Origin of the sequence: Flavobacterium branchiicola (assembly GCF_018383905.1) — a bacterium.
GTDB lineage: Bacteria > Bacteroidota > Bacteroidia > Flavobacteriales > Flavobacteriaceae > Flavobacterium > Flavobacterium branchiicola.
Genome location: NZ_JAGYWA010000011.1, coordinates 1 through 57,671 on the forward strand (window position 1 = coordinate 1; position 57,671 = coordinate 57,671).

A 57,671-nucleotide genomic window follows, 5' to 3' on the forward strand; every position below is an offset into this window, starting at 1 on the left:
AACCATAAACGGGGTTGCTTTCAGGTACAGCACCCTGGCATGGCCAATATCTGATTATCATGTGCTGAGTGTAAACTATTATGACGATTATAATTTTCCTGATGCCCCGGTGATTCCATCTGCCGTAGCAGACGGGACTCAGCCAGTTTTTTACAATACCACTACAAAACCAATTGGTCTTGCAACAGGAAACTGGAACAGGGTTGCCGAGGCCAGTACCGCTTATCGATACGAACACACCTATACCCTTTATGATGCCAAAGCAAGGCCGGTTCGCTCTTACACCAAAAATTTCCTGGGTGGGTACACCTGTACAGACAGTAAACTCGATGCTTTCTCGGGTCAGCTCAACTCAAGCATCACCACTCATAGCAGGATTCAGGGCGGAGCCGAGATCAAAACAACCGAAGTTTTCACTTATTCTGCCCAGGACAGACTCCTTACCCAGACCCATCAAATAGGAGCCGCAGCCCCAGAACTTGTACTTAGCAATACCTATGATGAACTCGGGCAGCTTATTTCCAAAAAAGTAGGCAATAACAGTCAGAACATCAATTACACCTATAATGTCCGAGGCTGGCTTACAGGCATCAATGATGTTGCCGCGCTTGCAAAAGCCGGAGACCCAAAAGATTTGTTTGCCTTTAAGATCAATTACAATACTCCGAACCAGGGTATCAGCGGAGCAGATCCTCTATACAACGGAAACATTGCAGAGACCCAGTGGGCAACCAACTCCGATAATGGAATCCTCAGGGCTTACGGTTACCGCTATGATAAATTAAACCGATTAACAGATGCTGTTTATAAAAAAGGTGGTGTTTTAAACAACTACAACGAGAGCATGACTTATGATAAAAATGGAAATATTATCAATCTGACACGTAACGGAAGCACTAATGATAATTCCCAAACTCAAATAGATAATCTGACCTATGCTTATAAGGACAGCAATAACAGCAATCAGTTGATGAAAGTCACAGATGCAGTTGCTAATAATGCAAGCTTTTTGAATGAGTTTAAAGACAGCGCATCAAATGCTGCAGATGATTTTGATTACGACCTAAACGGTAATATGATCAAAGACAACAACAAAAACATCACTCAGATTGTTTATAACCAATTAAACCTGCCAACAAAAATAACCTTTGCCGCTACAGGAAATATTGTCTACCTTTATAATGCGGCAGGACAAAAAGTACAAAAAACAGTAAACAGATCCGGAGCTCCAGTAGTAACAACAGATTATCTGCAAGGGTATCAGTATGAAACCATCAGCGGTACAAGTACACTGAAATTTCTTCCAATGGCCGAAGGATATATAGAACCTGCAGGAAGCTCTTACAATTACATCTACCAATACAAGGATCATCTGGGCAATATTCGTCTTAGCTACGACAAGACCCTTGCCATAAAGGAAGAAAGCAATTATTATCCTTTTGGTTTGAAACAGGAAGGTTATAATACCGTGAAAATTGGGGCAGAGAATAAGTATAAATACAATGGCAAGGAGCTTCAAGACGAGATGGGGCTTGGGGTTTACGACTATGGGGCACGTAATTATGACCCAGCACTTGGTCGCTGGATGAATATAGATCCTTTAGCGGAGAAAATGCGTAGACATAGTCCATATAATTATGCATTTAATAATCCTATTAGATTCATTGATCCTGATGGAATGGCTCCGAATGACTGGATAAATTGGACAGGTTCAAATGGACAGCAGCATATAACTTATGATGCTGATGTTAAAACAAAAGAACAAGCCGAGGCTAAAGGATATGGCAACGTAAAACAAGTTTTTGCTTCTGGAGTTGCACATACAGCAGATTATAGTACTATTGTTGAATTCGCATCGGATGGTAATTTCGTTGTAAATAATAGTGGAAAGATGGACGTTGATGACGTTAGTTTAACCACTGATAATGGAACTTACATTTCTGAAAATAAAAGTATAATGGATTCTTTAGGAGAGCATGGACCAGGAGCGCTTCAAGATGTAGGTGATGGTATGACTTTAGCAGCCGTACCAGTAGCAGCTACAGGATTTGGTGCGCCGCTTGCTGCTGGAATGGCAGAAGTTGGGGGTTTTGTTTCGGTAGTAGGTACAGGTTTAGAAATTGTAAATGATGTTGCTGAAGGTGAATTTTCTATGGAAAAAACTATAACAAAAGGAGTAATTGAAGGTGCATCAAGAAAATTAGGTGGTTCAAGTGTGTTTGGTCCAACAGAACAAATAGTAAATGATAATCTTTTTAACGGATTAGATAAATCCATAGATGTAGTTAGGGATCAAAATAAAAAATAAAATAATTAGATATATTATGATGTACATATATTACATTGTTGGAATAGCATTCATAATTTACACTTTAGTAGATTTTAAGAAAAAACCAAATGATAATGCTTTCAACAGATATTATAATTCCAAATATTATAGAATAGTAATTTTTGTAATATTTGCAATCATAGCATTAATAATATCGTTATTTACTAAAGGAAATTAAAAAAGATATGAGGCTTAAATATATATATCCATTATTGATGGTGATTTTTACATGGAATTTAAATGCACAAAAAATTAAATTTAAGGATGAAAATTTAAAAATAGCATTATTAGAGTTAGGTTATGATGTCAATAAAGATAATGAAATCCAAATTACTGAGATAGATACTATAAGTAAGCTGAAGATTTCAAATAGAAATATAAAAAGCTTAGATGATTTAGTGCATTTCAAAAAACTAAAGACAGTGAATGCAATGAAAAATCAAGTTTTAAACTTAGATGTATTTTTTAACAATTCAACTATTGAAGAAATTTATGTAGGAGAAAATATGTTAGGAAAGAAACTGGTAATAAAAAATATGCCAAAATTAAAAGGACTTTATGCCTTTAGAAACGGGTTAAATGAACTGGTTTTGATTAACACTAATAATATCGAGTCATTGTATCTGCAAGGTAATATATTTGAAAAGATTATTTTGGATGAACTTCCGAAACTAAAAACTGTACAACTGTCCGAAAATGGTAATTTAAAGATTATAGATGTCAAAAGGAATGTTGAATTAGTTCAGCTATATCTTAATTCTACTAAAATTGATAAGTTAGATATTTCTAATAATCCTCTATTGAAAACACTTTACATTGATAATGGGGTTAGTTTATTAAAATCAGAAAAACAGAGCAACTTTAAACCTATGCAAAGTATTAAAGTAACAAATTAGTGGATTGATGATAAAAAGTAAACAAATTTAAGGGTGCATTATTGCACCCTTACCCGATCGCTCGGATATACGCAACGATAGCGCGGAAATTCTTTTCGTGCCCTCAAAGTAAATCGACAAAGGATATAAAAAAAGACCCCCCCGTCAATCGGTGGTTTTTTTTATGTTTTAAACTTTTGTAAATGTGCCCGCTCTCCGAAGAGTTCAACTGAAAAGATGCGCAAATGTCTCTAGACTGCATTTTTTTGCCTCTACTGAAATTAACTATAGTAATATTAAAGAAATATTATGTAATGATGTACCGCCATGTGTTCACATGTCTATGATTATACGGTAGGAAGATTGATCGATAAGCTTTTGTTTTGTATTTAATAGTAAAACACATTTCCAACCCGACAGGTTTCCAAAACCTGTCGGGTTTATTGTTTATACATATATAAGTATCGTTTTGTCCGTCTGAGCGAAGTCGAAGCCTTTATAGATTTAAAGATCTATAATGATATTGGTAGTAATAAGGAGCTTTCTCCCGCTATCCGCTTCAATCTTTTTGTTTTGAACCTGTTTTTACTGGGAAGGTTTGGCAAAATTACAAATCAGTATTCACGACCCCACCCCCTCCCTGCATCGGCTATTTCAATATCAAATCCCATGATTTGATAGGTTAAATTACCTCCCCGTAATATAGAATTGTACACATATTCCACCAGTTACCATTCATGCTTTAAACGAAAATTCGATAAATTTTGAAATCTCAGAGAATCGTGTCTCACTTTGAAACAGATATTTGCCAGACCAAAAAAATATTTTTCAAAAAAAGTGTCAAAAAGCTTCACTTTTCAAAGTTTGTTAGTATTTACTTAGTAGATGCTTGATTAATCCCCTTGTATGGACTTCCTGTATCTAACAATAACGAGATACTAATCAACGAACAAAATGAAATATGAGAATTTAAAGAAATTTATAATAAGCACAAAAGCAAGCAAAAGCACTATCTACCGATTCTACAAGAAGAATGAAGACCTATTTTCTGAAACTAAAAAACCAAACGGAAAACGATTATTTCCGAGTGACCACGCCAGATACTTTGACAGTGAAATCATGTTTGATGAGAACAAAGTACTAAGACAAGAAAACCAATAGATGAGAAACCTAATTGATTGTCTTGCAGACAAAGAGAGTCTACAACATACTTTCTGGCAGATGGACTGGAGTTTCTTCTTTACGGTAGCTTACAAAGCGGAGCGCAACAAGAACAGCTGTTTTAAGCAGATGCACGGATTTTATAATTATCTGAATAAAAAGTATCAGGATTCAACGGAACTGCGCGTGTTCTTTACGACAGAATCATTCACCAACAGAAGCGGTCACCACAATCATTTCGTTATCCATATCGGAAATAAAAAGCTCCACGAGCAGATTGTGACCGACATTCAGCAGTACTTCAACTACGACAGAACTGATGTGAGCATCTATGACCGATACAAAGCTGGACTCTTCTACATGAGCAAAGAAAAGCTGAACGGAGAAGACTGGGATTTTATCAGCAACACTGCCAACACCAAAGAAGATGAGAGTCAGGCTTAAGTTTTCCCAGCTCAAACGTGTTCTAACGACCGAACCGCTCAAACTGCCAATCAGTTTTAAAAGAGAAGATTTTACAGATAAAGAGTTTTCAGAGTTTACACGATTGATACAATCCAAAGAACGAGGCTAACAACCTCGTTTTTTTGTTCTCTGAAACGACCCAAAAAGCTGTGAGCCCAGGAAATCCAGGATTTTTCTAGGATATTCCAAAATAGACCTGGACTTTTGGAGTGTAATAAATCACAAACGCTCGTTTAAGAAATTATATAAAATCAAAATATCATGAAAAAGGGCATTGCGTATTACAGGGTTAGTTGAAAAATTCAATTTGAAAGTGGCTTAGGTTTATCTGCTCAAAAAAGCTCAGTTGAAAAATATGTATCTGGTCAAGATGGGATTATTTTGAACAAATATACAGAGATTGAGACAGGAACAAACAAACGTAACCGTGTCGAGATTCACAAAGCGATTCAACAGCAGTGTTGGTTATAGCTAAATTAGACCGCTTAGCAAGGCAAGTGAACTTTGTAAGCTCTTTGATGGATTCAGGAATTGAGTTTTTGGCGGTTGACATGCCGTCAGCCAATAACTTCACCATCCATATTTTTTCGGCACTAGCCGAGCAAGAAGTCAAGCTTATAAGTTCCAGAACTAAGGTTGCGTTAGCTGAACTAAAAAAGAAAAATATCAAACTTGGCAATCCTAAAAAACTAACTAACGAGGCAAGGGCTAAAGGTCTTCAAGCTATCAAAGATAACGCATTGAATAATGACAGGAATCGTCAAGCTCAATCTATTATTGTTAGTTATAAAGAAAAAGGTTTGAGCTACCGTAAAATAGCTGATTGTCTTTGCTCTCTCAACATTTGAATTTGATGATCCTGGCCAGGTTTGTTCTCCTGTCATATCGCCACAAAAGTAATATCCTGACTGTAGATTGCTTTTAATCCATTGTAAGTACCAATTATTGCGGTATTGGCATCGGCCTCTGTTTTATAAAAATTTATAGGCGAAATAAATGATTTAGGATTTTCTTCCAGAAAATCATTTGAACAACTGCTAAAGCCAGTAATTAAGATCGATAAAGCTGTAATAATTAAAAAATTATTAGTTTTCATTAAATTTTCCGTCACTATTCGTGTCTTTATATCGTCTGTCTCCAACATTACTGTTTGGCTGTCCCATTGCTTTTCCTGCATCAACTTCTGCTTGATTTTGAAATAAACCATCCGTAACATATCCGTAGAATGATCCAACTGGCTCACCAACTCTCAGGATTCCTGTGTTTGTAATTTGCTTACTGGAACTTCTGGATCCTACTACTTTTTCATATTCTCCACCTAAATCAAGTACCTCATTTTTGTTGAAAGTAATATTGAAAGCTGTTTTGTATTTAAATTCACCATCAAGATTTACTGTGTTTAAAGCATGTTTCAAGCCGTACTAGCACTTGGTATTTTCCTAAGAAAAACGAAAGTCAAATCTAGTTCCTTTCGTATTTTTTATGTAATGATATGTTATCCTTAACTTGTTAAATGTTAGCCTAAGGGAATGCAAAGGGGAGAAAAGGCATAGGATTTTCAAGATTCGTTACTTTTAAAAGTAAAAACTATTAAAACCAAAAACTATGATGACCTTAATTGCTATATTTTTTCCCGTACTGTCTTTTTTGCTGAGAGTAAAACTGTTGACCGATTTGGTATGCCTTATTCTTTATATACCCTAATCGGGTGGGTTTCTGCATTCAGTTGGGCTGTGATTACATTATTAAAGTTTTCTAAAGGATAAATAAGCTTTTCAAATTACTCGGCTCTCATGTACAATGTTGCTTTTATATAGAGGTAGTAATTCAAATGTAATTGTTTTTTTACTCTGTAATGCAAATCTGGACAGGACAGTGATCTGTGAACTAAAGTTTCACGATTAATGAAATAATTATGCTTGCAGATATTTCTAGGGGAGAACCGTAAAGTTTCTTTGCCTTCTTACTTAATATGAAAAAAACAATACTCTCCTTAATGGACCGATAGAGTAAATAAAATAAAATTTAAAAGTTACCAATCAGATTGATAATTTATTATAGGGAATGGATTGTTAATATTAATGTAAGGTAATTTTAAAAATACCATAACCTGAGTTGTACTATTAAATTGTTGTTTTGGCATAAAATTTTATTTATGGAAAATAACAATGATTTAGGCAGAAGAAGGTTTCTTAAAAATTCTTTATTGGCTGCCGGAGGAGTTTTCATTGCCCCACTTATTGAAAGTTGCAGTGACGATGATAAAACCGATAACAGCGGTGCACCGATTGGAATGAAAAATGAAGGATTTGAGACAGGAGTAGCCAGTTTTGACCCCACTGAAACAGGAGTGATTATCTGGACAAGATATTCAGCCGGGTCAGATGCTGAAATTACATGGGAGATCAGTAAGGATGCTTCATTTTCTGAAGTAACAAGAAAAGGGCAGGTCTTGGCATCTTCTGCTAATGATTTTACTATAGCGGTGGATGTTCAGAATATTACTTCCAATACAAAATATTATTATAGATTTTATAATGCCAAAACCAAACAAGTAACGCTAACTGGAGAAACACGCACGCTGCCGAGTAAAACAGATATTGTAAATGATGTAAGAATGGCCGTTGTTTCCTGTTCTAATTTTCCGGCAGGACTTTTTAATGTATATGGAGCAATTGCTGCTTCAGATGCTGATGTAGTCGTGCATCTTGGAGATTATATTTACGAATATGCGCCGGGACAGTATGGCACAAATCCCTTTACCAATCCACTGGGCAGAGAACATAAACCAGCAAGGGAGATAACAAGCCTTAGCGATTACAGAGAACGATACAGACAATATAGAGGAGATAAAAATCTTCAGCTTCTTCATCAGAAAAAACCTTTTATATGCGTTTGGGATGACCATGAATTTGCCAACGATACCTATAAATCGGGCGCGGAAAACCATCAGTCATCAGAAGGAGATTTTCAGATGAGAAAAATGGCCGCTTTTCAAGCCTACAGCGAATATATTCCGCTTAAAACAGGAAAAGATCTTAGAATCTACAGAAGTTTTAATTTCGGTACTATTCTTTCTCTTTATATGATGGACACAAGAGTTATTGCGAGAGATAAGCAGATGAGTTATTCCGATTATATTGATAATGGCGGAAATTTTGACCAGATAAAATTTAAGACAGATTTGTTAAGCACCGGCAGAAAATTAATAGGAAACGAACAAATGACCTGGCTTGGATCACAGATCAATGCAGATAATGCGAAATGGAAGGTATTAGGCCAACAAATTCTGATGACAAAAATGCTGATACCTGCAGAGCTGCTGCTGCTTTTGAATCAGGTTTTAGCAGAAGTGGATCATTTTGGAAGTGCACAACCGGCGACCATGCAAGCTCTAATTAGTGCAATCTCTGCACTTGTTGTTATTAAAATGAGACATAAACAAAGTGATCCTTCTTTAACAGCTCAGGAAATAGCAAGAGTTACGACGACTTTGCCATATAATCTGGATGCGTGGGATGGTTATTTTGCTGAAAGAGAACAATTATATGCGATGCTTTCTGGAAAAAATGTTGTAGTGCTGGCTGGAGATACTCATAATGCATGGATGGGTAAACTTACCGATATGCAGGGAAAACATATAGGAACTGAAATAGCATGCAGTTCTGTTTCTTCACCAGGGCTGGAAGCTTATCTTGGAATTACTTCAGACCCTTCAAAAGCGATAGAACTAGCCCAGGCATTTACGGTACTGATAGATGATTTAGAATATGCAAATTTGTATAAGCGCGGATATACTTATCTAAAATTCACAGCAACTGGCGCTGAAGCTGAATGGCGATTTGTAGACAGTATAACAACTGAAACGATCAGCATTATTACAGAAAAAAAATATGCTATAGCATAATATAGTGTGCTAGTCTTTATTTGGCACCGCTTGAGAATAATTCTTAGGTAATGCAAAAAAATAAATTACAATTATAAATTAAATCGGGCAGGAGTAATCTTGTTCCGATTTTTTTATGCGCGTGGTTTACATCTCATTTTTTGATTCTCGAAAATAGCTTACCTAATTCCCCTCTCCAAGGATTTTAAAAGCTTTGGATGAAATATCTTAAAAAAACGCCTTAACTTTTTGTAGCAAAAAAGGTGTCAAGTACAACGAGGAAATACTAACAAGAAGTGAAGTAAAAATTAAAGTAGTTTTTTTCTAACTCAGTCTTCACTTTTTGTTTGCATTTCCAAGATGCGACAGAACCTACTTTATTATAAATAGAATAGTTTAATTTATTCTTTCTTTTCAATACTTCCTCAAAAATATTTCCACAAGTGAGTTAATTTTTTTATTGCTCTAAAAATTATAAATCTGATTTAGGATATAAAATTACGATATGTCGTAAAAAATATAATTGGTTATTTTTTTTAAATACCTGATAATAAGTATTTTAAAAACAAGGTATACTGTTTGCTTTTTGGTCTCTGAAATAGATAAATAGTAACTTTAAATTTTAAAGATGAAAACAAATTTGAAAACAATCGTAACAACAAGTGTGGCAATGCTTTTATTGGCAACAGCAACAGTTTTTTCCCAAAGCCAAAGAAAACCTGCAAGTTTAGGAAGAGAAGAATTTATTGAAGTAGAAAAAAATGTAAAACTGCACGTGACTGATTTAGGTGCTGGAAAAGCGGTGATTCTGATTCACGGATGGCCGTTAAGCGATGCGATGTATGATTTTCAATACGCAGAATTGATTCAGAAAGGATACCGTGTTATTGGAATTACGTTAAGAGGTTTTGGGCTTTCTGATAAACCTGGTGGAACTTATAACTATGATGTTTATGCTGATGACATTAAAGTAATTTTAGACAAACTAAAAATAGAAAATGCCACAATCGGCGGATTTTCAATGGGAGGAGCAACTGTGATACATTATGTAGCCAAATACAGTGGAGCTCACGTTTCAAAACTGGCTTTGTTTGGTGCCGCCGCTCCAATATGGACTAAAAGACCTGACTTTAATTTTGGATTGTGGACTAAAGATGATGTAAACGGTTTAATAGCTTTAAATAATACCAACAGACCGCAATTATTTGAAAATTTTGGAAAAATATTCCCTGCGAGTGAAACCAGTGTGTCTCCGGGATTGGGAGCTTGGTTAGGAGGTATACAAGCACAGTCATCACCATATGCTACAGCAGAATCGTTGAAAACGCTTCGTGATACGGACTTGAGAGAGGATTTGAAAAAAATAAAAATTCCAACACTTATACTACATGGTAAGCTAGACAAAATCTGTTCTTATGAATTGGCACAGCAAATGCATACTTTATTAACCAATTCAATTTTAGTTTCTTTTGAAAAAAGCGGTCACGCTTTATTCATTGAAGAACTTCCAAAATTTAATGCAGAATTGATCAAATTCATTCAATAATTATTCATTGTGAGTGGCTTTATTTTCAGTGCTAAAAAATTTGGTAGCGTTTCAGATTATGTGGTTTTACAAAATAGCAATTTAACTAACTTAAAAAGAATATGAATTTATAATTTTTGAATAATCAATGGGACAACCTGTTGGTTTTCTCTTCTATTTTTAATGTTTTAAAAAATCTTAAAATGCTTTTGTTGTACCGTAGTGTATCAAATTAGGTCATGAAAATAAACAGCCGTCTGACTATGTTTATAATGCATATAAAATAATACTAATCATGATAATTTTGTTTGTCAAAGAAGGCTTAGGCATATAAAAAATAGTAAAGTAAGTACCTTAACTTTTCATGGTAAAAAAAGTAGTTGCTCCAATCTTTGGTGTATCATATCTGAAAGGGATATAAAATAATAAAAGGAATGCCGAAACCTTAATAAAGTAGGCGCAATAAAATAATCGTTATGAAAACAATATTAAAAAAAGTAAAATTAATGTCAATATGTATTGGATTGGCATTTACAATTCAAAGTTGTGGTGAAAAGAAAAATGAATTAGAAGATCAAACTAAAAATAAATCAATTATAGTAGATGAAAAGCCGGAGTATTTTTTACTGCGTCCGAAGGTCGAAAAGGCTTATGGTTATTCACATGCAGTAAAAATAGGCAATATGATCAAGATTTCAGGAGCTGTAAGTTTTGACGATGAAGGAAAGCCTACAGCAAAAGGCGATTTAGCCCAACAAATGAAAAATTGCTATGCGGATTTGGATAAAATACTAAAACATTATGACTGCACATTTGATGATGTAATTATGGAAAATATCTTCACAACCAACATGCCTTTATTTCTTGAAATCTCAGGATACAGAAAAGAAATCTACAAGAAAAATTTTCCAACAGGGTCGTGGCTTGGTGTAAAAGCATTAGCATTTCCTGAATTAATGATAGAAATAGAATTGGAAGTTTATAAGCCACAATAACTTTCAGAAGTTATTTTGAATTAAAAGAGCACCACTTAGTTATTTCCTGCTGCTCTATTCCTTTTTCATTTCCAGAGTAAAGAACGCTACTCCAATGTTGGATGTACTAACAAAAAGTGAAGTAAAAATTAAAGTAGTTTTTTTAACTCAGTCTTCACTATTTGTTGGTATATCCACTATGGAACTGTTTGTTTATTTCCAAACATTTATTCTTAGCTTAACAGACTTTTTTGAGTTATATTATTCTGTTTTTTTTTAAATTTATTAATATTTTTTCGATTATTCATAAATTTAATTTTTGGTGTGTCTCAGATGTCAAGTCTTTTCAAAACGCCTTAGCATTTTGTTGCACAAAAGGTAGCAACTCCAACAGCAATATGCCACGAATGTGCCACAGAAATTTTGTGCGTTTTTAAAAGATCTGAAAACTGCAGTAAAACAAAAAAGCCTGCGAATCTTACGATTTGCAGGCTTTACCACGTTTTTTATGGGTTTTTGAAAAGATTGAAAAACTTTCGTTTTAGTATCTTTTACCCTTTTTGTGGGGAGAGCAGGATTCGAACCTGCGAAGTTCACACAGCAGATTTACAGTCTGCCCTCGTTGGCCGCTTGAGTATCTCCCCGATCTCAGCTTGTTGTGCTATGTTGTTCTTAGCGGTGGCAAAGATAGGAACTCTTTCTACATTTCCAAACAAAAAAATGACTTAATTTTAAGTTATTTTAAAGTTATTTTTTAATTCGTTGGAATTGAATAAAATAAAAATCTATTTGATAGAAATATTTTTTCGCTTTTTTATAAAAATAAGATTATTCTTATGTATGAATTTGGATTTTTGCTTTCAAAATAGTCTTCGAAAATTCGTCATTCATTGTTTTTATTGCTGTTTTGAAGTAAGTGTTAAATGAAAAAATCTATTTACAATTACTTAATAATTTGCTTGGCATAATTTTAAATATCAATAGAGTTTAAAAAGATTTTCATAAGGGGTGTTTTTAGATCGTATTTTAATCTTTATAAGGAGAAGGTTCATTTTTAAATTTAGGCACTGTATAAAACAAAAAAAATCTCCACTAGGGAGATTTTTTTGTTTTATATTGAAACCTGCTATTATTTAGCTAGGAGTTCCAGTATTTTTGCTCTCAATTCTGGACCTCTTAAGTCCTGAGCAACTACTTTTCCTGATGCATCAAGAATAAAAGTTGCAGGAATTGATTCTACATTATATTGTTTTGCAATTGGCTCGTCCCAAAATTTTAAATTTGAAACTTGTGTCCATGCTAAACCATCTTTTGCGATAGCCTCTTTCCATGCACCAGCTTCTTTATCTAAAGAAACTCCAACTATATTTAATCCTTTTGAGTGTAGCTCTTTGTAAATAGCTACAACGTTAGGGTTTTCCTTTCTGCATGGTCCACACCATGAAGCCCAAAAATCAACAATAGTTACTTTTCCTAAACTTTCTTTAAGAGAAACTACTTTTCCTTCTGGATTAGGAGCTGAAAAATCTGCTCTTCAGTTAGGGCTACCAACAGGAGCTGCTGACGCACCTACTGCAGGCATTTTTGCTTGACCAATTTTTGTTTTAGTTTCTTTACCAGGAGTAGTGTTTTTTAAAGACTCATCTAATGAGTTATAAATACTTTCTACTTTTTTAGCATCAGCACTTGGATCTTCAGACATACCTTTAACGATCAATACAGAGATGAAAGATTTTGGGTGAGTCTCAGCGTAAGTAACATATGATTTTTTAGATTTTTCCTGAACTTCAGTTTGTAGCGTCATGAATTGTTTCATCAAGCTATTGATAACTGCAGTATCCTGAGCTTGTTGAGCTTGTTGCATTTTTTGAGTATTTTTTTTCTGAAAATCAATCAAGCCTTTTTGAGTTTTTGTTAGCTCATCTTGAAATTTAGTAAACTCTTCGTTGTTGTAAGTTCCTGTAACTTTAGATTTATGAATACTATCTTTATCAATTGCGATATTGATTTCTCCACTTTCTAAGATAAATTGAAGAGGACCTCTTGCATCCTGAAGAATTAAGCTGTGGAAAGCTGGCTCAGTTACTTTTCCTTTTATTTCAAATTTTCCGTTTTCAACTTTTACTGTATCAAGAGCAACAACCATTTTTGTTGTTGGATCCTGACCTTGAAGAATGATCGTTTTACCATTTTCGATTCCTGTAGCAGTTCCGGTAATTAAGTATTCTCCGTCTTTAACTTTGCTGCAAGAAATAATAGCCGCAGTAGCTGTAAGTAAAAAAAATATTTTTTTCATTATAAATATTAATTAGTTAATTGATTTGTGCAACAAAAGTATCTAAAATTATAAAACTTACAGAATTTTGTAACCTAAAATTTTGTTATTGTTTTTAGCGATTTAAAGCCTTTATTTACAAGGGTTTTGGCTGTTTAGGTTCTTTAAAAACTATTAAAACTGTTTTTATTTTAACTTAATACAAACGATTTCGCAATAATTAGGCATAAAAAAAGCACCCCGTTACCAAGGTGCTTGTAGCTTTAATTGAGTATAAATTTACTCTTGATTTGTTTTCTTTCTCCAAGTAAAAGAATTCAAAATATGTCTTTTTGCAAATCTTCCTGGTGAATCAGCGTTTACCATTTTTACGTAAGTTGCTTTAGGAACACTTATGTATTCGTAAACACTTCCGTTAGAAAAATCAATAATTAAACGACCTTCAACAAATTTATAATCAGTAATTGATGAAGTAGCGATAGTTTCAGTGTATTCAGGTAAGTTAGCTTTAATTGTTTCAGGATTAATACTTACTAAAAAGTGGTAAGCCTCAATGATTGCTTTACTTTTTTCTTCTGCTGCTTTCAAACCAGCATCATCACCTTGAAATTTATCAGGATGAGATTCTTTCATCGCATTACGATAAATGGTTTTCAAATCTTTTAATTCTGCAGTTTTGTCTACGTTTAGTAACTTGCGGTATTCAACTATTTTTTTCATAAATAAAAATGTAACTTATTGTCTATTAGTTTGAAATGAATGTTTTTTACTTCAAATCGACAAATTTTTTGCAAAGGTACACTTTTTTTTAACTTTTTACTTTTCATATAAAAAATATTCAATAAATATGTTGAATATTGGTAGTTATGAGTTAAAAGTCATGAGTTAAAAGTTAGATGTTATGCGCAAAGGTTAACCTGAAACCTGAAACCTGAAACCTGAAACCTGAAACAAAACTATTTCTGTTCCGGTTTATAATTTGCCTTATCAAAGTTTTTAGATTTCTTCGGATATTTATCGTAGCTGATATCGCTTGGGTTTTCGATTACAGATTTAATTGTAATCATATCTCCAACCTGAAAATTAGTACTTGCAATTTTATAATCTAAAAGAATTTCACCACAAAAATAATTGTTGTTTTCATCTTTTTCTATGATGCCGGTATAAACTCCTTTTTTCAGCATTTTTTCGTGTGCTCCTTTAGACATGATCTTTATATTTAAAATTGAAGTTGCAAAGTTAAGCAATTAATGTTTGGTTTAGGGAGTTCCAGACAATCTGAGTATATTTGCACATGCAGAAGAATTACAAGCCACACCCAAATTCGTTTAAAAATACATTTTGTGTTTTTCATGAAGTACTTTCAAATGAAATAGAAGGTTTAAAAAAACAATTTGAAAGCAAGGCAGGAAGTACCTATTATTATACAGAGAAAGGAATGTATCGTGTCTCTAATCATTGGGGCAGACTAGCCAATAGCAAATGGCGTTTAATTGCTCGTGAACCCGAAACAGAATCAAAAACTAAAATTGGTTTTGCAGCCTGGAGCGAATTTTATCCTGATAATGCCGAAGAGAAACTATATTATATAGAAGCCGATTTTGGTAAAAATCTTGCCACATATCAACATAAAAATAATCCGGAATATGATAAAAAAGCAATCTTAAGAACAAGTTTTGAAACGGCAAAAAGACTAAAACAAATCAGGAATTTGCAGCAATTAACTTCCTGGGCAAAGTATTTTGATTATAAAGATATTAATGAGTTGAGGAAGCAAATTATCAGCGAATTGATTTTTACAGAAAGAACATTGGAAGAAATTAAAAGAGAAATATAATGGGACGCAATAACGAAAGAAACATCAAGAAGTACAATGATAAGTTGCACAAAGCCCAGGCAAAAGCAAAGCAAGCCGAGATTTCACGCAAAGAAAAACTCAAAGAAATTGTAAAAAAGTTTAACGAAAGTAAAAACGAAGAGGAATAATAATGGTTTCAAGTTTCATGTTTCACGTTCCAAGTTGAACCTGAAACCTGAAACTTTGAACTTGAAACAAATAAAAATATGAATAGTAAATTCGAAGAATTAAAAGCCAGCGTACAAGAAATTATTGATTTGATTGCTGCTAAAAATGAAAGAGAAGCAAATAATAAATTATTGGAAGTAAGCGAAACATTAGACGAAATGATTGATTTTGCTGAAGAAGATGAAGAAGTGAGAGAAATTACACGTTATCAGGTTTTATTGAATCAGCTTCATGTAAAGATTAATGGAGAAGAACCAGTTGATGGAGAGTAATAAATGCTTTTGCGATACAGGTTTAGATTTTGAAAATTGCTGTAATTTATATTTAAGCGGAAATCAAAAAGCACCTTCTGCTTTGGCTTTAATGCGTTCCAGATATTCCGCCTATGCGACACACAATGCAGATTATCTTTTAGAAACAACTTATATTTCTGAAAGACAATTTTATGCGAAAGCTGAAATTCTAAAATGGGCCGTGAGTAATAAATGGCAAAAGTTAGAAATTCTAAGTTTTACGGAAGATACAGTTGAATTTAAAGCTTATTTTTTAGATTCAAATAATAAACCTCAAATACATTATGAATTTTCTACTTTTAAATTCGAAAATAATGCTTGGTATTATTTGGATGGAAAGTTTGAATAATCATCAAATCTAACACTGTTAGTAGTTGATTTTGATTGAATATTTTAACTAAAAATTAATAATGGATTCTATTTTCATAATTCTAAAATAACGTAATTTTAGAATTATGAAAAACGAATTTAAAAAAGGTTTTTATTTTAAGTCGTACGAAGCCCCATTTCAGTCTCCGTTTGAAAAACTTTTTGGCATTTTCAAAGAGCTTATCACCCATACTTCGGGCGATTTTGATGAAGCAATTAGTTGGCTTCGGGAGTTAGACATAGAATATAAACTGACTGATGAGAACTACACTATCGATGATTTTATCGAAGATTTAAAAAAGAAAGGTTACATAAAAGACGAAGTTAAACCTGATGGTTCAAACGGTTTAGGTATAACAGCAAAAACAGAGCGCGCTATTCGTCAGCAGGCTTTAGACCAGATTTTTGGAAACTTAAAGCGATCGGGAAGCGGAAATCATAAAACAAAACATGCCGGAAACGGAGATGAACATACCGGAGAATTCCGCGAATTTAATTTTGGTGACGGATTAGAGCGTATTTCTTTGACAGAAAGTCTTCGAAATGCCCAAATCAATAACGGTGTAGAAAGTTTTATGTTGACTGAAAATGATTTGGTTGTTGAAGAAACCCAATACAAAGCACAAATGAGTACGGTTCTGATGATTGATATCAGCCACAGTATGATTTTGTATGGAGAAGACCGAATCACTCCGGCAAAGAAAGTTGCGATGGCACTTGCCGAATTAATCACAACCCGTTATCCAAAAGATACGCTGGATATTTTGGTTTTTGGTAATGATGCGTGGACGATTCCAATTAAAGATTTACCTTATTTACAAGTTGGGCCTTATCATACCAATACAGTGGCCGGACTTCAGTTGGCGATGGATATTTTGAGAAGAAAACGAAATACCAACAAACAGATTTTCATGATTACAGATGGAAAGCCGAGTTGTGTTCGTGAACGTGATGGTTCGTATTATATGAACAGTAACGGACTTGATGAATATATTGTAGATAAATGTTATACTCAGGCACAGCAAGCCAGAAAATTACATATTCCGATTACCACTTTTATGATCGCAAACGATCCGTATTTACAGCGATTTGTGAATCATTTTACAGAAGCTAATCAGGGGAAAGCATTTTATACCGGCTTAAAAGGTTTGGGTGAAATGATTTTTGAAGATTATGAAACGAATAGAAAAAAACGTGTTCGGTAAAGGTTCTAAGTTGCTAAGGTTCTGAGGAGCTGAGGTTTCGTTGTGTCTAAATATATTCTGATAAACCCAACGTATATCGTAGAGACGCACTGCAGTGCGTCTACGCAAAGTAAACGTTCAGAGAGTAAATTGACAAAGGTTTCTCCTGATTATAATAAATGCAATTCATATAGAGACGCACTGCAGTGCATCTACACAAAGTAATAAAGGTTTTAAGATAAAAAATAAAATACATTGAATTTTTGAATCATTTAATCTTTCAATTTTTTAAATATAAAACATGGAAATAAATACTATAAAAACATTAGGTCAGTTAAAAGCCGCAGGATATAAAAGTACCAGTATTAAAGACGAATTACGAAATAATTTAAGAGAAAAAATTAAGTCAGGAAAACCAGTTTTTGAAGGTGTTCATGGTTTTGAGAATACTGTAATTCCAGAATTAGAGCGCGCGATTCTTTCGCGTCATAATATTAATTTACTAGGACTACGCGGACAGGCGAAAACACGTTTGGCCCGTAAAATGGTAGAACTTTTAGATGAATATATTCCCTATGTTTCTGATTCCGAAATTAATGATGATCCGTTAAATCCGATTTCACGTTTTGCTAAGGATTTAATCGCCGAAAAAGGAGATGAAACACCAATTTCATGGTTACACAGAAACGATCGTTTCTTTGAGAAATTAGCCACTCCGGATGTTACCGTTGCCGATTTAATAGGAGATGTTGATCCTATAAAGGCCGCAAATTTAAAACTTTCTTATGCAGATGATCGCGTAATTCATTTCGGAATGATTCCGAGAGCTAATCGCTGTATTTTTGTAATCAATGAGTTGCCAGATTTACAAGCAAGAATTCAGGTGGCATTGTTTAATATTTTGCAGGAAGGCGATATTCAGATTCGTGGTTTTAAATTGAGAATGCCGTTGGATATGCAATTCATTTTTACAGCAAATCCGGAAGATTATACCAATAGAGGTAGTATTGTAACGCCTTTGAAAGATAGAATTGGTTCGCAAATTTTAACCCATTATCCTGAAAGCGTAGAAATTGCCAGAACGATTACACAGCAGGAAGCAAAGCTGGATGATAATCAAAGTAATCTTGTTTATGTGCCGGATTTAGCGAGAGATATTCTGGAGCAAATAAGTTTTGAAGCCCGCGAAAGTGAATACATTGACAATAAAAGCGGTGTAAGTGCCAGAATGAGTATTACAGCGCTGGAAAATTTAATTAGTACAGCAGAACGCAGAGCCTTAAAATCCGGAGCGGATAAAACTGTTTTAAGATTGTCTGATTTTATTGGAATAATTCCTGCGATAACCGGAAAAGTAGAATTGGTTTATGAAGGAGAGCAGGAGGGAGCTGCCGCAGTTGCCCAATATTTAATAGGTTCTGCCATAAGAACTTTATTTCCGGCTCATTTTCCGAAGATTGAAAAACTTGAAAAACCGGGAGAAAAAACGCCTTACTCAGATTTAATAGAATGGTTTTTTGCAGAAAGCGGTTTCGAATTATTAGACGATGCTTCGGATGCTGATTATAAAAGTATTTTAGATGAAGTTGCACCTTTAGAAGAATTACTTAAAAAATATCAGCCGCATTTAGATAAAAAGGATTTGTACTTTATGAAAGAATTTATTTTATGGGCTTTGGTAGAATACAAGAAATTAAGCAAAGACCGATTTGCAACCGGACATCAGTTTAAAGATATGTACGGAAGTTATATCAGTAAATTGTAATAGTTGCGATATAGATTTAAACCCGACCGTTTTTAAATAAACGGTCGGGTTTTTTTGTGGTATTTTGAAAACGGATTATTATTTATTTTTATTTAATTGATATATCAACTATGTTTGTATCAAATAAAAGAGTATGAAACTAGAGAATCCTACAGGAACGGCACTTTATTCTATTGAAAAAGCTATTAAAGAATATAGAAAACTGGCACAGAAAAATATTTCTAAAATTGTGAAAGATATTACAGTAGATCAATGTCTGGTGTTAATTATACTAAATGATAATCGAGATATTTCTCAAAATGAGTTAGCCAATCTTGTTTTTAAAGACAATGCTTCAATAACAAGAATGATTGAATTGATAGTTAAAAAAGAATATCTAACAAGAACAATTCACTCTGAAGATCGCAGAAAATTTAATCTTGAAATTACTGAAAAAGGTATAAAAATGCTTGAACTTATTGAGCCAATTATTAAGAAAAACAGACAAATAGCACTTAATGGGTTATCATTAGAAGAAATTCTGGTACTAGACAAAACACTCCAAAAAATAATTAGTAATTGTAAAAATAATTAAGATGAAATCAAAAATAACTCTAATTGTATTATTGATTTTTGCTTTTGGATATTCTCAAAAAGAACTGAGCAGAAAATTAGAACAATACATGGATGCACAGTTTGCTATTAATGATTTTAGTGGTACAGTACTGGTTACTAAAAATGATTCGGTTCTCTTGAAAAAAGCATATGGTTTGGCTGACTACGAATGGAAAGTAAAAAACACAATAGATTCCAAATTCAGTTTAGCTTCGGTTTCTAAGCAATTTACGGCTGTGGCTATTTTGCAATTAGCAGAAAAAGGAAAACTTTCGCTGGATGATTCCTTAAATAAATATTTCAGCGATTTTCCAAATGGAGAAAAAATAACCTTAAAGATGATGTTAACACATAATGCCGGTTTTCAAATGGATTTTGATGAGTTGTATTTGACTAAAACAGATTTGGATAAAGATTCGGTATATAATTACATAAAGAAAAAAGAGCTATTGTTTGAACCGGGTAAAAACACATCTTATAGTAATATTGGGTATTACTTACTAAGTCAGATTATTGAGAAAGTTTCCGGACAAACCTATTCAGCTTATGTAAAAATAAATTTGTTTGATAAAGCTAAAATGTACAATTCAGGCGTTACAACAAATGATGGTATTGTGGATAAAATGGCCAAAGCGTATTATTTTGACAAGAATAAATTAGTGAAAAATCCATACATCAACTGGCATTTTAATATTGGCCATGATGGCATTTATTCTACTGTTGAAGATTTAAACTTGTGGAACAAAGCGCTTTTTAATAGTCAGATTTTAATATCAGAAGAAGCAAAGAAAAAAATGTTTACCTCCTATAACGATCAAAATTTTGGTTTAGGTGTTTTAGTTAATCCATTCTACAATCAGAATCATCAACTGATTGCGCACGATGGAGGCTTTTTTGGCTCAATGACGTCATTTAATAAATTTACTAAAGAAAATATTTTCATTACAGTTTTATCCAATAATCAGTCAAAATCGTATTATATCGCTTATGGTCTTGCCGGAATATGTTTTAATAAAGAAGTGGAGCTTCCATACCACCACATTCAAATAGTAACAGATTCTAAACTGTACAATGACTATGCTGGAGAATATGAAAATATTACCATTTTAAAGAAGGATAATAAACTCTATTATCAGGATTATGATATTGAATTGTTGCCGGAATCTAAAACCAAATTTTTTCGCTCAGATAATAACAATACAACAATTGAATTTGTTAGAAGTAAAAAAGGAAAAGTAACAATGCTTGAAATAAAAAAGGCAGGAATAAAAGAGGCTAAAAACAAAACTAAAGGAGTTTAAACACTATTTTTGTGGTCAAAATTTAATTCTATGTTGTTTCTTATTTTAAGTGTTTTTTGCAGTGTTATTGTGGGGGTGATTTTTAAAATAACACGAAAATATAATTCAAATCCAACCCAGATTATTGCTTTCAATTATATAATAGCAATTGCTCTTTGTTATTTTACCTTTAGTCTCAATTTAGACGAAGTTACAGCAGATGCACCGTGGAATATTTATGTCACGGTTGGTATTTTGCTTCCGGTTGTTTTTCTGTTTTTAGCCGCTTCAATAAAATCTATGGGAATTGTAAAGACAGATGCTGCACAGCGTTTATCCTTATTTATTCCGATATTGGCCGCCTGGTTTATTTTTAAAGAAGAATTTAATTCATTTAAAGTAATAGGACTTATTATTGGTTTTGTGGCGCTTTTATTCATTTTAAGAAAGCAAACAGAGAACAGTGAGAACAAGTGGATTTATCCGGCTCTTGTATTATTAGGTTTTGGTTTTATTGATATTCTTTTCAAACAAATTGCACTTTACACCACATTGCCTTATACCACTTCGTTATTTGTTGTTTTCGGGATTTCGTTGCTTATTGCCGTAGCAATTGTTTTGTACGGAATGATTATTAAAAGTGAAAAATTAAATTTTAAAAACGTCCTTTTTGGAGCTGCCGTGGGAATTTTTAATTTTGGAAATATCTTATTTTATCTAAAAGCACATAAAGCATTTTCAGATAATCCATCAACGGTTTTTGCCGGAATGAACATGGGGGTAATTATCTTAGGAAGTATTGTTGGAACACTTTTTTTTAAAGAAAAACTATCTAAAATAAATTTTGCAGGTCTCTTTTTAGCCTTAATTGCGATCATTTTTATCGTTTTTTCTCAATTTAATTAATTTTTATTCGGCGCTCAACAGCTTAATTTACAGCTTGTTTTGTTGTGATTTGAAAAGTTTTAAAAATAAACTCTACTAATTCGATAGAATTTGTAAAATATATTTTATAAATTTGCCTTAACAATGAAAAACTTTAGTCGAAATATCATCCCGTTTATGTGCAGTGAGACGATGTGCTGCATGATGAACTATGCGATGAAATGGCGTTAATAGAGAAAGTACTTGTTAGTTATTTTTTTTTTTTAGCCTTTCATGCACCATGAAAGGCTTTTTTTTAGAACTATTAAAAACTGATAAAATGAGATCAAACAGAAATACAAATATCATGATGCATTGCTGTCTTATAAAAATACCGTGTTGTATGTGCAGTTATTGCAGATTTTATTTCAACGAAAAAATAATAGGATAGACCAAATCAACTAAACCAAAAATTAAAAAGAAAAAAGATGAGTTCAGAAATTATAAAACAAAATCCGTTTCAATCAATGATTGATCGTTTTAATATAGCAGCCGATATTCTTAATCTTGAAGAATCGATCAGGCAAAAACTACAACGTCCTGAAAAACAAATTGTAGTTAATTTTTCTATTACACTGGATAACGGAAACCAGCAAAACTTTGAAGGATACCGCGTAATTCATAATACGGCATTAGGCCCTTCAAAAGGTGGAATACGTTATGATACAGCTGTAAATCTCGATGAGGTAAAAGCATTAGCCGCCTGGATGACCTGGAAGTCTGCCGTGACCGGAATTCCTTTTGGAGGAGCAAAAGGTGGAATCATTTGCGATCCCAGAACACTTTCTAAAACAGAATTAGAAAGAATAACTAGAGCCTACACAAAAAGATTATCAGATATTTTTGGACCTGAAAAAGATGTTCCGGCTCCGGACATGGGAACTGGCCCGGACGAAATGGGCTGGTTAATGGATGAGTTTTCTATCCTCCACGGTAAACCAATTCATGCTGTAGTTACAGGGAAGCATTTGCATTCCGGAGGTTCTTTGGGAAGGGTTGAAGCGACCGGAAGAGGGGTAAGTATTATAACATTACTGGCACTTCAAAAATTAAAACTTAGACCTGCAAGATCTACTGTAGCTATTCAGGGATTTGGAAATGTTGGTTTACATTCGGCTTTGTTTTTATTCGAAAAAGGATTAAAAATAGTTGCAGTAAGTGATGTTTCTGAAGCTTTTTATAACCCTGACGGAATTAATATTCCAGAGCTGATTTTGTATTATAATCTGAATAATAAAAGTATTAAAGGATATCCAAATTCGGTTGCAATAAAACATGAAGAATTATTGCTTTTGGATGTTGATGTTTTAATTCCGGCTGCAAAAGAAGATGTTATTACACAACAAAACGCAAAAGACATTCGTGCCAAAATTATTGTAGAAGGCGCAAATGGTCCGGTTTCATCTGATGCCGATACCATATTACATGACAATAATGTTTTGGTAGTTCCGGATATTTTAGCAAATGCAGGCGGCGTGACAGTTTCTTATTTTGAGTGGCTTCAGAATTCGCTTTTAGAATCCTGGAGAATCCAGCAGATTAATACAAGGCTTGAAGATATTTTAGAAAAAGGTTTTGATACCGTTTTCAGAATTGCTAAAAAACACAATGTGACCCCGAGAATTGCAGCCTACATAATTGCTTTACAAAAAGTAGCTGATACACAATCGGTAAAAGAAGTGGCTTTGGAAGCTCCAAAATTTAAACAGAATTAAAAATTAGAAAACCCAATTAAGATTTTTTCATTAATCTTAAAACTTGCGTCGGCATTTTTTAGGATTGATGAAATTATCTTTTTTAACCCGTTGGGTGTAATTATTTTTAACACATAGAAACATAGATTATTTTACATATCGCTAAAAAGATTTTAAAAAGAAACTAGTTTCTAACACATAGCTATGTTTGTTAATGTAAGTGAAACGCCTTTTTATAGACAAAAAAAGCTATGTTTCTATGTGTTAAAAGAGTATTTTTTAAATTACACCCAACGGTTTTTTATTCCTATCAATCAATATAAAGTAATCTTTAAAAATGGAACATATTAATTTTCTTGCGTTTGCAATGCCTGCTTTTTTCCTTTTTTTGTTTTTAGAATACAAGTTGGCGCAACGAAAAAAAAGACCGGAAATTTTTAATTATGAAAGTTCAGTTTCAAATATAAGTATCGGAATTGCCGAGCGATTAATCAATTTGTTTATTGCAGCGAGTTTTTATCAGCTCTATTATTTTATTTACAATAATTACAGACTTTTTGATATTCCGGCAAATGTTTTGGTCTGGATCGCACTTATATTGGCAACAGATTTTGTCTGGTATTGGTACCATCGATTGGGGCACGAAGTAAATTTTTTCTGGGCTGCACATATTGTACATCACCATAGTGAGGAATTTAATTTTACAGCCGCAGCGAGAATTACTACTTTTCAAGCTGTTATTAGAACTGGCTTTTGGTGCGTTTTGCCTTTTATTGGTTTTCATCCTACAATGGTAATTACTATGCTAATTGTACATGGTGCTTATTCCTTTTTTACGCATACGCAGCTTATTGGCAGAATAAAATGGCTCGAATATGTTTTTGTAACCCCTTCTGTACATGGCGTGCATCATGCTTCTGATGAAAAATATCTCGATAAAAATTACGGAGATATGTTTACCTTTTGGGATCGTCTTTTTGGAACTTTTCAGGAAGAAGAAGAAAAACCAAAATACGGATTAACTCATCCTTTAAAAAGTTATAGTTTCCTTTGGCAGCACTTTCATTATTATTTCGAAATCTACGAATTATGGAAACGCTCAGAAGGATTTAAGGCAAAGTGGAAGGCCATTTTCGGAAGCCCCGCACACATGGATCAGGATATTCGCCCGATATTAGAAAAGCGATTTCTACAAGATAAAAGCAATCCGCATCAACGACTTAGATTCCGAAATTATCTTTATATCCAATTAGGAATTTGTACCTTGTTTTTAACTGTTTTTACTTATTATTTTGATTTACTAAATGGGTTTGATAAAGTTTTTGTGCTATCCTTTATATTAATTACCCTCATAAATTGCGGAGCCTTATTAGAACAGCGAAAATGGATTTATTACCTGGAATACGCCCGTATTTTTATAGTAACCACTTATTTCCTGTACGAAGAAAATTTGACCACCTTTTTCTTTGTTCCATTGGCGGTTATGATTTTTGTAGAGCAATTGTTTTCTTTAAGTAAGATTTATCAGAGTACAATTTTGGAGCTGGAGACTCAAGAATAGTTTTTTGATGTTAAACTTGTCCTGCAAGGTTTTCAAAACCTTGTCGGTCTTATGTTGGATTTTTGAATATAAAAAGATACCTACAAGGTTTTGAAAACCTTGCAGGAAGTGTAGAATTCCGTTTTTATATGTAAAAAAAATAGCCACGACCCGAGCGATAAAGAATAGGCGAAGCAATTCACGAATTTTTATTTAAAATAATGCGTGAAATTTATGCGCACTAATTGATAAAAAAAGAGAAAATTCGTGAATTCGTGGCGAAAAAAAATAGTCCCAGAGGGACGAAATATTTGTAGAAAAAAATATTTGTTTGAAGTAAAAAAGCTCCAGCGGAGCGACATATAAATTTAATGTATAAATATGCCGCTCCGATGGAGCTTTTTTTTGGGTGTTGGATTTGTTTCTATAAATATTACGCTCCTCTGGAGCTTTTTGTCTCATTGCTCATTTCCATCATAAAAAACAGCCATTCCCTAGAGATAGCGAATAAGCGAAGCAATTCACGAATTTTTATTTAAAGTAATGTGTGAAATTTATGCGCAATAATTGCACGAATTGATAAAAAAAGAAAATTCGTGAATTCGTGGCGAAAAAAAACTTAGTACCTTAGACTCTCAGTACCTCAGAACCTTAGATCGTTTTAATCTCCATTATCTTCTGCTCAAAAGTATCTTTAAAATCAGATTTACTTTTAATTCTTGTTTTATAGGTATAAATGGTAGCTACAGAAAGTTCCAGAAATTCAGCCATTTGACTACTATCCTGAATACCGAGTCTATACAAAGCAAAAATTCTTAATTCCGTATTTAAAAGTTCTCCTTTTTTTACAATGCATTTATGATCATTGGGGAATAAATGATTAAAATCGGTCACAAAAGTAGGGAACAGTTTCAGGAAGATTTCATCAAACTGATGAAAAAGGTTTTCTCGTTCTTCCTTTACATTGTAACGTTTTAAACTCGCAATTACTTCATCTGTTTTCTTGGTAATAATTTTATGTAAAGTACTCTTCTGAATATGATCTATTTTATTTATGAAAGCTGAGGTTGCTTTAATAAAATACGTGATATATTCTTCTTTAATCGCATTGGCTTCGCTTAAACTGACATTCATTTCCTGCAATTTCAAATACGATTCAGCCATAATTTTTCTCGCTTTATTTTTCTCTTTTAACTGTTTAAAAATGATCCCGAGAAAAACAAAAATGATAACCGTAAGAATCGTCAACAGAATAATAATCTTTTCCAGTTTATCATTTTTATCTTTTACATTATTCAGCTGTGCTTTTTCGATAATTGGCAAAATCGATGAAATCTCAATTTTTCTATGTCTTGCATTATAAAAAGTAGCATCATCCATGGCGATATTAATGTACTCATTGGCTTTATCCAAATACCCCATTTTAAAGAGTTCGTTGGCTAAATTTCTAAGAGCAACAGTTTCTTTAGTAGCATTTTTGACATCGGCAATAGCGGCAAGCGCCAGATACTGAATCGCTTTTTTGGTGTAACCTCTTTCAGAATAAATATAACCCAGACTAGAGGTAGCAATACCATAATAATCGGCAGGTAATTTATAATTGTTAATCCAGTAACTAAAAGCAAATTCGGCACCTCGCCAGTCCTGTTGTTTAAGTCTTTTTAAACTTTCTGCCGCCCAGTATTCATTAGAATTAGTTCCAATTAATTCCAGAGCCTTTTTCAGAAAATGATTTCCCTGCTGTACATAATGTATATTAAAACGTTGATCTTTATTATAATCGGCAAGATCATAGTAGGCACGTGCTTTTATAGAATAGTATTCAAATTTATTTTTCTGATCCAGTTTTTGATCATTGATAACATTCAGCGTATCAATTGCTTCTTTAAATAATCCGGATGAAAGCAAAACAAAACCTTCCTTGATTCGGCTTTTAGCCAAATATTTTGGATCCTTGAGAACTACAGCTTTGATTTTGGCTTCTTCTAAATAATAATAAGCCGAATCGTATTTGAAAGATTTATACTCCTCAAACAATGACATATAGGTATGATAAAGCTGCTCGTTATTTTGGCTTACAGTAAACTTAGATACATCTCTTTTTAAGCCTTCGATTTTTCGATATTTCTGTTTCATGTAAACGTCTTTTTTTAGAAGCACTTTATCTAATTCCTCTAAAACGGGATTTGTCTCTTTCGCAGTAAGAGAAAAACCTGCAATAAAAAAACAGAGAATGAATATTCTTTGCATGGTTTGATTTTGGTTTAGGGTAAAAAAAACTTTTTTTGGTTTGTTTGAGTTAATTCGTTTTGTAATTCAGGTAAGCTTGAAAGTTGATGATTGAACCGGTTTCAGCTCTTGAGAAATGAAGTATTAAAAACCTCGAAAGTTCGTTCATCCCTTCAAAAATAAGATATAAATGTTAAAAGTAGTCTAATAACTTGCAATTATACAATAAAAAGTAGTTATATATATGCATAGTGAAAAAAATATACCGTTTAATTTTCATATTGTCATATTTACCATTATTTATTAGCTGTTTTTCACCTTTACACCATCTTGATTTTTCTAATTGCCTGTATTACTTAATGTCTTGATTTTTAAATACTTGACATCTTAAATTTTTGTATTCTATCTTGATTTTTCTTAGATGTTTTTTTTAAGATTTATTTAACTTCTAGTTTCGCTCTATCCTTTTGAAGAGGATAACAAACTAACAAAAACCAAAAATTTATGAAATGTAAAAGTCTTTATTGGCTAGCTTTTATGATGTGTTTTTTTGCCATTGGATGCGATAACACAGATGACGGAAGCTACGTAGAACCAATTACCCTTTATGAAAAAGTAAATGGCAATTGGGGATTAACCAATCTGAAAATGGTTGATGAAGTTGCGAAAGCAAATAAGATCGAACCAAACGAAGAAAACTTGAGTACCTATTTTAGCTACGAAGATTTTAAAATCAAATTTAACGTAGACGAAAACGAAAGGCCAACAAGTTACGAAGTAACAGGAGATGTCCCTCCGTTATTTGCTCCAAAGGGATATTGGGCATTGAGCTCAGATTTTCAGCAGACCAATCTTGTCGGAACAAAAATCTACTTGTACAGCGATGCACAGAAAACGCAAAAAACAGATGAACTTAGATTGATTTCGGTTCCGGGAAAAAGCGAAGAAATGCAGTTTCAGCTGACGCATTCTTCAGGCGGTGTAGATTTCGTGTCTTATGTGTTTAAATTAAATGCTATTAATTAAAAAGTAATATGAAAAAGTTTATATATACAATTTTACTTGCCTTATTGATGGCTCCTAATTTTATTCAGGCGCAAGAAGCCGCGGGAGCTGTGGGGCCAATGTCATCATTTCCTGTCGTGTACAAATATGATGAACAAGTTACCTGGTATTTTGATATGTCGGCCTCTACATTTGCCGAAACAGAAGATTTATACATCTGGATCTGGTCTCCATCTGAGCCAGATGCTAATAACTGGGAAAACTCTTCCGACTTTGCAAAACTAAAATACGAAGGAAATAAAATCTGGAGTTTCACTTTAACTCCGACGGTTTATTTTTCTAAAACTCCCGAAGAGATCGCTGCAAGTGCCGGATTCTGGTTTCGTTTAAAAAACAAAAACGGATCTAAACAAAGTGATGTGGCAAATATGCCTTATACCGATTTCTCCTCTTTTTATACTTCAGGCGAATTATTTAGACCTTATCCGTCAAAACCTTTAATTGATAAACCTTTAAGTATTTTATTTAATGCCAATCTTAATCCTGCCTTTGCAGGCACTCCAAGTGTACATATGCACGCTGGTTTAAATGACTGGGCAATTCAGCAAATGTATGAAGCTGCAAAACCAGACATTGCCGCAAAAACAAAATTAAAAGACTTAGGTAATGGTTTTTATAAAATGGATATTGTTCCTAAACAATACTTCAATGCTCCGGATGATTTTATCATGGAAAAGATAAATTTTCTGATGGTAGCAGAGAATTGGACAGCAAATTCGGGTGATCAGGTTATTTACGCAGGAGAATTTATTCCGCCGCCACCGCCAAGTTTTAGTTTTTTTCCAATGCAGATTAGCCAAAAGGATTTTCTGGGAATGTCGAGAAAAAATAACGAAGCTGGTGTAAACAAATTAATCTACACGATTACAGCCGGGCCAAAAACAATTTCTGGTGAGTTTACTGGAGGTACTGCAGAAATTAAAGGTTTTGTGAATTTAGTTTCAGAACTAAATGGGGTTCCGAGTTTAAGTGAAATCCATGTTTTAGTTAAGGACAATAAAGACAAAACGATTTCGGATACTACGATTCCGCTTAAAACTTTAGATAAATAATCACTATTAAATTAAAACACCAATTCTAATGAATAGTAAAAATACAAAAAGCGTCCTGCATCAAATGTGGACTGCTAAAGGAGCGGTATTGATGATTTTTATGCTTTTTCTTTCTGCCGGTACATTCGCGCAGACGAAAAAACAAATCTCTGGAACCGTTTATGACAATACAGGTGCGTTATTGCCGGGAGCTTCAATCATTGAAGTAGGAACAAAAAACGGAACTACAACAGATTTTGATGGTAAATTTAGCCTTCAGGTAGCTGCAGGAAGTGCAATCGAAGTTTCTTTTATCGGATCAACAACACAAAAAGTTCAGATTACAGGAAATAATAATTATGATGTTCGTTTGCAAAATGATGGTTACACCCTGGCAGAAGTACAAGTGGTTTCTGTAGGTTACGGAAAAGTAAAAAAAGCCGATTTAACTGGAGCCATTTCTACAGTTGGAGCAGATGATTTAGTAAAAGGAACAATATCTTCTACAGAGCAGGTTTTACAAGGAAAAGTAGCCGGATTAAACATTATTCGTCCTTCGGGAGATCCGGCGGCGGGTTCTACAATTCGTCTTCGTGGAGGAACTTCGCTTACAGCAAGCAACAGCCCATTAATTGTGGTTGATGGAATTGCCGGAGTAGATATCAATGTGGTTCAGCCTTCCGATATTAAATCGGTTGACGTTCTTAAAGATGCTTCTGCAACTGCAATTTACGGTTCTCGTGGAGCAAACGGTGTAATTATGATTACAACAAAATCGGGAACAAAAGGAGTTTCTGTAGTGTACAGCGGCTTATCTAGTTTTGGATATGTGAATGATAATTTAGATCTTCTTTCGGCAAATCAATGGAGAGGTTATGTACGACAAAATCAGATTACAGATGCCGTAGATTACGGTGCAAATACAAACTGGCAGAAAGCAATTGAGCAAACAGCAATTTCTCAGTCGCATACTTTAAGCATTAATTCTGGTAAAGCTGACAGCGGTTTTAGAACTTCACTTTCATACTTAAATAATGAAGGGGTTATTAAAAAATCCGGCTTAGAGAGATTAAGCGGAAATGTAAGTGCTTACCAATTTCTTGGAGACAATAAAGAGGTAAAATTTGATATGGGTTTATTTGCAAACATTGACAAATGGCACCCAATTGATTACAGAATTTTTGAAAGAGCGTACAATTTAAATCCAACCATTCCGGTTTACACACCAGCTGGAGAATTCAGTGAAGTAGTAGGAAATATTTATCAAAACCCGGTTGAGATTTTAACCAACAGAACTTTTGATAATGAAAGACACAGACTTTTGGGTTATTTTAAAACAGATGTAAAATTCCTGAATGACTTTACTGCAACAGCAAATATTTCATTAGAACACAACGCTGTAAAAGGGGGAACTTACAAACCATCTTATGCCGTTATGGAAGGGCAGACTGAAGGTGGTTTTGCACAAAGAACCTATGGCGAATATACCAATGCGCAAGGCGAGCTTTATGTAAATTACATCAAAGTTATAGACAAACATAACATTGGAGCTTTGGCTGGATACTCTTATCTTGAAAATATCTATGAAGGTTTTGGAGCACAGAGAGGTGGTTTTGTAACAGATGCTTTTAGCTATAATAATTTAGGCGCAGGATACAATTATCGTTTAAGCGATGTGTATTCATACAAAGGAAAATCAAATTTAGTTTCTTTTTATGCTCGTGCTAATTACGGTTACGATGGTAAATATTTATTGACAGCAACAGTAAGACGTGATGGATCTAGCCGTTTTGGAGAAAACAATAAATGGGGAACTTTCCCATCTGCTTCTGCGGCGTGGAGAGTTTCTAATGAAGAATTTATGCAATCTTCTAAAGGTTGGTTAGATAATTTAAAAGTAAGAGTTGGTTACGGAGTTACTGGAAATCAGGACGGAATTGGGGAGTACAAATCGCTTTCTATCTTAGGAGTTGGAAATGACAGTTACTACGATCCGGTTACTAAAACCTGGAGTTTGGCATATTCTCCAAAACAAAACCCAAATCCTGATTTGAAATGGGAATCTACACAGCAAATTAACATTGGTTTTGACTTTGGTCTTTTCAACAGAATTACAGGATCTTTTGAATGGTATTCTAAAACAACAAAAGATTTGTTATACACGTATGAAGTGCCTCAGCCACCTTATTTAGTGGGAACAATGTTGGCCAACGTTGGAGAAATGTCTAATAAAGGAGTGGAGTTGACTTTGAATGCAGATATCATTAAAGGAGATAAATTCAACTGGAATGCCAATTTAACGCTTGGACATAACGTTCAGAAAATCGAAAAACTGTCTAATCCAACTTATAAAACGGATGTTATCTACAGCGGATCGCTTCATGGTTTGGCAGGTATGTCCGGACAATATTCTCAGGTTATTGCTGAAGGATATCCGGTTGGAACTTTCTGGGGATTCAAAAACGCAGGTTTAGATGCCGATGGAAAAATACAATACTACAACGCAGCAGGAGCTGTAGTAGAGGAGAGTGCATTGGTTGATGCCGATAAAACAGACTTAGGAAATGTTCAGCCAGATTTGACTTTGGGTATCGGAATGAATTTTACTTATGGAAATTTTGATCTTGGCGTTTCAGGATACGGAATGTTCGGGCAGAAAGCATTAAATGCAACCAATATGATGTTAAACGATCCAAACAGATTACCGGCTTTTAATGTACCGGATTCTTTCTTAAGCAGCGGTATTACTTCGTCTCCAAAATATTCAGATTACTGGATCGAAGACGCTTCATTCTTTAGACTTCAGACTTTATCAATTGGTTATACATTACCATTAAAATACAAAAAATCTAAAGTGAGAATGTACGTAATGGGAGAAAATTTATTTGTAATTACAGGTTACAAAGGTGTAGATCCGGAGATTGGCTTAAATGCTCAGGACGGAATAAACCAAACCGGAAAAATGGATGAAACTGGATTAGCCGCTCCCGGAATTGACCGATACAATAATTATCCCCGACCAACTACAATTTCTGTTGGACTAAATTTTACGCTGAATAATTAAGCGAATTGATAACCATAAAATACTAAAAATGAAAATCAAAATAATAGCACCAATACTTTTAAGTATGCTTTTTACGGTATCATGTACTGATTTGGATGAACAGTTGTATGATCAGGTAGAAGACGGAAATTTTGGAAACACAACCAAAGAAATTGATGCGCTTGTTGGTGGAGCTTATTCTTCGTTAAGAGGATTTGCCGATCCGATTTCAAATAATTATCCAACTTGCGAATATGTTTTCTTTTTGAATGAAACAGTTTCAGATGAAGCCACGATTCCAACAAGAGGAACAAACTGGTACGATGGCGGACAATATCAGGATGCTCAGAAACATACATGGAAATCAGACAATAGAATGATTCTTTCGGCGTGGCGTTACAATTATACAGGAATTGCAAAGATCAATGCAATTATCTATCAGATTAATAAATCGACTTTATCTGATCAGGCAAAAACCCCCATTTTTGCCGAGTTAAAAGCAGTTAGAGCTTATTACTATTACAATCTTTTAGATTTATTCGGAAATGTGCCAGTTGTAACCAATTTTGAAGATACTGACCTTCCGACCAATTCAACAAGAAAACAAGTGTACGATTTTGTTGAAAAAGAACTAACAGACGCAATTCCGTATTTGAATCCAAATGTGGTGTATTCTAAATTCACCAAAAACGTAGCCTATGCGGTTTTGGCAAGATTGTATTTAAATTCAGAAGCATTTATCGGACAGCCACGCTGGCAGGATTGTATAAACATGTGCCAGAAAATATCCGGATACAGTTTAACACCAGATTATTTTGCCAATTTTATTACTGAGAACCAGACTTCTCCAGAAATTATTTTTGCTATTCCTTACGATTCAAAAGCAGGAACAGTTGGAAATTATATGAGTTCAATGTCTTGTCATTATAGCCAGAAATTAGCTATTTCTGCAATTCCAAACAACTACCCTTGGAGTGCCAACGGAATGTGCGCACAGCCTGGAGTATACTCCGCTTTTGCAGACACAGACAAAAGAAAGAAAACAATGCTGGAAGGCGATCAGATCAATCTGGCAACAGGATCTGTAATTATTATGGATAACGGAGAACCGTTAACCTATACAGAGAACCTGACAAGTTTAGAAGATGCAAAAGAGAACGAAGGTGTTCGTTTGGCTAAATACGAAATGAAAGCTGGAGAACAATGGGAGCGTGACCACGATTTTGTTTTAATCCGTTTTTCAGAAATCTTGATGATGCAGGCAGAATGTTACGTTCGTTTAGGTTCGCCAGATTTAGCAAAACCATTTGTACAACAAGTAACAGCACGTGCAGGCGAAGAAATGCCAACAACGATTGACTTACCATTTATCGATCAGGAATTGATGAAAGAATTCATTTTTGAAGGTAGAAGAAGAACAGACAACATTCGTTTCGGAACATTCTTCCTGCCATGGTGGTCAAAAGGAGCAACAGAAAAATACAGAGCTATTTTCCCAATTCCGAGTAGCGTTTTAACAACAAATAAAAATTTGAAACAAAATCCTGGGTATCCAAATTAGGTTATTAGAATGTCAGTCTTCCATGTTGGTTAGTCGTGGAAGGCTGACCTATTTTAAAAGATTGTCAAAGATTTTTTCACGCAGATTTCGCAGATTATAGCAGATTTATTTTAAATCAGATAGTAATTAATCTTTTGCAATCTGCTTAAATCTTTTTTAAATCTGCGTGAAACAAATCCTTTTAATCAGTGAGAAAAAAATACATCAATATGAAAAGATATATCACATCGTTGGTTTTTGGTTTGATGAACATTGCGATGGTTGCTGGCTGCAGCAGCGACGACAAGGGTTCGGATAAACCTGTTGAGCCGGAAATTTCTGTTCCGGTTGCGATCGAGAAAACAAACAGCACTAAAATTTACGTTCATTACATGCCATGGTTTGAAACCAATGTAAGCAGTGCCGATAAAAAATGGGGATACCACTGGACAATGGCAAATAAAAACCCGAACACTGTAGGCGCAAACGGCCGCAGAGAAATTGCATCGTATTATTATCCGCTGATTGGACCGTATCATTCAGGCGATAAAAATGTGATCGAAAACCATTTATTATTGATGAAATATTCCGGAATTGATGGAGTTCTAATCGATTGGTACGGCACTTACGATGTAAACGATTATAGAATGGTCAAAGAAAATACAGATCAGCTGATCGAAATGCTTGACAAAGTAGGTTTAGAATATGCGATTGTTTACGAAGACCGATTTCTGACAAATGTTGTAAATGCAGGAAAAGCAATTTCGGTTACCAGTGCAGCAAAAACAGATTTAGCTTATGTGCAAAATAATTATTTTACTGATGCTAATTATATTAAAATTAATAGCAAACCGCTTTTAATGAATTTCGGGCCAATTGTTTTGCAGACTCCTGCAGAATGGACGAATGTCTTTAATACTTTAACTGCAAAACCCACTTTCTTAACGCTTTGGGATCATTCTGCAAAAGCTGGAGAAAATGCTTCCGGCGAGTATGCGTGGGTGTATAAAGACAATAGTTATTTGACAAATTTCTACACCAATACAAAACCAAAACTTTCAGTTACAATGGGAAGTGCTTATCCCGGTTTTAAAGATTTTTATGCCGAAGGCGGTGGCGGTGCAGCGATTGGCTGGACTATTGAACACAATAGCGGAGCCACACTGGACGAAACACTTTCTCTGGCTAAAAATGCAAACCTTAGTTACCTCCAATTGATTACCTGGAATGACTTTGGAGAAGGAACAATGTTCGAACCAACAGTAGAATTTGGTTACACATACATCGAAAAAGTAAAAACTTTTGCAGGTGTAAAAAACACAGAATCATTTTTTGCAGATATCAGCAAACTATATAACCTAAGAGTAGAAAAGAAATCTGATGCTGCCGCTCAGAAAAAATTAGATCAGGCCTTTAATTATTTTGTTGCTATGCAGCCCGCAAAAGCAAAACAGTTATTAAGCGAAATAAAATAAGAGTTGTAATTAATACAATTAAATAATGAAAAACATAAAATATAGATACTGCCTGATGGCGCTGGCCTCAATATTGCTTTGCGCTTGTAGTACTAAAAAAACGTATAAAATCAGTTCTCCTGGAAAAAACACCGAATTAGTTTTTGAATTAACCGCTTCAGGTCAGCCGCAATACAGTTTTACCTCAAATGGAAAATCGGTAATTGAACCTTCATTAATGGGATTTGAATTTCAGGAAATCCAGAAAATGACAGATGGTTTTGAAGTAGTTTCAACCGAAGAAAAAACAACCGATGAAACCTGGGAACAACCTTGGGGTGAATTCAAAAAGGTTCGTGATCATCACAATGAATTGATTGTTCATTTAAAAGAATCAAAAGGAGAAGAACGTCTGGTTGATATTATTTTTAGGGTTTTTGATGACGGAGTTGGTTTTAGATATTCTTTTCCAAAACAACCACATTTAGGTAAAGTGAAAATTTCAAATGAAATTACGCAATTTACATTCAAATCAGAAAATGATGTTTGGTGGATTCCGGTGCATCGTGAAAACAGTTATTACGAAAGTACGTATCGCAAAACTGCTGTTAGCAAAACAGATACCATAAACACTCCGGCCACTTTTGAGACCAAAGAGAAATTGTATGTTGCGATTCACGAAGCCAATTTAACCGATTTTGCTTCGATGACGCTTTTAAAAACAAATAACAAACAATACAAAAGCGAATTAGTGCCATGGGCAGATGGCGTAAAAGTGTATGCAGAAACCCCATTTCAAACGCCGTGGAGAACCATCGTAGTTGGGAAAACACCGGGAGAAGTTGCCACATCAACTATGATGTTGAACTTGAATGATCCTTCAAAAATTGAAGATCTTTCCTGGATTACGCCTTCAAAATATATTGGAATCTGGTGGGGAATGCATTTAGAAAAATTTACCTGGGGACAAGGTCCAAAACATGGCGCGACAACCAAGAATACAAAAGAATATATTGATTTTGCAGCGAAAAATAATTTTGACGGCGTTCTCGTAGAAGGCTGGAATGAAGGTTGGGATGGCGATTGGACAGCAGATGGTTCTGCTTTTAGTTTTACAAAAGCTTATCCAGATTTTAATTTGGAAGAAATCACAAAGTATGCCGCGATAAAAAATGTTCGTTTAATTGGACATCATGAAACGGCTGGAGCGACCAAAAACTATGAAAGCCAGTTAGAAGACGCTTTTAAATTGTATCAAAAAATGGGGGTAAACTCCGTTAAAACAGGTTATGTAAACAAATATCTGGATAAAAAAGAATGGCACGATAGTCAATACGGAGCACGTCATTACAGAAAAGTAATTGAAACAGCTGCCAAATATCATATTATGATAGACAATCACGAACCAATGAAAGGAACTGGAATACAACGTACCTATCCTAATTTTATGTCTCAGGAAGGCGGAAGAGGACAGGAATACAACGCGTGGTCGGTTGACGGAGGAAATACTCCGGAACATTTAACTACTTTGCCATTTACCAGAATGCTTTCCGGACCTTTTGATTACACACCGGGAAATTTTAATTTTGATTATAAAACACCTTCCGGAGCTAAAGTGCAGACAACTTTGGCAAATCAATTGGCATTGTATGTTATCATTTTTAGTCCGTTGCAAATGGCTTCAGATTTACCGGAGAATTATGTTGGCAAACCTGAATTTCAATTCATAAAAGAGGTGCCTTGCACTTGGTCTGATACTAAGGTTTTAGATTCAAAAATTGGAGAATATACTACAATCGCCCGTAAAGACTGGGAGGAGAAAAACTGGTATTTGGGTTCTATTACAAATAGTAAAGCCAGAGATTTAAAAGTTGACTTGTCTTTTCTTGATGCAGGAAAAGAATTTGAAGCAACAATTTATGCCGATGGAGAAGGAGCAAATTATAAAACAAATCCTTATCCGGTTGCGATTTCAAAACAAAAAGTAAATAATAAAAGTGTACTAAATATTAAATTGGGAGCTGGAGGAGGAACAGCGGTAAAATTTACTCCACTCGAGAAGTGAGTTTTTTTTTAGGTTCTGAGGTTCTAAGGGACTGAGATTCTAAGAATGTAAGATTATAAGTTGTATTTTGAGTTAAGTAAGTTTAAGTTTGGTAATAAACCCGATGGCTGAGAAGTTATCGGGTTTGTTTTTATTTCTGCTAAAAGGTTTTACCGCAAAGCATGCTAAGGTTTTCGCAAAGTACGCTGAGTTTTTTTAAGAGCCATTAAAATGGAAAGTTCGCAAAGCTGTATGTAGACAAAGCTTTGCGAACTTATTTTTTAGACCTTGTTTAAATTCTTAATAAAAATACCTTTGCGCACTTTGCGGTAAAATTTTGAGTTGAGTTAAGTAAGTTTTTGAATTGCCTTCAGCTTTAGCTGGAGGTTGAAAAATAAGGCAAGTAAAAAGGCTTTAGCCAAAATACCGTTTTGTTTGGCTAAAGCCCTTCACTTAGGCTGTAATTTATTCATCCAGCTAAAGCTGGACGCAATTCAAAAGAGGTTGATTGTAAAACCTTTGTCTCTCTACAACTTTAAACCTTTGCGAACTTATTTTTTAGACTCTGTTTAAATTCTTAATAAAAATACCTTTGCGCACTTTGCGATAAAAAAAACATTGCGGTAAAATTAAAATGGAAAGTTCTCAAAGCTTTATGTAGATAATGCTTTGTGAAATCACTTTTAAATTGCTCACAAAGACGCAGAGTCGCAAAGAATATAAAACTTTGCGACTCTGCGTCTTTGTGAGATTAAGAAAAAACAAGTTTCCGCGCGGTAAAAACCTTAGATCCTTAGCATCTCAGAACCTCAGTACCTTATTTAGTAACCTTAACATGTTTTCCAAACGTATAAACTGCCGTTAGCGTTGGTCCGTTGTATCCCCATTTCAGGAAGCCGTTTAATCGTTCCTGCACGGTATCTACTTTAAAGTTCAGACCAGTATAACCTGCCGTAAGACTAAAGTTTTGAGCAACATTATATAAAACCGACAAATTGTAGCTTATAATTCGGCCATCGGTGTCGTCAATTTTTACGGCAAGATAATTTACGTTGGCATATAAACCCCAGCGTTTTCCAAGAACAAATTCGCCCCAAATTCCAATATCCGGTAGCGGAGCAGTAAAGTCAAAATTATCATGATATTCTACACTTTGTGTATTTCCTTCTAATTTTAAGCCTAAATCTGCAAAAAGAACATGCGCTCCAATTAATAAACCGGCTTGATATTTAGGTTTAGAAAGAATAGCATAACCATAAGCAACTCTCATGATCTGAACATTAAATGTACCTCGAATTCTTCCGTCTAATGGATAAGTATGATCTCCGAAATTAATATCTCTTTGCAGCGTTTTGGTAGCAGTTCTATCTAGTACAAAATACTCAAAACCTAATCGGGATCTTTTGGATATACGCCAGTCAAACGTTCCTAAAAAAGAAGCACTTGATTTAGTAAATCCTAAATCATTTTCAAGATCAATTTCGGTTCCTATATTTCCATTGTTGCCTTCAACTTTAACTACAGTATTGTTTACAGGAAAAAAACCACCTACAGAAACCTTAAATCGTCTATTGTGCCATGGCAGATCTTCAGCATCGTAGTCCTGATATTCTTCTGCTTTATTTTGCAAGGCGGGTAAAGTGTCTGTTGGAATTTGAGCTACGTCCTGAGCTTTAGCCGAAAACCAAAAGAGGGAAACTATCATAAAACAAAATAATTTTTTCATCAGATTTATTTTTAAAGTTTTTGATAAATTTTTAACACTTAAAGTTAACAAAAAAAATCTTCCGTTTTGTTTTTTTGGTTTTATTATTTTAACAATTCAATTGATAATGAGTTTGATACAAGTTTTTGTTGGATTTTCGAACTATTGTTGTGAATTATGATTTATCAAATAAATATTTTAAAAGAATGTTAAAACTTAATATTTTAGAAAAAACAAATGAATCATTCGGCTTCGTTAAGTATAAAAACGGTTGAAGTTTTATTCTTTAAGAAAGTAAAATCAATATGAAATATGGATATAATATCTGACAGAAATACGATTTGACGGATATTTTTTTATCTTTGAAATTCAGATTTTTTTAACCCTTCAGGAAAATGAATACTCATTATGGAACACAAAATACATCAGGGAAGAAACGTTAAGCGTTTTAGGGAAATGCTTAACATAAAGCAGGAAGGATTAGCTTATGATCTGGGAGAAGACTGGAACCAAAAGAAAATTTCTATACTGGAGAAGAAAGATGTAATTGAGGAGCATTTGCTTAAACAAATCTCAGCTGTTTTAAAAATTCCTGTTGAAGCTTTTCAGAACTTTGATGAGGAACAAGCAGTAAATGTTATTGCAAATACTTTTGGAGAACATGCTTTTAGTAATTCATTTAATTATGGAACAATTAATTATAATCCAATTGAAAAGGTTATCCAATTACACGAAGAAAAAATAGCTTTATACGAGCGTATGCTGAAAGAGAAAGAGGAAATGATGCAAAGACTCGAAAAGCTTATCAATAGATAATTTTGTATTTATTCTTTTTATAATTAAGGCTTAACAAATTTGTTGAGCCTTTTTTAATGGTGGCAAGTCTAGTTTGAACAATATCAATAACAATATCAATAACAATGTCAATAACAATGTCAATGTCAATTGGAATTTGGAATTTTTGAACTTGGAATTTGAAACCTGAAACTTGAAACTTAAATTTTTAAACCCTATTATAATCGGCTTTCCAGTGCACGATTGCTTTTTTGATGGAATCTCCTCTAAGATTGTTTTTTAAGGCATCTTCAATGAGTGGTAATAATTCATTATCGGGTGCAAAGCGTAATGCAAATATCTGATCGTCGGATAATTTGTATTCAAATTCTTCGAGCCTTTTTCCGGTAAGGGTAAAATATCGGTAACGAAGTTCTAAGCGTACAATTCGGTTTTGCAATGTTAAGGCATAATGCTGACGCAACATATAAGCAAGACAAAATAAAAAGACAAAGCCAACACTTATAAAAGACCATATTAAGGGTTCATTTGTAGTAAAAGCAAAGTATATACTACAAATCAAAAACAAAGTTAAAACAGGATAAAAAACAAAATGATGTGGTGTGTAAAACCTTACGTGATTGTAATAAGTTTGAATTTTCATGTTGAGGATCTTTGAATTACTTATGATTCATTTGATTAAAGATAAAAAAAGAAAGCTACCCTAGTATTAACAGGATAGCTTTTTTTCTCAAAAATAAACTAACATAACCAATGTTGCTTTTATAAGATAAACCTGTTGAGGTTTGCTTAATTATATTTATTTAAAAAAAGCCTTACATTCTACATCTATCACTTTTATTCGGGCTTTAATTTCTTGAAGTAAAATTAAGCCAGGAACAGAAGGTTTGTGTTACATGATAATTTGGAAATGTTATATGATTTCAATCTTTTAAAATTTTATAGAAATTATAAGGAACCAATAACTTTCCATTCATCCAATTTGGACTGAAAAGTTTTACCCGCATTCGCCGGACTTGTTGATGGCAATGTGATGAGGTTGTATTTTTGATCTACCGAAACATACTTCTTAAAAAAGGCTGCCGCTTTTTGACCGTTGAATAAAATGGTTTTTATATCGGGATGGTTTTTTAGAAAGGTTTCAAAATTATTGGCAATTTCATTTTTAATGGCACTGTCTAAACTTCCAACACGGTCGCAATATTGAAGAACGTCCCATAAGGCAACTTTGTTTTTGAGTAAAAGTGCTTTTCTGGTTTCGTAATCGTTTGAAAAATCTTCGTTGAAAATGGTAAATAAAAATTTCCAGAAATTATTTTGATTGTGCCCGTAATATTGATTGAGTTCTAATGATTTAGTTCCCGGCATTGTGCCTAAAATCAACAAATTAGAATCGGGAGCACTTATGGGGGAGAAAGAGAAGCTTTTCATTTTTTGAATTAAGAAATTTTTTATTTGAGTTAAAATAATCATTTATAAGTAATTATAAAACAAATGCTAAAAATTATATAACATTTTTGATTCATTCGTGAGCGAACTTTGAAGTCTGGTTTTTTGAAGCAATATTCTTTGCTGATTAAAATTTTAAGTAAAGGCGTAAAATTTAAACTGAAACATCATGAAAATAGTTCGTATACACACAGAAAAAAATCAAAATATTTTTGAGGAATTAAGCATTAATTTTGGCGGAAACGTAAACTTTGATTCTGATGAATATTCGCTAGAAGTGAATACTAATTTTGCAAAAGGATCTATTATTGGCGCTTCTTTTAATGACGGTATTTCATACGTTCAGTTTGATATGACTTTTTCGGAAGATTTAAGAATGGATATTGTAAATATCGCTTCGTCACCTATTTATTTTGCTTATTGTTCAAAAGGTAATTTATCGCATAGTTTTGGAATTAATGGTGAAGAACGAAAATTAAAAACGTTTCAGACAGCTATCTTAACTTCAAAATCAAATCGGGAAAATGTTTTGTTTTTTGAAAAGGATAAAAAGACCAAGTTTACTTTAATTATTGTAGGCAATGATTCAGAACTAAGTCATAGTAATTCTCTAAGCCATATGGTGAGAGCAACTTTTTTTCAGGAAACTATGAGCGAAGAATTCTTTTACGCGGGTTCTTATAATTTGAAAATCGGAGAAAAAATTGAACAATTAAACTCAATTACGCAAACCGGTGTTGTTAGAAATTTACTGAAAGAAGGGATTTTAAGAATTATTCTTGCAATGGAAATTCAGCAACATTCTGATGATTTAAATGCTTTCTCAAGAGAACCAAATTGCCTGACTTTAAAAGAAATGGAAGAAATAAAAGAACTTTCGGAAGCCATAAAAGCAAATCCCGAAGAAGCTTTCACCATAAAATCTCTAAGTAAAAAATCGGGGTTATCTCCCAATAAACTTCAGGAAGGTTTTAAAATGATTCATAACAGAACTGTAAATGATTATATAACACACATGCGCGTTTTAAAAGCCGAAATTTTAATGCGAACCTCAGATTTAAATATCTCCGAAATCGTCTACTGCATCGGTTTCACCAGCAGAAGTTATTTCTCTAAAATATTCAAAGAAAAATTCAACTGCAGCCCAAAAGAATATAAGTTTAATTTGAATCCGTTTGAGGTTCTGAGCTCTGCTGAGGGGCTAAGGTTCTGAGCTGAGGTTCTGAGATGCTGAGGTTCTAAGGGACTAAGGTCTTGTGATGCTGAGGTTTTGAGATACTAAACCTTTTATGGTAAAGTTTTAAAAAGCCTTAGAACCTTAGCCCCTCAGAACCTCAGAACCTAAAAAAAAGGCCCCCGCCTTTTTTTTCACCGCCCAAAGCGGTAGTACTCTAAATCCAGATTTTCCTTATTATTAATAGAATCCAGGATAGAATTCATTCCTATGGCGCTAAAAGTGATTCCGTTTCCTCCAAAGCCCAGAACATAATGTTCGTTTTTATTGGGATTAGGTTTTCCAAAATAAGGTAATCCGTCTTTAGTTTCTCCAAAAGTTCCTGCCCAGGAATAATCCAGTTTAAAATTGAGATCGGGGAAACGTTTTTTAAAGTGTTTTAAAAGATAGAGTTCCTTTTTAGGGATTAATTTATCACGTCTTTTAGCATCTTTAAATTCTTCGTCTCCGCCGCCCATTATAATTCGGTTATCATCTGTAGTTCTAAAATAAAAATAAGGATCTGAAGTATCCCAAAATATGGCATTTTTAAATCCAGCAGGCAAATCTTCAAAACTTTCAGATGTTATAGCATAAGTACTTTTTAGATCAACTACTTTTTCAGAAAGCGTTTCTGTGCTTTCATAACCGGAACAATGTATAACGTGATCTGCCGTAATGGTAAATTTGTTTTCGGTATACGCAATGGCTTTATCTCCTGTATATTTTATTGAAGTAATATTGGTTTGGTCAAATATCTTCATTCCTTTTTTCTGGCAATAAGCCAATAAATCCTGTGCAAATCGATACGGATCCATAACGGCAGCCGTTTTAGATTCTATGGCGGCAAGCGCATTTAGCCCTAACTTTTTTAAATCGTATTTGGTTAACCAATTGACATCAAAACCATTTTCTTTTCGGCTTTTGAATTCATTTTTCAGATACGGAAGATCTTTTATTACGGTGCTGAAATAAATACTTTTTTTGAATTCAAATCCGCAGTCGCTTTTAATTTCATCACAGATTTTTCGCAAGTCAAAAATTGCCTTTTTTCCATTCATATAACTATCTACAGCACATTTTTTTCCTCTTATTTTGATTAATTCATGCAACGGAATATCTACTTCATATTGTAATAAAGCGGTACTTCCGGCTGTACTTCCGTTGCATACATCGCGCCTATCGACCAATATAATCTTTTTCCCTTCGCTAATTAATTTGTAGGCAATTAAAGCTCCGGTGATTCCGCCGCCAATAATTAAAATCGAAGTTTCATAATTGGATCCAATTGAAGGATAACTTTGAATCAACGCATTTTTTATTGGCCAAAAAGTTTCTGTAGATCTTAGTTTCATTTTTTTGCTGTTTTTCGAACGGTTGATGTTGCTTTTGAAGTGGTTTTTGCAGTTGTTTTTGGAATTGCTCTTTTACTGTTTCTGTTTTTATCTTTTCGTTCATGTTGTTCGTGCGCTTCAGCAATCGAATGGGAGGTTCTGATCGTTTCATCTTTTTTGGCCAGTTCACTAAGTCTTCGATAATATTTCTGAATAATGACCATTTCTTCCTCGGTCATATTTTCTATATCAACAAGACTGTTGCTCGAATATTCATTTGATGCTACTAATTCGTTTAACTTTAGCTGAATGGCAAGAGAATCTTTATTTTGAGCTTTCTGAATCAGGAAAACCATCAGAAAGGTGATTATGGTTGTTCCGGTATTAATCACTAATTGCCAGGTCTCGGAATAATCGAAAACAGGCCCGGAAACTGCCCAGGCAACTACAATTAAAAAAGCGCCTATAAAAGCTGTTGTACTACCGGCGGCTTTAGAAACATGGGTTGCAAATTTTTCAAAAGCATTACTTTTATTTTGATTTTTTGTTTTCATTTGGGTTTGACTTTTTAGGATTACTAACCTTTTCTTCTTTAATTACTTTATTGTGTTTTTCATCATAAACAGCATCATCAATTTTTTGACCCGTTTTGCTGAATATTTTGATTTTTGGAGCTTCATGTGTTCCTGTAATAACGATTGGAAAACCAATGATTCCGAAGGGCGGCAGACCAAGACGCATTCTTAAATCCAGAAGTCCGTCAAAACTGCTTGTTCCTTTTATAGTTGGTTTAAAACTGGCAACGCTAAAGGTGAAAGGTTCTATATGAATTAAATTATTATCGATATTGGATTTAATTTCGATTCCTTTCATAGTAGGATCATCAAGACCTTTTTGCCCTGTTTGAGAACTGATTCCGTCAAATAATTTTAAACCTTTGACTTTTACATCGCGAAGATTAATCGTGCCTTCGCCTTCAAGAGATTCATAAATAGGGCCCATATTTCCATTTAAATCGCCTTTTACTTTATAATCAACAGAAATAATTCCCTGTGCTTTTTCGGCAACGGTAACCATATCATGAAACATCGGAATTTCTTTGTAAGCACGTTGTACACTAAAATCTTTTGCTTTAAAATGGGCATCAAAATGTGCTGCAGTTGGAGATTCATCTTTGTAGGAAGCATCAATTCCTAATATGCAATCGATAATATTGAAAGTGGCATTTTCTAAATAAAAACCACTTTTTGCAATTCCCACTTTTCCTGAAAGTTTGTTTAAAACCAAACCGTTATATTCCACTTTGTCTGCATTTGCAGTAAGTGCGACATTTAGATTTTTAGGAACAATGACCACGCCGCTCATTTTTGGATGATCTTCTTTGGCATATTCAACCTCGATATTACGATCTTTATTTTCGCCTTTTTCCAAAGCCATAAATTCATCAACATTAATGAGCTTTGATTTCATATTGAAGTTTCCGCTCAGTGTTCCGTGTGATTCCAGAAAATAATTAATCGTATTTAGAAGATAACCATTAATATCAAAATCAGATTTTCCATAAGAAGCGTTGAATTTCTCAAACCACATTTTTTCATTTTGAAAACGGAAATTACCTTGTTTAATGAAAAAAGCTTTCGGAAATAATTCTGAAGTTGCTTTAATATTTTTGAGCAGAATTGTTCCGCGATTATCCAGTTTATCGTATTGTCCGGTTGTGGCATAACTTTGTTTTCCTTTAAGCGAAAGATCGGCTTTTGCGTAACCGTTTACATCAAGACCTTTTTGTGAAAACACTTTGTAAATACTGCCAATATTGAGTTCGCCTTTTATTTTTGCATTATAAGCCAAGTCATTAAAGTCAGATAAAGTGGCGTTTACATACATTGGGTTTCCCTCAAAAACAAAAGAGGCAGGAGCGACAGCCACAATCAAATCCTGATAAGTTCCGGCTTTGTTGAGTACATTGGCAACAAAAGTAATGTTGGTAATTGGGTTAGGGTAGGAGTCTGTTTTTAGCCAGCCGTTTCTAAGTGAAATCCCGCCAATAGTTTTTGGGAATAACTTTTTTGAGGTGCTAAAAAGACCTTTTGCCTGAATATTAGTTTTTAATATTCCTTTTAAATCAATGGAGTTTAAACCTAATGCGGCGTCTACAACCGCAAGATCTAAGGCGCCTTTTACGCTTGCCTCCAGATTCATTTCGCTTAAACCTTTGCTGCGTAAATAAGCATTGAAATAATCTTTTTCGCCTACTTTAAATTTTAATGTTCTTAGATTTATCATTAATCGTTCCTGATCTAAAGAAGGCAAAATGGCGTTTAAATCCATTTGAAAATCCGTTAACGGAACAGGGGCATTTTTATAATTTACAGCGCCATTTCCAATTTTTAAATTGAACGCCAGATTTGGTTTCTGTTTTTTGGCAACATTATAATCTCCTTTAAAACTTAAAACTAAATCGCTTCGGCCTTCAATTTCGGTTTTTTCCAGCCAGGTTAAATATTCAGGAGGCATTACAGAAAGTAAATCTTTTACAGTCGTATTTTCTGATGCTGCTTTTATATTGATTTTGTAACCGTCTCGCAAAATGGTAAATAATCCCGTAAATTTTAAAGGCAGTTTATTGATGTGCAATTCATTTTTTTGAAGAATAAAAGAAAGCGCATGCGTATTGATGCGGGTAATTAAATTGGCACTGACTTCTTTTCTACGTAGATATCCGGTTCGGTCATAATAAAAATCCAGATTGTCAATTTTGGCATCGGTATTTAAATCAAAAATATCTTCGCTTAAATTTCCTTTTCCAACATAATTAAAACCGTTTGCATCGATTAAAATTTTAGCTGAGCGATCGTTATATTTTACATGGCAGTCTTTTAAATCTATTCGTTCCAGACGAATTGCAGTTCCTTCTTCGGGCGCATTTGGATCATTTTTCTCTTCTTTTCGATCTTCAGGAGCGACATAAATATTATAATTGGCTTGTCCTTTTTCGTTTACCATCACATTAATCAACGCTTTGGAAACGTACAATTTGTTTATTTTAACTTCATTATCAAACAGCAATCTTTTTAAGTTGATGCCAAACGCAACTTGTTCTGCTTTTAGTAAAGTATCGTTTCTAAAAGGTGCTGAACCTGTCATCGATAAATCATCAAGAGAAACCGTCAACGATGGAAAATGTGTAAAAAAGGAAAGTTTAGATTTCGAAAAATCTAATTTGGTATCTAAACGCTCGTTGGCAATTTTCTTTACTTCTGAAGCAATTTTTCCGGGGAATAACATAGGAAGCAAAAAAAGTAAAAGCAGGATTCCTGCAATTACTATTCCTGTCCATTTAAGGATTTTTAGGCTTATATTTTTATAGGAAGATTTCATGGCATATAGTTTATGATTTTGTTTTTTCGGCTTGCGCTTTCTTAGCGTCTTCTTCTTTCTGTTTTTCTTCTTTAGCTTTGTCTTGCTTCTCCTTTTCTTCTTTAGCCTCTTTTTCAGCTTTCTCTTGCTTCTCTTCTCTTTTTTCTTTTTTCTCTTCCTGCTTTTTCTCTTTTTCTTTCTCTTTTTTCTTAAAGTAACCTCTAAACAGAAAATTGCTTTTTGCTGCTTCCATATTATCACTAAAACCTTTTGTCCCGGTTTCTAAATTTGATAGTGTATTCGAAACGCTGTTGGCCATTTTATCATCTCGTACTAATCTTGCCAAAGCACCATTTCCGTTATTCATGCTATGGCTAAAAATGGCTAGTTCTTCAGATATTACGCCAACATTGTCCACGCTTTTCTTTACGCTTTTCATAATGTCGTTCATTTCTATTCCGTCGATAGAAGCGATTGCGCCGTTGTTTTCAATTATTTTAGTAGATTTTATTCCCGGAGTAATCGTAAGGACTTTGTCTCCCATTAATCCGTCTGAACCAATGCTGGCACGCGCATCTGTTTTTATAAATTCACGAACATCATCTTTTATGACCATAGAAACCACCACCGAAGAATCGTTTATTAATCTGATTTCTTCGACTGTACCAATATTAATTCCTGAAAAACGAACATTGTTCCCGACTTCCAAACCGCTGACGGTTTTAAATCGTGAGGAAATATGAAACGTTGAACCAAAAAGGTTTTTTTGTTTTCCAATAAAATAAATAGCCATTATAAAAAGTAACAAACCAATTGTTACAAACATTCCTAGTTTCCAGGTATATCCAGATTGCTTTTCCATGATTTCTAATGCAATTATAAATTATGAGTTATAAATTATGAGTACTTTTAGCTTAACAGCTTATTGCCTAAAGCTTAACGCCTTCAAAAAATGAGCGCACCCATTCGTCTTCGTCTTTTTCTAATTCTTCATAAGTTCCTTCGGCATGAATTACACCGTCTTTGAGAACCATAATTCGGTCGGCAGTCATTTTGGCGCAGGCCATATCGTGCGTTATAATTATGGATGAAGTTTTTTGTTTGTGTTTAATGTCCAGAATCAGTTCGCTTATTTCTCGTGAAGTAATAGTGTCTAATCCTGTTGTGGGTTCATCGTACAAAATGATTTCCGGTTTTAAGATTAGTGTTCTTGCTAAGCCAATTCTCTTTCTCATTCCGCCCGATAATTCAGATGGCATTTTATCGATCGCTTCACTTAATCCGACATTTTCAAGGGCTTCCATAACTTCATTTTCAATTTCATCAGTGCTTAAATCTCTTTTATGCGCCCGAAGCGTAAAAGCAAGATTTTCTCTCACAGACATGGAATCATACAAAGCGGCACTTTGAAATAAAAATCCAATTCTGACTCTAATTTTATTCAGCTCTTCTTTGGATAAATTCAAAACATTTTCATCAAAAACTTTAATTTCGCCTTTGTCCGGATTTATTAATCCGACAATACATTTTATGGTAACCGATTTACCGGAACCGGAGCGTCCTAGAATCACTAAATCTTCCCCTTTATTTACCGTAAGATTTACGCCTTTTAAAACCTCATTATCGCCACCAAAAGTTTTGTGTAGGTCCTTAATTTCGATAATTGGGCCTTGCTTTTTTTCTTTGGTTTTAGGTTCGATATTTTCTTTTTCTTTAATCATCTTAATAAATTAAGTCGGTTAATTGTACGGCCACCATATCAATAATAAATATGCTTAATGAAGCTGTGACTACGGCCGAGTTGGCTGCGCGCCCTACACTTTCAGTTCCGTTTGCTGCATTAAAACCTTTGTAACATCCAATCATTCCAATAAAGTAACCAAAGAAAAACGTTTTGATCGTGGCCGGAATTAAATCTGAAAATTCAAGCGATTGGATAATCTGGGTTAAATAGCGATAGAAATTCACATCTCCATGAATATTGATGCCTGCAAATCCGCCTAAAATTCCAACAGCATCAGCAAAAAACACTAAAAGCGGAACCATTAATGTACAGGCTAAAATGCGCGTTACAACCAAATAATTGTATGGATTTATTGCTGATACTTCCATGGCGTCTATTTGTTCTGTTACTTTCATGGAACCCAATTCTGCACCAATTCCGGATGAAATTTTTCCGGCACAGATCAGTGCTGTAATAACCGGCGCAATTTCTCTTATTAAGGAAAGTGCCACCATTCCCGGAAGCCAGCTTTCTGCACCAAATTTCACCAAGGTTGGTCGCGACTGTAAAGTCAGAACCAATCCCATGATAAATCCCGTGATAGAAACTAACGGAAGTGATTTATACCCGATATAATAACATTGTTTCAAAAACTCTTTTGCCTCATAAGGAGGAATAAAAACCTCCTTAAAAAACCGCTTTGCAAACAAGGTTGCATCTCCAATTTGTGCGAATGTATTTTTTAAGCTGAGAATCAAAATATTTTATTTTATGAGTTATTAAAAAGCTGAAAATCAATTTTTTTAACAGTTGTATCTTCTTTTTTAATTATATACGAAAGTTACCGTTATACTTGTTAAAATGTTTTACAGAACTTTTTTTCAAGCTTATATAATTTTCATCAACTCACAATAATTCGAATAAAGTCACGTTCGCGATTTTCATAAAACAAAAAATCCCTTTCATTAAGAAAGGGATTTCCCGGGTTGAATCGAATTTTGGTTAGTTTTCCTTCAATTAAGAGTTAATTGCAATACCGGTTCTGGTTTTTATAAGTGGGATAATTTTAACTTCAGACTGTTTGAAGTTTTCCATTAATAATCGTGCTGTTAAATAACAAACAGTAGATTCTGCTCCCTGATTTAAATTTACATTTTCTTTTTCAAGTCCGTCGTAACCGCCTCCGCTTACAGGATTGTACATAATCTGATTTAAATGGTTTTTTCCTAAGAACCAGTTAAATGCTGTTTTCATTTTGTTTTTATATTCCGGAATATCAAATGCATTGTAAAAAGCATTTAAGGTTTGAATGGTGTACGAAACATCAATTGGCTGTTCGCCATATTCTCTTGGCACCGCACCTTTATGATACCAACCCTGATTTGAAATTACTTTAAAGTCTTTGTTGACAAACATTTTCGATAACAGGAAATCAAGAGAATCTAATGCTACTTTTTTGTAAATTGGTTTGTTTGTAATTAAGTAGGCATACAACATCGATTCCGGTAAAATTCCGTTCGCGTATGTTAGATAATTTTCGAACCATTTCCAGTTTTCGGAAGCATGATCTTCATAATTTGCCAGCAACTTAGTATTCAGTTTATTGATAATTGCGGCAACATACAAATTTGGAATTGCATTATGGTACAAATACAAACCTTTTGTAGCAAAACCAATTGAACGCGGCGATTGTATTGTTTCGGCCCATTTTAAGGCGCCCAATAAACATTTTTCTGCTTTTTTTGAAATGTTTTCCGGTAGAATATCCATGTTTGAAACTACGGTTCCCAAAGCCCAGATTGCTCTTGCATTAGAATCTTCTAAATTAACTTCGGCATTTTGTTCAATATGTTCACGATATTCCTGATCGACATAATTGATGAAATCGCCTTTTGGTTTTTGACATCTTTCAATAAAATCGAGATAAATTAAAATATACGGAAGATCGTCTTTGTCGCCGGTTAATTTATAATGCATGCAAAAGGCAATTAAGGCACGGGCATTATCATCTAAAGTATAACCGGATTCCAGATCTGGAATTGAAATTTTACTGAATTGAATAATTCCAAGTTCGGTTGTTAGTTTTTTGATGTGTCGCAACTGAATTTCCGGATACGAATATTTAATTTCTGATGGATTTTCAATTAATCTTTTATAAGTATTCATATGAGTCAGTGCAGCATTTTCCCAGGAAGAAGCTCTCATTTTAGTAAAAGCATTAATTCCCATTTCATGTCTCAGATTTTCGTCTGAAATTAATTTTAAGGTAGATTCTGCAAACTGATCTACATTTCCAATATCAACAAGGATTCCGCAATCGGAAGTTAAGACTTCTTTTGTATGAGGAATTTTAGATGCTACCATAGGACAAGCACAACTCATCGCATAAGCAAAAGTGCCGCTTACAGCCTGATTTGGATCTTTGGAAGTAAACAAATAAATATCCGTGGCTTTTAAATAATCTAAAAGCTCTTCGGTATCTAAATATTCATTGATGAAACGAACATTGTTTTGCAAATTTAAATCTTCTACAAGTGCTTCCAGTTTATTGCGATAAGCATCGACACCATCAACAATTAGATTTGGATGTGTTCTGCCAATGATTAGATAAAGTAAGTTGGGTTCTTTTTTTACGATTTTTGCTAAAGCTTGTAAACCGGTTTCTATATTTTTTCCTTCTCCCAGAAGTCCAAAAGTAGATAGTACAAGTCGATCCTGAATATCGTATTTTGCTTTTGCCTGATGCGGCGTGTCATAAACTACAATGTGTGTTCCGTGTGGTACCATTGTGATTATCTCTTCGGAAATGCCATAATCCGTCATCAAAATTTCTTTGGACTGATTGGTCATCACAAAAACAGATTTGCTATAACTCAACAGCAGTTTCACAAATGTTCTTAATTCAGGATTCGGGTTTGGAATAACGCTATGAAAAGTAAAAGTAACTGGTTTTTTAATCGCAGTTAAAAAGTCTAGTAAATGATCACCATATTGTCCGCCAAATAAACCAAATTCATGTTGAATATGAACTAGTTTTATGTTTTTATCCTTATTTATTTCCTCGGCAACTTTTGTATACTCTTCTCTGTTTTTTGTATTTAAGGTATAAGCCTGTTCGGGATTTTCTTTTGGCTGATTAACGAGTTCGCAAATTTCACAAGAAATTGATTTGCCAAAAACATCGCTAATTCCTTTTATTGTATCTTGAGTATAAGTTGCTATTCCACATTGCGTTGGCGGAAATGTTGAGAGAAAAACTATTTTTGATTTATTTGATAACTTCTTCATGGGGATTCTGTTTTAATGCGGTTAATAAGTCATTAAGATTCACTGAAGCCACCGCAATTTTGTCATCGGCGGCACCATAATAGATATATAGAAGGTCATCGAAAATTGCTGTTCCTGTCGGGAATACAACATAATTAACGTAACCGTGTCTTTCGTAATGTTCAGCTGGTGTAATTAGTGGTTTTGGTAGTCTCCCAATTACTTTGGCGGGATTGTTAAGATCCAGCAGGGCGGCACAAGCGTGATAAACAAGTCCTTTTTCGCGCCTCTCGGCAGCATGATAAATTAACAACCAACCGTCTTTGGTTTCAATAGGTGGGGCGCCCGGACCAATGTGACTTGTTTCATGATCATATTTTGGTTCAATAATAATATGATCAGGCAGGTTCTTTAAATACTCTTTCCAGAAGTCAGTGGTTAATTCTGTTTTTTTCTCAAAAGAGACGATTTGAATTGAGGGAAATAATCTATGTAAAGCTATAAATTTTCCATTAATTTTCTTCGGAAAAAGAACCACATTTTTGTCCCAGACATATAAATTTTCCTTAATTGTTTCCGTTAACGGGTAATTTCTTTCGGTATTAAAGGCTATTATTTTTGCAATACTTGAATTTTGTAAGTGTTTGCGAATCAAGTTTGTAAATTCGTTAAGCATAAATCGTGGCGTTATAATGCCTTTCTTTTTAAACGTTATCAGATCTTTTGAAATGGCATATGCACCACAGGCATTTATCCCGTCATAGGTTACATAGGTCATGTAAAATCTATCTTCAATTTTGACAATTCGCGGATCTTCAACACCATGAATTTCATAAATATATTCGGGTACAAAGATGGGCTGGGTGTGACGTTCTTTTAAATCTAAAGGGCCTTCAAACCGACAATACCCAATAGTAGAGAAATTGCCTTTTTTAGCAGCACGGTAAAACATGTGCACAGTGTTTCCATCTTGATAGATTGCAGGATTTAAAACGCCCAATTCTTCGAAAGCTCTTTCTGTTTTTTCTAAAATTACGCCATGTTTTAAAACTGTATCCATATCACCAATTATATTTAAGCTAAAATTACTTTGATATAAGAGTGGTGATTGATCCAATCAATCAAAAAATTAACTCAAAAACATTGGTGTGGGAATTCTATAATCTCACAAAATGAATTGTAGAAAAGAGGGCAAATTTTATGATTTACGAAAATAAAATCGATAAGGAAATTGATTAAGAAAAGAAGTTTAAACAATAAATTATCTAAACGAATAATACTTTTTGGTAATAAAAGCGATTGGGAAACCAATACATAAAATGAGAATTATGACTGATAAAAGGAAAGGAAAATCTAAATGTTTTTCGGGTAAAACGGGAAAGAAAATAGGCAGGATAATCAGATTCATAATCATCCAGACCAGAATACCATAAAATGTCCCGGATAAAGCAGCATTCTTTTTTAAAAAAGGAAGATAGGGATAAATGATAAAGTAAAACAAAGCAAATGTAAAAGCAATGAAATAATGCAATGCGAGTCCGCAGAAAACCATTAAAAAATTACCTGTATAAGCTTCTTTTCTAAAAATGGCACTTGCAATAGATCTTAGAATTTGCGTTGGTGTTGTTTTGTGCAATATAAAACCATAAACGGTAAATGCTGCAACAATGTCCATGGTTCCGGCAACTAATCCTGATAAAAACACTGCTCCGCCTTTTGATCTCATATTGCTTTTTTTAAAATTTGTTTAAAGAATTTATACGCTAATTTACAAATTATTTAAAGATTTAAAAATCTTATTTAACTGATTGGTATGTCTTTGTGTATGAACCAATGCAAAATCAATCCATTCATAAAAGGTAAAATGATCAAAACCCGGAAGCTGAAAATCCAGACTGGTTAAGGTTAAATCATAATTTTCTGCACACTCTAGTAATTCAGATTCGATTTTGAGCAGTTTTAAATTCAGATCATTTTTATTGTATTCTTTTTTCTCCGGAATAAGAAATACTGGTGCATCCATTTTTAGATTAAAGTTTAAAAAAAGAGCATCAATATCCTTAACTTTTTCGTCGGGTTTTCTAGTGGTTTTCTCGGTTTTTCCTGCAAATAATTGAGGAAATCCGGAATCTGCCAGTATAATATGCTGAACAACCTGACCTGCTGTCCAGCTTCCTTCATATGGAATTTTATTTAGATCACTTTCAGTAAAAAGAGAAAGGGTTTCGTTTAATTTTTGAAAGGTGTCAATACTATTTTTCTGAATAAGTGTTTTCATCGTTATTGATTTTATATCCAAAAATTATTGTACCGATGAGATCCACCAGACATTCCCAAACGGATCAATAATACCGCAGGCTGTTCTGGAGTTTTTTGTGGTAACATCCATTACGTTTTTAGCACCATTATTTAAGGCTTTCTGATACGTTCCGTCAACATCGGATACATAAATAAATAAGTGCGCAGTTTGCGAAGGCCAATCTTTATTCTCGTCTGTAATCATGATAGTATTTCCGCTAATGACAATTTCGGCATGCATAACGGTTCCGTCTTCGCGTAAAATTTCCCTGCTTCCTTTTTCTGCATCGAAAACTTTGGTAGTAAAATTGAAAAATTCTGAAGTATCTTTTAAAATTAAATACGGTATTATACTTTGGTGGTTGACCGGTAAATTCATTTTGTAAGATTTTTAAGGATTGATAACTATTTCAAATTTACAAATAAAATATTTAAAAATCTGTATGTTAGTTGTTTACAATTTTAATAAATTATAAAAGCACTTCACAATGAAAACCATGCGAATTTAGAAGTTCTATTATTTTGTAATTTGAGATTGTTTCCGAATGAATTCGCAAGATTTTATCACAATCCTCAAGATCAAAATTGATTGCACTATTTGGAAAATGTTCAAGAAGTTTTCCAATAATTATTTGCGATTGCTCGACTTCCTGAACATTTGTTTTAAAAATCTCTATCATCACTTAGAGTGTTTATAAGGCAATATTTTTATATCGCTCGATTTTGTGATAATAGATATAGGAGATTGCTAAAATTAGTAAAACGATTAACGGGAAAAAGCTTTGAAAATTAACCCCGTCTACAGCAAAATGGCTTATTGAGGCGAATATAAAATCAAAAGCAAATCCTGCGTAAGCCCATTCTTTTACATTTTTTGGTATTTGCGGAATCACCAGTACCAAAACCCCTAGTATTTTGAATACAACTAATGCATTTCCAAAATATTCCGGATAGCCCAAATGTCTGATTCCTTCTTTAGCAAGTTCTGTCTGAGACGTTAAGGCCGGCATTACACCTTCAAATAAAAAAATAAGAATCGTAGTAACCCAAAAAATAATTTTTGCTTTTTTCATGTGGTTTGTTTTTTAAATAGTTATAAGTTAATGTAATACAAATGTACTATTCTTACTTTTTTAATTAAATACACATTTACGACTATTTTAGGGGCATTTACGACAGAATTCTGATTTTAGGTTTAAATAGCTCTCACAAGGACGCAGAGACGCAAAGTTTTTTAAGTTTTTTTTCTTTGTGCCTTTGCGTCTTTGCGTGAAATAAATCTGCACAATCTGCCAAATCTGCGAGAGATTATTTAACTACGAAGTAACCGCAAAGTTTGTCTTCCTGAGCGAAGTCGAAGGACACGCACGGAGAGAAAATGCTGTATAGATTCAGCAAGCAATCCTTCGACTTCGTTCAGGAAGACAGAAAAATGTAAAAATTGGAATTTGGATTTTTTTTATTTGGAATTTGAATCTAAAAAATAGTTTGTAATCACAAACAAATCCTCAAATCCTAATCTTGTATAAATACCTTTTCCTAGAGGAGAAGCTTGCAATTGCGCATATTCTGCACCGGCATCAATAGCCTCGTTTAGAGCAAATTTCATAATTTCTTTGGCGAAACCTTTTTTACGCATTTCCGGAATTACACCAACACCGTGAATTCCCATGATGGTTCCGGTTTGAAAAAGCGTAAGCGTTCCGATAGGTTTTTCATCAAGATGAACCAGATAAAACTTTACATTCTCATAATTATGAACCAATGTTTCTTTACTGATTATATAACTAAAAGATAAAGGATAAATATCCGACCATGTTTTGGCATCTTCTTCATTTAAAACCCTTTTAAAAGTAAGATTACTTTCAATCGGAAATTTTTCGCCCAGTTTTAAAGCCATTGCGACTAATTGAATTCGTGTTTGGAATCCGTTTTTTTCGAAAATTTCATTCGTGTTGCTTCCGAAAATATCCCAATACGGAATTATTAAACCCGGGTTGTTTTCTATAATTTGAAGAATCTCCGGCAGCTTTTCTTCTGTAATATCTTTCCGAAACCATAATCGATTTGGCCAGCCTGAATTTTTTATCTGAATGAATTGAAAAGGATCGTTTTTATGATAAGAAAGGAGCGGAGTAGCAACAGTTGTCCAAAGTGCAGTAAGATTGTCAATATTATCTTTTATGAGGTTTATATTTTTCATTTTAAGTATTGAATTTAAATCAGGACCAAAGATAAAATTTGCTTTTGCAGGAAACCTTTACATATGTTGATTTATAAATCTTTTTCCAAACTTTTTCTGATTCGGCTTAACTGCGTTGGTGTAATGCCTAAGTGCGATGCAATATGTAATAATGGAATGCGATCTGATATGTTTGGATTTTTCTCTAGTAAACTTAAATATCTTTCGGTCGCATTTTGCATAACCAGAGCAATCTCTCTTTGCTCTTTTTCAATAATCCAGTTCTTTTCGATTTGGGCGATATAATAGTTTTTTAAATCGTCATTTTCTTTAATAAACGTGATGTACTTTTTGTAATTGAGATTGATTAAAATACAATCTTCCAAAGCTTCGATTGTAAAGTTAGAAGGAGTTTGCAGCATTGATGAAACTTTAGAGCAAGCAAGTGTGTTTTCGAGAAACAGGTTTTTATTATAGAAATTTCCATGTTCGTCGGTAATAAAAGTTCGCAGAATTCCTTCAGCAATGTAATGAAGGTTTTTGGCGATTTCTCCATTTTGCAATAGTATTTCCCCTTTTTTTAGAGTTTGAAACTCTGTGATATTTTCAAGTAGTTTCCAGGATTTATCAGAAATAGGGGAGTAACTTTCGATATATAATCTTAGTTTGTTGAGATATGTTTCTTTATTGAAAGGCATATTGTTTTTTTTGAAAGACTAAATTATAGAAGTTTTTTGTTTGTTGCAAGTTGATAAACAACTCTCGCAAAGTCGCAGAGAC

The 57,671-nt window shown here is 33.9% G+C and carries 51 protein-coding genes, 1 tRNA gene and 1 pseudogene; 27 read left to right on the plus strand and 26 right to left on the minus strand.

The window, feature by feature from the left end; all coding sequences use genetic code 11:
• From KHA98_RS21255 to KHA98_RS21270, 5 genes are all read left to right on the plus strand, one after another.
• Positions 1-2,308: RHS repeat domain-containing protein (locus tag KHA98_RS21255; protein WP_213260003.1), on the plus strand; the 2,308-nt coding region annotated here is incomplete at its 5' end.
• A 206-nt stretch (positions 2,309-2,514) separates the two neighbouring features.
• Positions 2,515-3,225: a leucine-rich repeat domain-containing protein gene (locus KHA98_RS21260; protein WP_213260004.1), complete on the plus strand. Its 711-nt coding sequence runs from the start codon at positions 2,515-2,517 to the stop codon at positions 3,223-3,225.
• A gap of 933 nt (positions 3,226-4,158) precedes the next feature.
• The gene (locus tag KHA98_RS22950; RefSeq protein WP_246522467.1) at positions 4,159-4,365 is read left to right on the plus strand and encodes a hypothetical protein; all 207 of its coding nucleotides are present in this window, start codon (positions 4,159-4,161) and stop codon (positions 4,363-4,365) included.
• A complete protein-coding gene (locus KHA98_RS21265) occupies positions 4,366-4,809 on the plus strand; it encodes a hypothetical protein (protein ID WP_246522469.1) in 444 nt (147 codons plus the stop codon).
• 479 nt (positions 4,810-5,288) lie between these two features.
• A complete protein-coding gene (locus KHA98_RS21270; protein ID WP_317192587.1) occupies positions 5,289-5,678 on the plus strand; it encodes a recombinase family protein in 390 nt (129 codons plus the stop codon).
• Between the two features lie 32 nt (positions 5,679-5,710).
• On the opposite strand, the gene KHA98_RS21275 is transcribed toward KHA98_RS21270, so the two are convergent.
• Positions 5,711-5,926: a hypothetical protein gene (locus tag KHA98_RS21275; RefSeq protein ID WP_213260006.1), complete on the minus strand. Its 216-nt coding sequence runs from the start codon at positions 5,924-5,926 to the stop codon at positions 5,711-5,713.
• Positions 5,916-6,245 carry a hypothetical protein gene (locus tag KHA98_RS21280; protein WP_213260007.1) on the minus strand — a complete coding sequence of 110 codons (330 nt, stop codon included), beginning with the start codon at positions 6,243-6,245 and terminating at the stop codon, positions 5,916-5,918. The genes KHA98_RS21275 and KHA98_RS21280 overlap by 11 nt, the downstream gene beginning before the upstream one ends.
• A gap of 740 nt (positions 6,246-6,985) precedes the next feature.
• Here KHA98_RS21280 and KHA98_RS21285 point away from each other — a divergent pair.
• The 3 genes from KHA98_RS21285 (at position 6,986) to KHA98_RS21295 (ending at position 11,236) form a co-directional block, all read left to right on the plus strand.
• Positions 6,986-8,737, plus strand: a complete 1,752-nt coding sequence (locus KHA98_RS21285) for an alkaline phosphatase D family protein (protein ID WP_213260008.1) — start codon at positions 6,986-6,988, stop codon at positions 8,735-8,737.
• Positions 8,738-9,344: 607 nt separating this feature from the next.
• Positions 9,345-10,262: an alpha/beta fold hydrolase gene (locus tag KHA98_RS21290; RefSeq protein WP_213260009.1), complete on the plus strand. Its 918-nt coding sequence runs from the start codon at positions 9,345-9,347 to the stop codon at positions 10,260-10,262.
• 455 nt (positions 10,263-10,717) lie between these two features.
• Positions 10,718-11,236, plus strand: coding sequence for a RidA family protein (locus KHA98_RS21295; RefSeq protein ID WP_213260010.1), 519 nt, complete (start codon positions 10,718-10,720; stop codon positions 11,234-11,236).
• A gap of 542 nt (positions 11,237-11,778) precedes the next feature.
• Here KHA98_RS21295 and KHA98_RS21300 read toward each other — a convergent pair.
• From KHA98_RS21300 to KHA98_RS21320, 5 genes and pseudogenes are all read right to left on the minus strand, one after another.
• Positions 11,779-11,859, minus strand: a tRNA-Tyr gene (locus KHA98_RS21300).
• Positions 11,860-12,344: 485 nt separating this feature from the next.
• Positions 12,345-12,731: pseudogene (locus KHA98_RS21305) on the minus strand (peroxiredoxin family protein); the annotation flags it as partial.
• 18 nt (positions 12,732-12,749) lie between these two features.
• Complete coding sequence (locus tag KHA98_RS21310; RefSeq protein WP_213260011.1) at positions 12,750-13,511, minus strand: DUF4369 domain-containing protein; 762 nt, start codon at positions 13,509-13,511, stop codon at positions 12,750-12,752.
• A 258-nt stretch (positions 13,512-13,769) separates the two neighbouring features.
• On the minus strand, positions 13,770-14,210 hold the full coding sequence (locus KHA98_RS21315; protein ID WP_099708339.1) for a KTSC domain-containing protein: 441 nt from the start codon (positions 14,208-14,210) through the stop codon (positions 13,770-13,772).
• A 236-nt stretch (positions 14,211-14,446) separates the two neighbouring features.
• A complete protein-coding gene (locus KHA98_RS21320; RefSeq protein WP_213260012.1) occupies positions 14,447-14,698 on the minus strand; it encodes a hypothetical protein in 252 nt (83 codons plus the stop codon).
• An 86-nt stretch (positions 14,699-14,784) separates the two neighbouring features.
• Here KHA98_RS21320 and KHA98_RS21325 point away from each other — a divergent pair, with 86 nt between their 5' ends.
• The 11 genes from KHA98_RS21325 (at position 14,785) to KHA98_RS21375 (ending at position 25,180) form a co-directional block, all read left to right on the plus strand.
• Positions 14,785-15,327 carry a hypothetical protein gene (locus KHA98_RS21325; RefSeq protein WP_213260013.1) on the plus strand — a complete coding sequence of 181 codons (543 nt, stop codon included), beginning with the start codon at positions 14,785-14,787 and terminating at the stop codon, positions 15,325-15,327.
• Positions 15,327-15,476: a hypothetical protein gene (locus KHA98_RS21330; RefSeq protein ID WP_213260014.1), complete on the plus strand. Its 150-nt coding sequence runs from the start codon at positions 15,327-15,329 to the stop codon at positions 15,474-15,476. Before KHA98_RS21325 ends, KHA98_RS21330 begins: the two co-directional genes overlap by 1 nt.
• Before the next feature lie 78 nt (positions 15,477-15,554).
• A complete protein-coding gene (locus KHA98_RS21335; protein WP_213260015.1) occupies positions 15,555-15,788 on the plus strand; it encodes a hypothetical protein in 234 nt (77 codons plus the stop codon).
• Positions 15,760-16,158 (plus strand): YchJ family protein, encoded by a 399-nt coding sequence (locus KHA98_RS21340; protein ID WP_246522471.1) that lies wholly within the window; start codon positions 15,760-15,762, stop codon positions 16,156-16,158. The genes KHA98_RS21335 and KHA98_RS21340 overlap by 29 nt, the downstream gene beginning before the upstream one ends.
• Positions 16,159-16,264: 106 nt before the next feature.
• Entirely contained in the window at positions 16,265-17,383 is a 1,119-nt protein-coding gene (locus tag KHA98_RS21345; RefSeq protein WP_213260016.1) for a vWA domain-containing protein, read from the plus strand.
• Between the two features lie 280 nt (positions 17,384-17,663).
• Positions 17,664-19,127: an AAA family ATPase gene (locus KHA98_RS21350; RefSeq protein ID WP_213260017.1), complete on the plus strand. Its 1,464-nt coding sequence runs from the start codon at positions 17,664-17,666 to the stop codon at positions 19,125-19,127.
• A gap of 133 nt (positions 19,128-19,260) precedes the next feature.
• Complete coding sequence (locus KHA98_RS21355) at positions 19,261-19,701, plus strand: MarR family winged helix-turn-helix transcriptional regulator (protein WP_213260018.1); 441 nt, start codon at positions 19,261-19,263, stop codon at positions 19,699-19,701.
• A 1-nt stretch (position 19,702) separates the two neighbouring features.
• Positions 19,703-21,022: a serine hydrolase gene (locus KHA98_RS21360; protein WP_213260019.1), complete on the plus strand. Its 1,320-nt coding sequence runs from the start codon at positions 19,703-19,705 to the stop codon at positions 21,020-21,022.
• A gap of 30 nt (positions 21,023-21,052) precedes the next feature.
• Complete coding sequence (locus tag KHA98_RS21365; RefSeq protein ID WP_213260020.1) at positions 21,053-21,907, plus strand: DMT family transporter; 855 nt, start codon at positions 21,053-21,055, stop codon at positions 21,905-21,907.
• 446 nt (positions 21,908-22,353) lie between these two features.
• Positions 22,354-23,640 carry a Glu/Leu/Phe/Val family dehydrogenase gene (locus tag KHA98_RS21370; RefSeq protein ID WP_246522473.1) on the plus strand — a complete coding sequence of 429 codons (1,287 nt, stop codon included), beginning with the start codon at positions 22,354-22,356 and terminating at the stop codon, positions 23,638-23,640.
• Positions 23,641-23,956: 316 nt separating this feature from the next.
• Entirely contained in the window at positions 23,957-25,180 is a 1,224-nt protein-coding gene (locus tag KHA98_RS21375) for a sterol desaturase family protein (RefSeq protein WP_213260021.1), read from the plus strand.
• 630 nt (positions 25,181-25,810) lie between these two features.
• Here the strand turns inward: KHA98_RS21375 and KHA98_RS21380 are convergent.
• Positions 25,811-27,409 (minus strand): DUF6377 domain-containing protein, encoded by a 1,599-nt coding sequence (locus tag KHA98_RS21380; protein WP_213260022.1) that lies wholly within the window; start codon positions 27,407-27,409, stop codon positions 25,811-25,813.
• A 483-nt stretch (positions 27,410-27,892) separates the two neighbouring features.
• Here KHA98_RS21380 and KHA98_RS21385 point away from each other — a divergent pair, with 483 nt between their 5' ends.
• From KHA98_RS21385 to KHA98_RS21410, 6 genes are all read left to right on the plus strand, one after another.
• A complete protein-coding gene (locus tag KHA98_RS21385; RefSeq protein ID WP_213260023.1) occupies positions 27,893-28,414 on the plus strand; it encodes a DUF5004 domain-containing protein in 522 nt (173 codons plus the stop codon).
• Between the two features lie 8 nt (positions 28,415-28,422).
• Complete coding sequence (locus KHA98_RS21390) at positions 28,423-29,505, plus strand: hypothetical protein (RefSeq protein ID WP_213260024.1); 1,083 nt, start codon at positions 28,423-28,425, stop codon at positions 29,503-29,505.
• Positions 29,506-29,533: 28 nt separating this feature from the next.
• Positions 29,534-32,548, plus strand: coding sequence for a SusC/RagA family TonB-linked outer membrane protein (locus KHA98_RS21395; protein ID WP_246522476.1), 3,015 nt, complete (start codon positions 29,534-29,536; stop codon positions 32,546-32,548).
• A 28-nt stretch (positions 32,549-32,576) separates the two neighbouring features.
• A complete protein-coding gene (locus tag KHA98_RS21400; RefSeq protein WP_213260025.1) occupies positions 32,577-34,088 on the plus strand; it encodes a RagB/SusD family nutrient uptake outer membrane protein in 1,512 nt (503 codons plus the stop codon).
• A gap of 209 nt (positions 34,089-34,297) precedes the next feature.
• Positions 34,298-35,542: a glycoside hydrolase family 71/99-like protein gene (locus KHA98_RS21405; RefSeq protein WP_213260026.1), complete on the plus strand. Its 1,245-nt coding sequence runs from the start codon at positions 34,298-34,300 to the stop codon at positions 35,540-35,542.
• 25 nt (positions 35,543-35,567) lie between these two features.
• Entirely contained in the window at positions 35,568-37,586 is a 2,019-nt protein-coding gene (locus KHA98_RS21410; protein ID WP_213260027.1) for a glycoside hydrolase family 97 protein, read from the plus strand.
• 796 nt (positions 37,587-38,382) lie between these two features.
• Here the strand turns inward: KHA98_RS21410 and KHA98_RS21415 are convergent.
• The gene (locus tag KHA98_RS21415) at positions 38,383-39,291 is read right to left on the minus strand and encodes a hypothetical protein (RefSeq protein WP_213260028.1); all 909 of its coding nucleotides are present in this window, start codon (positions 39,289-39,291) and stop codon (positions 38,383-38,385) included.
• Between the two features lie 387 nt (positions 39,292-39,678).
• Between KHA98_RS21415 and KHA98_RS21420 the strand changes: the two genes are divergently transcribed.
• Positions 39,679-40,086: a helix-turn-helix domain-containing protein gene (locus KHA98_RS21420; protein ID WP_213260029.1), complete on the plus strand. Its 408-nt coding sequence runs from the start codon at positions 39,679-39,681 to the stop codon at positions 40,084-40,086.
• A gap of 187 nt (positions 40,087-40,273) precedes the next feature.
• Here KHA98_RS21420 and KHA98_RS21425 read toward each other — a convergent pair whose 3' ends face one another.
• Positions 40,274-40,708, minus strand: coding sequence for a DUF6526 family protein (locus tag KHA98_RS21425; RefSeq protein ID WP_213260030.1), 435 nt, complete (start codon positions 40,706-40,708; stop codon positions 40,274-40,276).
• 305 nt (positions 40,709-41,013) lie between these two features.
• Complete coding sequence (locus KHA98_RS21430; RefSeq protein WP_213260031.1) at positions 41,014-41,496, minus strand: DNA-deoxyinosine glycosylase; 483 nt, start codon at positions 41,494-41,496, stop codon at positions 41,014-41,016.
• A gap of 187 nt (positions 41,497-41,683) precedes the next feature.
• Between KHA98_RS21430 and KHA98_RS21435 the strand changes: the two genes are divergently transcribed.
• Positions 41,684-42,727, plus strand: a complete 1,044-nt coding sequence (locus KHA98_RS21435) for a helix-turn-helix domain-containing protein (protein WP_213260032.1) — start codon at positions 41,684-41,686, stop codon at positions 42,725-42,727.
• 155 nt (positions 42,728-42,882) lie between these two features.
• Here the strand turns inward: KHA98_RS21435 and KHA98_RS21440 are convergent, their stop codons facing one another.
• The 15 genes from KHA98_RS21440 to KHA98_RS21510 form a co-directional block, all read right to left on the minus strand.
• Positions 42,883-44,082, minus strand: a complete 1,200-nt coding sequence (locus KHA98_RS21440) for an NAD(P)/FAD-dependent oxidoreductase (protein WP_213260033.1) — start codon at positions 44,080-44,082, stop codon at positions 42,883-42,885.
• Positions 44,079-44,615, minus strand: a complete 537-nt coding sequence (locus KHA98_RS21445) for a low affinity iron permease family protein (protein WP_213260034.1) — start codon at positions 44,613-44,615, stop codon at positions 44,079-44,081. Before KHA98_RS21445 ends, KHA98_RS21440 begins: the two co-directional genes overlap by 4 nt.
• Positions 44,593-47,442: an AsmA family protein gene (locus KHA98_RS21450; protein WP_213260035.1), complete on the minus strand. Its 2,850-nt coding sequence runs from the start codon at positions 47,440-47,442 to the stop codon at positions 44,593-44,595. Before KHA98_RS21450 ends, KHA98_RS21445 begins: the two co-directional genes overlap by 23 nt.
• A gap of 10 nt (positions 47,443-47,452) precedes the next feature.
• Positions 47,453-48,283, minus strand: a complete 831-nt coding sequence (locus KHA98_RS21455; protein ID WP_213260036.1) for an MlaD family protein — start codon at positions 48,281-48,283, stop codon at positions 47,453-47,455.
• Between the two features lie 67 nt (positions 48,284-48,350).
• A complete protein-coding gene (locus KHA98_RS21460) occupies positions 48,351-49,142 on the minus strand; it encodes an ABC transporter ATP-binding protein (RefSeq protein ID WP_213260037.1) in 792 nt (263 codons plus the stop codon).
• 1 nt (position 49,143) lies between these two features.
• Complete coding sequence (locus KHA98_RS21465; protein WP_213260038.1) at positions 49,144-49,902, minus strand: MlaE family ABC transporter permease; 759 nt, start codon at positions 49,900-49,902, stop codon at positions 49,144-49,146.
• Between the two features lie 259 nt (positions 49,903-50,161).
• A complete protein-coding gene (locus KHA98_RS21470; protein WP_213260039.1) occupies positions 50,162-52,432 on the minus strand; it encodes a glycosyltransferase in 2,271 nt (756 codons plus the stop codon).
• Positions 52,413-53,471 carry a glycoside hydrolase family 130 protein gene (locus KHA98_RS21475; RefSeq protein ID WP_213260040.1) on the minus strand — a complete coding sequence of 353 codons (1,059 nt, stop codon included), beginning with the start codon at positions 53,469-53,471 and terminating at the stop codon, positions 52,413-52,415. Before KHA98_RS21475 ends, KHA98_RS21470 begins: the two co-directional genes overlap by 20 nt.
• A gap of 201 nt (positions 53,472-53,672) precedes the next feature.
• Positions 53,673-54,137: a DUF1440 domain-containing protein gene (locus tag KHA98_RS21480; RefSeq protein WP_213260041.1), complete on the minus strand. Its 465-nt coding sequence runs from the start codon at positions 54,135-54,137 to the stop codon at positions 53,673-53,675.
• Positions 54,138-54,179: 42 nt separating this feature from the next.
• Positions 54,180-54,689 (minus strand): DinB family protein, encoded by a 510-nt coding sequence (locus KHA98_RS21485; RefSeq protein WP_213260042.1) that lies wholly within the window; start codon positions 54,687-54,689, stop codon positions 54,180-54,182.
• A 24-nt stretch (positions 54,690-54,713) separates the two neighbouring features.
• Positions 54,714-55,088 (minus strand): VOC family protein, encoded by a 375-nt coding sequence (locus KHA98_RS21490; RefSeq protein ID WP_213260043.1) that lies wholly within the window; start codon positions 55,086-55,088, stop codon positions 54,714-54,716.
• 91 nt (positions 55,089-55,179) lie between these two features.
• The gene (locus KHA98_RS21495) at positions 55,180-55,389 is read right to left on the minus strand and encodes a hypothetical protein (protein ID WP_213260044.1); all 210 of its coding nucleotides are present in this window, start codon (positions 55,387-55,389) and stop codon (positions 55,180-55,182) included.
• A 12-nt stretch (positions 55,390-55,401) separates the two neighbouring features.
• Positions 55,402-55,782, minus strand: a complete 381-nt coding sequence (locus KHA98_RS21500) for a DoxX family protein (RefSeq protein WP_213260045.1) — start codon at positions 55,780-55,782, stop codon at positions 55,402-55,404.
• Between the two features lie 386 nt (positions 55,783-56,168).
• A complete protein-coding gene (locus KHA98_RS21505; protein ID WP_213260046.1) occupies positions 56,169-56,912 on the minus strand; it encodes a GNAT family N-acetyltransferase in 744 nt (247 codons plus the stop codon).
• A 71-nt stretch (positions 56,913-56,983) separates the two neighbouring features.
• Positions 56,984-57,589: a Crp/Fnr family transcriptional regulator gene (locus KHA98_RS21510; protein ID WP_213260047.1), complete on the minus strand. Its 606-nt coding sequence runs from the start codon at positions 57,587-57,589 to the stop codon at positions 56,984-56,986.
• Between the last annotated feature and the right edge of the window lie 82 nt (positions 57,590-57,671).

What these genes read in the sequence shown, in the direction of transcription:
- KHA98_RS21260 (WP_213260004.1), top strand. Translation starts at nt 2,515, where the DNA reads ATGAGGCTTAAATATATATATCCATTATTGATGGTGATTTTTACATGG.
- KHA98_RS22950 (WP_246522467.1), top strand. Translation starts at nt 4,159, where the DNA reads ATGAAATATGAGAATTTAAAGAAATTTATAATAAGCACAAAAGCAAGC.
- KHA98_RS21265 (WP_246522469.1), top strand. Translation starts at nt 4,366, where the DNA reads ATGAGAAACCTAATTGATTGTCTTGCAGACAAAGAGAGTCTACAACAT.
- KHA98_RS21275 (WP_213260006.1), bottom strand. Translation starts at nt 5,926, where the DNA reads ATGAAAACTAATAATTTTTTAATTATTACAGCTTTATCGATCTTAATT.
- KHA98_RS21285 (WP_213260008.1), top strand. Translation starts at nt 6,986, where the DNA reads ATGGAAAATAACAATGATTTAGGCAGAAGAAGGTTTCTTAAAAATTCT.
- KHA98_RS21290 (WP_213260009.1), top strand. Translation starts at nt 9,345, where the DNA reads ATGAAAACAAATTTGAAAACAATCGTAACAACAAGTGTGGCAATGCTT.
- KHA98_RS21295 (WP_213260010.1), top strand. Translation starts at nt 10,718, where the DNA reads ATGAAAACAATATTAAAAAAAGTAAAATTAATGTCAATATGTATTGGA.
- KHA98_RS21310 (WP_213260011.1), bottom strand. Translation starts at nt 13,511, where the DNA reads ATGAAAAAAATATTTTTTTTACTTACAGCTACTGCGGCTATTATTTCT.
- KHA98_RS21315 (WP_099708339.1), bottom strand. Translation starts at nt 14,210, where the DNA reads ATGAAAAAAATAGTTGAATACCGCAAGTTACTAAACGTAGACAAAACT.
- KHA98_RS21320 (WP_213260012.1), bottom strand. Translation starts at nt 14,698, where the DNA reads ATGTCTAAAGGAGCACACGAAAAAATGCTGAAAAAAGGAGTTTATACC.
- KHA98_RS21325 (WP_213260013.1), top strand. Translation starts at nt 14,785, where the DNA reads ATGCAGAAGAATTACAAGCCACACCCAAATTCGTTTAAAAATACATTT.
- KHA98_RS21330 (WP_213260014.1), top strand. Translation starts at nt 15,327, where the DNA reads ATGGGACGCAATAACGAAAGAAACATCAAGAAGTACAATGATAAGTTG.
- KHA98_RS21335 (WP_213260015.1), top strand. Translation starts at nt 15,555, where the DNA reads ATGAATAGTAAATTCGAAGAATTAAAAGCCAGCGTACAAGAAATTATT.
- KHA98_RS21340 (WP_246522471.1), top strand. Translation starts at nt 15,760, where the DNA reads ATGGAGAAGAACCAGTTGATGGAGAGTAATAAATGCTTTTGCGATACA.
- KHA98_RS21345 (WP_213260016.1), top strand. Translation starts at nt 16,265, where the DNA reads ATGAAAAACGAATTTAAAAAAGGTTTTTATTTTAAGTCGTACGAAGCC.
- KHA98_RS21350 (WP_213260017.1), top strand. Translation starts at nt 17,664, where the DNA reads ATGGAAATAAATACTATAAAAACATTAGGTCAGTTAAAAGCCGCAGGA.
- KHA98_RS21355 (WP_213260018.1), top strand. Translation starts at nt 19,261, where the DNA reads ATGAAACTAGAGAATCCTACAGGAACGGCACTTTATTCTATTGAAAAA.
- KHA98_RS21360 (WP_213260019.1), top strand. Translation starts at nt 19,703, where the DNA reads ATGAAATCAAAAATAACTCTAATTGTATTATTGATTTTTGCTTTTGGA.
- KHA98_RS21365 (WP_213260020.1), top strand. Translation starts at nt 21,053, where the DNA reads ATGTTGTTTCTTATTTTAAGTGTTTTTTGCAGTGTTATTGTGGGGGTG.
- KHA98_RS21370 (WP_246522473.1), top strand. Translation starts at nt 22,354, where the DNA reads ATGAGTTCAGAAATTATAAAACAAAATCCGTTTCAATCAATGATTGAT.
- KHA98_RS21375 (WP_213260021.1), top strand. Translation starts at nt 23,957, where the DNA reads ATGGAACATATTAATTTTCTTGCGTTTGCAATGCCTGCTTTTTTCCTT.
- KHA98_RS21380 (WP_213260022.1), bottom strand. Translation starts at nt 27,409, where the DNA reads ATGCAAAGAATATTCATTCTCTGTTTTTTTATTGCAGGTTTTTCTCTT.
- KHA98_RS21385 (WP_213260023.1), top strand. Translation starts at nt 27,893, where the DNA reads ATGAAATGTAAAAGTCTTTATTGGCTAGCTTTTATGATGTGTTTTTTT.
- KHA98_RS21390 (WP_213260024.1), top strand. Translation starts at nt 28,423, where the DNA reads ATGAAAAAGTTTATATATACAATTTTACTTGCCTTATTGATGGCTCCT.
- KHA98_RS21395 (WP_246522476.1), top strand. Translation starts at nt 29,534, where the DNA reads ATGAATAGTAAAAATACAAAAAGCGTCCTGCATCAAATGTGGACTGCT.
- KHA98_RS21400 (WP_213260025.1), top strand. Translation starts at nt 32,577, where the DNA reads ATGAAAATCAAAATAATAGCACCAATACTTTTAAGTATGCTTTTTACG.
- KHA98_RS21405 (WP_213260026.1), top strand. Translation starts at nt 34,298, where the DNA reads ATGAAAAGATATATCACATCGTTGGTTTTTGGTTTGATGAACATTGCG.
- KHA98_RS21410 (WP_213260027.1), top strand. Translation starts at nt 35,568, where the DNA reads ATGAAAAACATAAAATATAGATACTGCCTGATGGCGCTGGCCTCAATA.
- KHA98_RS21415 (WP_213260028.1), bottom strand. Translation starts at nt 39,291, where the DNA reads ATGAAAAAATTATTTTGTTTTATGATAGTTTCCCTCTTTTGGTTTTCG.
- KHA98_RS21420 (WP_213260029.1), top strand. Translation starts at nt 39,679, where the DNA reads ATGGAACACAAAATACATCAGGGAAGAAACGTTAAGCGTTTTAGGGAA.
- KHA98_RS21425 (WP_213260030.1), bottom strand. Translation starts at nt 40,708, where the DNA reads ATGAAAATTCAAACTTATTACAATCACGTAAGGTTTTACACACCACAT.
- KHA98_RS21430 (WP_213260031.1), bottom strand. Translation starts at nt 41,496, where the DNA reads ATGAAAAGCTTCTCTTTCTCCCCCATAAGTGCTCCCGATTCTAATTTG.
- KHA98_RS21435 (WP_213260032.1), top strand. Translation starts at nt 41,684, where the DNA reads ATGAAAATAGTTCGTATACACACAGAAAAAAATCAAAATATTTTTGAG.
- KHA98_RS21440 (WP_213260033.1), bottom strand. Translation starts at nt 44,082, where the DNA reads ATGAAACTAAGATCTACAGAAACTTTTTGGCCAATAAAAAATGCGTTG.
- KHA98_RS21445 (WP_213260034.1), bottom strand. Translation starts at nt 44,615, where the DNA reads ATGAAAACAAAAAATCAAAATAAAAGTAATGCTTTTGAAAAATTTGCA.
- KHA98_RS21450 (WP_213260035.1), bottom strand. Translation starts at nt 47,442, where the DNA reads ATGAAATCTTCCTATAAAAATATAAGCCTAAAAATCCTTAAATGGACA.
- KHA98_RS21455 (WP_213260036.1), bottom strand. Translation starts at nt 48,283, where the DNA reads ATGGAAAAGCAATCTGGATATACCTGGAAACTAGGAATGTTTGTAACA.
- KHA98_RS21460 (WP_213260037.1), bottom strand. Translation starts at nt 49,142, where the DNA reads ATGATTAAAGAAAAAGAAAATATCGAACCTAAAACCAAAGAAAAAAAG.
- KHA98_RS21470 (WP_213260039.1), bottom strand. Translation starts at nt 52,432, where the DNA reads ATGAAGAAGTTATCAAATAAATCAAAAATAGTTTTTCTCTCAACATTT.
- KHA98_RS21475 (WP_213260040.1), bottom strand. Translation starts at nt 53,471, where the DNA reads ATGGATACAGTTTTAAAACATGGCGTAATTTTAGAAAAAACAGAAAGA.
- KHA98_RS21480 (WP_213260041.1), bottom strand. Translation starts at nt 54,137, where the DNA reads ATGAGATCAAAAGGCGGAGCAGTGTTTTTATCAGGATTAGTTGCCGGA.
- KHA98_RS21485 (WP_213260042.1), bottom strand. Translation starts at nt 54,689, where the DNA reads ATGAAAACACTTATTCAGAAAAATAGTATTGACACCTTTCAAAAATTA.
- KHA98_RS21490 (WP_213260043.1), bottom strand. Translation starts at nt 55,088, where the DNA reads ATGAATTTACCGGTCAACCACCAAAGTATAATACCGTATTTAATTTTA.
- KHA98_RS21495 (WP_213260044.1), bottom strand. Translation starts at nt 55,389, where the DNA reads ATGATAGAGATTTTTAAAACAAATGTTCAGGAAGTCGAGCAATCGCAA.
- KHA98_RS21500 (WP_213260045.1), bottom strand. Translation starts at nt 55,782, where the DNA reads ATGAAAAAAGCAAAAATTATTTTTTGGGTTACTACGATTCTTATTTTT.
- KHA98_RS21505 (WP_213260046.1), bottom strand. Translation starts at nt 56,912, where the DNA reads ATGAAAAATATAAACCTCATAAAAGATAATATTGACAATCTTACTGCA.
- KHA98_RS21510 (WP_213260047.1), bottom strand. Translation starts at nt 57,589, where the DNA reads ATGCCTTTCAATAAAGAAACATATCTCAACAAACTAAGATTATATATC.